This window comes from Pseudomonas hygromyciniae, from assembly GCF_016925675.1.
GTDB lineage: Bacteria > Pseudomonadota > Gammaproteobacteria > Pseudomonadales > Pseudomonadaceae > Aquipseudomonas > Aquipseudomonas hygromyciniae.
Genome location: NZ_CP070506.1, coordinates 3,853,692 through 3,910,912, shown reverse-complemented (window position 1 = coordinate 3,910,912; position 57,221 = coordinate 3,853,692). Strand labels below are relative to the sequence as shown.

The 57,221-nt window shown below is 61.7% G+C and carries 45 protein-coding genes and 6 pseudogenes (1 of these 51 only partly in view); 15 read left to right on the top strand and 36 right to left on the bottom strand.

Annotation, left to right across the window (positions count from 1 at the left end):
* Positions 1-262: 262 nt before the first annotated feature.
* Positions 263-664, top strand: coding sequence for a RidA family protein (locus JTY93_RS17235; protein ID WP_205476664.1), 402 nt, complete (start codon positions 263-265; stop codon positions 662-664).
* On the opposite strand, the gene JTY93_RS17230 is transcribed toward JTY93_RS17235, so the two are convergent.
* The 3 genes from JTY93_RS17230 to JTY93_RS17220 form a co-directional block, all read right to left on the bottom strand.
* Positions 665-2,152: an aldehyde dehydrogenase family protein gene (locus JTY93_RS17230; protein ID WP_205476665.1), complete on the bottom strand. Its 1,488-nt coding sequence runs from the start codon at positions 2,150-2,152 to the stop codon at positions 665-667. It lies immediately after the preceding gene.
* A gap of 348 nt (positions 2,153-2,500) precedes the next feature.
* Positions 2,501-3,829, bottom strand: coding sequence for an alginate export family protein (locus tag JTY93_RS17225; protein ID WP_205476666.1), 1,329 nt, complete (start codon positions 3,827-3,829; stop codon positions 2,501-2,503).
* Positions 3,830-3,865: 36 nt separating this feature from the next.
* A complete protein-coding gene (locus JTY93_RS17220) occupies positions 3,866-4,015 on the bottom strand; it encodes a hypothetical protein (protein WP_205476667.1) in 150 nt (49 codons plus the stop codon).
* A gap of 31 nt (positions 4,016-4,046) precedes the next feature.
* Here JTY93_RS17220 and JTY93_RS17215 point away from each other — a divergent pair, with 31 nt between their 5' ends.
* From JTY93_RS17215 to feaR, 3 genes are all read left to right on the top strand, one after another.
* Positions 4,047-5,546: an APC family permease gene (locus JTY93_RS17215; protein WP_205476668.1), complete on the top strand. Its 1,500-nt coding sequence runs from the start codon at positions 4,047-4,049 to the stop codon at positions 5,544-5,546.
* The gene (locus tag JTY93_RS17210) at positions 5,491-6,111 is read left to right on the top strand and encodes a DUF3156 family protein (RefSeq protein WP_205476669.1); all 621 of its coding nucleotides are present in this window, start codon (positions 5,491-5,493) and stop codon (positions 6,109-6,111) included. Before JTY93_RS17215 ends, JTY93_RS17210 begins: the two co-directional genes overlap by 56 nt.
* Positions 6,112-6,219: 108 nt before the next feature.
* The gene (feaR, locus tag JTY93_RS17205; protein WP_205476670.1) at positions 6,220-7,155 is read left to right on the top strand and encodes a transcriptional regulator FeaR; all 936 of its coding nucleotides are present in this window, start codon (positions 6,220-6,222) and stop codon (positions 7,153-7,155) included.
* Between the two features lie 130 nt (positions 7,156-7,285).
* Here the strand turns inward: feaR and JTY93_RS17200 are convergent, their stop codons facing one another.
* Together JTY93_RS17200 and JTY93_RS17195 are read right to left on the bottom strand one after the other, a co-directional pair.
* On the bottom strand, positions 7,286-7,651 hold the full coding sequence (locus tag JTY93_RS17200; protein ID WP_205480905.1) for a cupin domain-containing protein: 366 nt from the start codon (positions 7,649-7,651) through the stop codon (positions 7,286-7,288).
* Between the two features lie 30 nt (positions 7,652-7,681).
* Positions 7,682-8,980, bottom strand: coding sequence for an NAD(P)/FAD-dependent oxidoreductase (locus JTY93_RS17195; RefSeq protein ID WP_205480906.1), 1,299 nt, complete (start codon positions 8,978-8,980; stop codon positions 7,682-7,684).
* A gap of 206 nt (positions 8,981-9,186) precedes the next feature.
* Here JTY93_RS17195 and hpaR (JTY93_RS17190) point away from each other — a divergent pair, with 206 nt between their 5' ends.
* Positions 9,187-9,609 (top strand): homoprotocatechuate degradation operon regulator HpaR, encoded by a 423-nt coding sequence (gene hpaR / locus JTY93_RS17190; RefSeq protein WP_205480913.1) that lies wholly within the window; start codon positions 9,187-9,189, stop codon positions 9,607-9,609.
* Between the two features lie 133 nt (positions 9,610-9,742).
* Here hpaR (JTY93_RS17190) and hpaI read toward each other — a convergent pair.
* The 8 genes and pseudogenes from hpaI to JTY93_RS17150 all read right to left on the bottom strand — a co-directional run bounded on the left by hpaI (position 9,743) and on the right by JTY93_RS17150 (position 17,244).
* A pseudogene (gene hpaI, locus JTY93_RS17185) lies at positions 9,743-10,544 on the bottom strand (4-hydroxy-2-oxoheptanedioate aldolase).
* A gap of 18 nt (positions 10,545-10,562) precedes the next feature.
* The gene (gene hpaH / locus JTY93_RS17180; RefSeq protein ID WP_205479591.1) at positions 10,563-11,366 is read right to left on the bottom strand and encodes a 2-oxo-hept-4-ene-1,7-dioate hydratase; all 804 of its coding nucleotides are present in this window, start codon (positions 11,364-11,366) and stop codon (positions 10,563-10,565) included.
* A gap of 12 nt (positions 11,367-11,378) precedes the next feature.
* Positions 11,379-12,683 (bottom strand): MFS transporter, encoded by a 1,305-nt coding sequence (locus JTY93_RS17175; protein WP_205479594.1) that lies wholly within the window; start codon positions 12,681-12,683, stop codon positions 11,379-11,381.
* A gap of 194 nt (positions 12,684-12,877) precedes the next feature.
* Positions 12,878-13,270 (bottom strand): tautomerase family protein, encoded by a 393-nt coding sequence (locus JTY93_RS17170; protein ID WP_205479596.1) that lies wholly within the window; start codon positions 13,268-13,270, stop codon positions 12,878-12,880.
* Between the two features lie 70 nt (positions 13,271-13,340).
* Complete coding sequence (gene hpaD, locus JTY93_RS17165; protein WP_205479598.1) at positions 13,341-14,198, bottom strand: 3,4-dihydroxyphenylacetate 2,3-dioxygenase; 858 nt, start codon at positions 14,196-14,198, stop codon at positions 13,341-13,343.
* 147 nt (positions 14,199-14,345) lie between these two features.
* On the bottom strand, positions 14,346-15,806 hold the full coding sequence (gene hpaE / locus JTY93_RS17160) for a 5-carboxymethyl-2-hydroxymuconate semialdehyde dehydrogenase (RefSeq protein WP_205479601.1): 1,461 nt from the start codon (positions 15,804-15,806) through the stop codon (positions 14,346-14,348).
* A gap of 5 nt (positions 15,807-15,811) precedes the next feature.
* Positions 15,812-16,582, bottom strand: a complete 771-nt coding sequence (locus JTY93_RS17155) for a fumarylacetoacetate hydrolase family protein (protein WP_205479609.1) — start codon at positions 16,580-16,582, stop codon at positions 15,812-15,814.
* On the bottom strand, positions 16,579-17,244 hold the full coding sequence (locus JTY93_RS17150) for a fumarylacetoacetate hydrolase family protein (RefSeq protein ID WP_029294354.1): 666 nt from the start codon (positions 17,242-17,244) through the stop codon (positions 16,579-16,581). The genes JTY93_RS17155 and JTY93_RS17150 overlap by 4 nt, the downstream gene beginning before the upstream one ends.
* 121 nt (positions 17,245-17,365) lie before the next feature.
* Between JTY93_RS17150 and hpaA the strand changes: the two genes are divergently transcribed.
* Positions 17,366-18,265, top strand: coding sequence for a 4-hydroxyphenylacetate catabolism regulatory protein HpaA (gene hpaA, locus JTY93_RS17145; RefSeq protein ID WP_205479612.1), 900 nt, complete (start codon positions 17,366-17,368; stop codon positions 18,263-18,265).
* Here the strand turns inward: hpaA and JTY93_RS17140 are convergent.
* A pseudogene (locus JTY93_RS17140) lies at positions 18,266-19,523 on the bottom strand (OprD family porin).
* Between the two features lie 213 nt (positions 19,524-19,736).
* Here JTY93_RS17140 and hpaR (JTY93_RS17135) point away from each other — a divergent pair.
* Positions 19,737-20,159 carry a homoprotocatechuate degradation operon regulator HpaR gene (gene hpaR, locus JTY93_RS17135; protein ID WP_205479617.1) on the top strand — a complete coding sequence of 141 codons (423 nt, stop codon included), beginning with the start codon at positions 19,737-19,739 and terminating at the stop codon, positions 20,157-20,159.
* 49 nt (positions 20,160-20,208) lie between these two features.
* On the top strand, positions 20,209-21,219 hold the full coding sequence (gene souR, locus JTY93_RS17130; protein ID WP_205479620.1) for a transcriptional regulator SouR: 1,011 nt from the start codon (positions 20,209-20,211) through the stop codon (positions 21,217-21,219).
* 7 nt (positions 21,220-21,226) lie between these two features.
* Here the strand turns inward: souR and JTY93_RS17125 are convergent.
* A pseudogene (locus tag JTY93_RS17125) lies at positions 21,227-22,466 on the bottom strand (methionine gamma-lyase).
* Positions 22,467-22,589: 123 nt separating this feature from the next.
* On the opposite strand from JTY93_RS17125, the gene JTY93_RS17120 reads away from it, so the two are divergent.
* Positions 22,590-23,060 carry an Lrp/AsnC family transcriptional regulator gene (locus JTY93_RS17120; protein ID WP_159908299.1) on the top strand — a complete coding sequence of 157 codons (471 nt, stop codon included), beginning with the start codon at positions 22,590-22,592 and terminating at the stop codon, positions 23,058-23,060.
* 32 nt (positions 23,061-23,092) lie between these two features.
* Here JTY93_RS17120 and pmrG read toward each other — a convergent pair whose 3' ends face one another.
* Positions 23,093-23,755, bottom strand: a complete 663-nt coding sequence (pmrG, locus tag JTY93_RS17115; protein WP_240344611.1) for a lipopolysaccharide core heptose(II)-phosphate phosphatase PmrG — start codon at positions 23,753-23,755, stop codon at positions 23,093-23,095.
* A 278-nt stretch (positions 23,756-24,033) separates the two neighbouring features.
* Here pmrG and JTY93_RS17110 point away from each other — a divergent pair, with 278 nt between their 5' ends.
* The 3 genes from JTY93_RS17110 to JTY93_RS17100 all read left to right on the top strand — a co-directional run bounded on the left by JTY93_RS17110 (position 24,034) and on the right by JTY93_RS17100 (position 27,024).
* The gene (locus JTY93_RS17110) at positions 24,034-24,834 is read left to right on the top strand and encodes a hypothetical protein (protein WP_240357222.1); all 801 of its coding nucleotides are present in this window, start codon (positions 24,034-24,036) and stop codon (positions 24,832-24,834) included.
* A 175-nt stretch (positions 24,835-25,009) separates the two neighbouring features.
* The gene (locus tag JTY93_RS17105) at positions 25,010-25,372 is read left to right on the top strand and encodes a hypothetical protein (protein ID WP_205480840.1); all 363 of its coding nucleotides are present in this window, start codon (positions 25,010-25,012) and stop codon (positions 25,370-25,372) included.
* Positions 25,373-25,560: 188 nt separating this feature from the next.
* Entirely contained in the window at positions 25,561-27,024 is a 1,464-nt protein-coding gene (locus JTY93_RS17100; protein WP_205480838.1) for a hypothetical protein, read from the top strand.
* A gap of 39 nt (positions 27,025-27,063) precedes the next feature.
* On the opposite strand, the gene JTY93_RS17095 is transcribed toward JTY93_RS17100, so the two are convergent.
* From JTY93_RS17095 to JTY93_RS17040, 12 genes and pseudogenes are all read right to left on the bottom strand, one after another.
* Entirely contained in the window at positions 27,064-28,146 is a 1,083-nt protein-coding gene (locus JTY93_RS17095; RefSeq protein ID WP_205480835.1) for an SMP-30/gluconolactonase/LRE family protein, read from the bottom strand.
* A complete protein-coding gene (locus JTY93_RS17090) occupies positions 28,143-28,829 on the bottom strand; it encodes a sterol desaturase family protein (protein WP_205480833.1) in 687 nt (228 codons plus the stop codon). The genes JTY93_RS17095 and JTY93_RS17090 overlap by 4 nt, the downstream gene beginning before the upstream one ends.
* A 119-nt stretch (positions 28,830-28,948) precedes the next feature.
* Positions 28,949-29,812: a LysR family transcriptional regulator gene (locus JTY93_RS17085; RefSeq protein WP_205480825.1), complete on the bottom strand. Its 864-nt coding sequence runs from the start codon at positions 29,810-29,812 to the stop codon at positions 28,949-28,951.
* Positions 29,813-30,528: 716 nt separating this feature from the next.
* Positions 30,529-31,706, bottom strand: a pseudogene (locus JTY93_RS17080) (integrase core domain-containing protein).
* A 259-nt stretch (positions 31,707-31,965) separates the two neighbouring features.
* Positions 31,966-33,369 carry an amidase gene (locus tag JTY93_RS17075; RefSeq protein WP_205478859.1) on the bottom strand — a complete coding sequence of 468 codons (1,404 nt, stop codon included), beginning with the start codon at positions 33,367-33,369 and terminating at the stop codon, positions 31,966-31,968.
* On the bottom strand, positions 33,366-34,637 hold the full coding sequence (locus JTY93_RS17070) for a Zn-dependent hydrolase (protein ID WP_205478860.1): 1,272 nt from the start codon (positions 34,635-34,637) through the stop codon (positions 33,366-33,368). The genes JTY93_RS17075 and JTY93_RS17070 overlap by 4 nt, the downstream gene beginning before the upstream one ends.
* Positions 34,638-34,650: 13 nt before the next feature.
* On the bottom strand, positions 34,651-35,346 hold the full coding sequence (locus tag JTY93_RS17065; protein ID WP_029293283.1) for an ABC transporter ATP-binding protein: 696 nt from the start codon (positions 35,344-35,346) through the stop codon (positions 34,651-34,653).
* Positions 35,346-36,095 (bottom strand): ABC transporter ATP-binding protein, encoded by a 750-nt coding sequence (locus JTY93_RS17060; RefSeq protein ID WP_169998164.1) that lies wholly within the window; start codon positions 36,093-36,095, stop codon positions 35,346-35,348. Before JTY93_RS17060 ends, JTY93_RS17065 begins: the two co-directional genes overlap by 1 nt.
* On the bottom strand, positions 36,092-37,102 hold the full coding sequence (locus JTY93_RS17055; RefSeq protein ID WP_169998167.1) for a branched-chain amino acid ABC transporter permease: 1,011 nt from the start codon (positions 37,100-37,102) through the stop codon (positions 36,092-36,094). Before JTY93_RS17055 ends, JTY93_RS17060 begins: the two co-directional genes overlap by 4 nt.
* A 1-nt stretch (position 37,103) precedes the next feature.
* Positions 37,104-37,964, bottom strand: coding sequence for a branched-chain amino acid ABC transporter permease (locus tag JTY93_RS17050; RefSeq protein WP_057960104.1), 861 nt, complete (start codon positions 37,962-37,964; stop codon positions 37,104-37,106).
* A gap of 67 nt (positions 37,965-38,031) precedes the next feature.
* Positions 38,032-39,234: an ABC transporter substrate-binding protein gene (locus JTY93_RS17045; RefSeq protein WP_205478861.1), complete on the bottom strand. Its 1,203-nt coding sequence runs from the start codon at positions 39,232-39,234 to the stop codon at positions 38,032-38,034.
* Positions 39,235-39,442: 208 nt separating this feature from the next.
* Positions 39,443-40,210: a FadR/GntR family transcriptional regulator gene (locus JTY93_RS17040; protein ID WP_205478862.1), complete on the bottom strand. Its 768-nt coding sequence runs from the start codon at positions 40,208-40,210 to the stop codon at positions 39,443-39,445.
* A gap of 309 nt (positions 40,211-40,519) precedes the next feature.
* Here JTY93_RS17040 and JTY93_RS17035 point away from each other — a divergent pair, with 309 nt between their 5' ends.
* Complete coding sequence (locus tag JTY93_RS17035; RefSeq protein WP_205478863.1) at positions 40,520-41,425, top strand: LysR family transcriptional regulator; 906 nt, start codon at positions 40,520-40,522, stop codon at positions 41,423-41,425.
* A 4-nt stretch (positions 41,426-41,429) separates the two neighbouring features.
* Here JTY93_RS17035 and JTY93_RS17030 read toward each other — a convergent pair whose 3' ends face one another.
* From JTY93_RS17030 to JTY93_RS17010, 5 genes and pseudogenes are all read right to left on the bottom strand, one after another.
* Positions 41,430-42,176 (bottom strand): alpha/beta hydrolase family protein, encoded by a 747-nt coding sequence (locus JTY93_RS17030; RefSeq protein WP_205478864.1) that lies wholly within the window; start codon positions 42,174-42,176, stop codon positions 41,430-41,432.
* 138 nt (positions 42,177-42,314) lie between these two features.
* Positions 42,315-43,661 (bottom strand): OprD family outer membrane porin, encoded by a 1,347-nt coding sequence (locus JTY93_RS17025; RefSeq protein WP_205478865.1) that lies wholly within the window; start codon positions 43,659-43,661, stop codon positions 42,315-42,317.
* Positions 43,662-43,808: 147 nt separating this feature from the next.
* A complete protein-coding gene (locus JTY93_RS17020; protein ID WP_240344567.1) occupies positions 43,809-45,161 on the bottom strand; it encodes a citrate-proton symporter in 1,353 nt (450 codons plus the stop codon).
* Between the two features lie 95 nt (positions 45,162-45,256).
* Positions 45,257-46,647 (bottom strand): annotated as a pseudogene (locus tag JTY93_RS17015) (amidase).
* Positions 46,648-46,848: 201 nt separating this feature from the next.
* Positions 46,849-48,258 carry an aminotransferase-like domain-containing protein gene (locus tag JTY93_RS17010; RefSeq protein ID WP_205478869.1) on the bottom strand — a complete coding sequence of 470 codons (1,410 nt, stop codon included), beginning with the start codon at positions 48,256-48,258 and terminating at the stop codon, positions 46,849-46,851.
* Positions 48,259-48,389: 131 nt separating this feature from the next.
* Between JTY93_RS17010 and JTY93_RS17005 the strand changes: the two genes are divergently transcribed.
* The gene (locus JTY93_RS17005; RefSeq protein ID WP_205478871.1) at positions 48,390-49,025 is read left to right on the top strand and encodes a LysE family translocator; all 636 of its coding nucleotides are present in this window, start codon (positions 48,390-48,392) and stop codon (positions 49,023-49,025) included.
* Positions 49,026-49,132: 107 nt separating this feature from the next.
* The gene (locus JTY93_RS17000; RefSeq protein WP_205478873.1) at positions 49,133-50,191 is read left to right on the top strand and encodes a diguanylate cyclase; all 1,059 of its coding nucleotides are present in this window, start codon (positions 49,133-49,135) and stop codon (positions 50,189-50,191) included.
* Between the two features lie 189 nt (positions 50,192-50,380).
* Here JTY93_RS17000 and JTY93_RS16995 read toward each other — a convergent pair whose 3' ends face one another.
* The 3 genes and pseudogenes from JTY93_RS16995 to JTY93_RS16985 form a co-directional block, all read right to left on the bottom strand.
* Positions 50,381-50,764 carry a hypothetical protein gene (locus tag JTY93_RS16995; protein WP_205478875.1) on the bottom strand — a complete coding sequence of 128 codons (384 nt, stop codon included), beginning with the start codon at positions 50,762-50,764 and terminating at the stop codon, positions 50,381-50,383.
* 3 nt (positions 50,765-50,767) lie between these two features.
* Positions 50,768-55,483: pseudogene (locus tag JTY93_RS16990) on the bottom strand (RHS repeat-associated core domain-containing protein).
* A 333-nt stretch (positions 55,484-55,816) separates the two neighbouring features.
* Positions 55,817-57,221 carry the 3' portion of an efflux RND transporter permease subunit gene (locus tag JTY93_RS16985; protein ID WP_205476719.1) on the bottom strand. It continues 1,670 nt past the right edge of the window, so the window shows 1,405 of its 3,075 coding nt (coding positions 1,671-3,075); its start codon lies off the right edge, out of view — the gene reads right to left on this strand; it ends in the stop codon at positions 55,817-55,819.

The following is a 57,221-nucleotide window of genomic DNA, read 5'->3' as shown; positions in this document are numbered from 1 at the left end:
CTTCAAAATATTGATAATCCACGCTTGAACGGCCCGGTGAGCACCGTTGTGCAATGTTTCACTGCCCTTTATCGGGCTGGGGTATGGGCCGTGTACCCTGCAGATGATCAGCCAGGGGCGTTAGCGCGCCTGGCGCGAATGTCGGCAGGGGAGAGGTTGATTGCAAGGCGTTCTGTTTCCAGATGTTGAAATATGCAACTTCTCCAAGAGCCGGAAAAATTGTTGAGGTAGCCTTGTTTCCTACAGACAACAAGGAGTCGTCATGCAACGAAAAGTCCTCAATCCCCCGACAGTCTTCAACTCCCTGCAATACGGCTTCAGCCAGGCCATGGAAGTGCGCGATGGCCGGCGCATTCTACTGTCCGGCCAGGTTGGCGTGGACGCTGACGAACGCACCGTCGGCCCGGGCATCGCCGAGCAGACCGCCACCGCCCTGGACAATATCGAAAAGGTCCTGGCGGCGGCCGGGGGTGATCTGTCCCATGTGATCATGCTGCGCCTGTACATCGTGGAGTCCGCCCGCGATCAGCAGGAGCCTATCGCCGCCGCGTTGCGCGAGCGTTTCCCGAGCAACCCGCCGCCGTCCTCGTGGATCATCGTCAGCGGGCTGTCGCTGCCCGAATGGTTGATCGAGATCGAGGCGGAGGCGCTGATCACAGAGTGATCAGTAACGCATCATCACCGACTTGAGTTCGGTGTAGTCCTCGATAAACGCACTGCCAAACTCCCGGCCAATCCCCGAGGATTTGTTGCCACCGAATGGCACGGCCGGGTCGAGCAGGGTGTGCATGTTGACCCACACCGTGCCGGCGTTGATGGCCGGGACCAGGCGCAGGGCCTTGCCCAAGTCGTTGGTCCACAGGCTGGCGCTCAGACCGCCGGCGGTGTGGTTCATCAGCGCCAGCAACTCGTCTTCGTCGTCGTAGGGCAGGAAGGTGGCGATGGGGCCGAAGGTTTCTTCGGTGAGCAGCGTGTCGTGGATGCTGTTGGCGAGGATCACCGTTGGCTCAACGTAGCAACCGGGCCGATCCATCGGTTGGCCGCCGTAGATAATCGTGTTGTTTTCGGCGCGGGCGGTGGCGAAAAAACCTTCCAGTTTTATTTGGTGTTGGCGATGGGCGACCGGGCCGAATTCGGTGCGTTCATCCAGCGGCGAGCCGATGTTCAGTGCGCTCAAACGCTGGGCCAGGGCTTCCATGACCGGGTTGATCTGTGAACGATGGACGAAGAACCGCTCGGCCGCCGCACAGATTTGCCCCGAGTGCAGGAACCCGGCTTCGAGAATGCCGTTGACGGCGGTTTCCAGCGGCACATCGCGCAGGAACGCCGCCGCGTTTTTGCCGCCCAGTTCCAGGGTCGCCCGCGTCAGGCCGGCGCCCATGGCCGCGCGGCCGACCGCAATGCCGGTGGGCACCGAACCGGTGAACGACACCTTGTCAGTGCCTGGGTGTTCGATCAGCCCCTTGCCCACCTGGCCACCGCCAGTCAGCACGTTCAGCACGCCAGCGGGCAGGCCGGCTTCCACTGCCAGTTCGGCAATGCGCAGTAGGGTCAGCGGCGTGAATTCGCTGGGCTTGATGATGATGCTGCAACCGGTCACCAGGGCCGAGGCGAGTTTCCAGATGGCGATCATGGTGGAGAAGTTCCACGGCACGATACCGACCACCACACCCACCGGCTCGCGCAGGGTGAAGGCGGTGTAGCGCTCGCCAGCAAACGAGGGCAGCGACGGGGTGAGGGTCTGGCCGCTGATCTTGGTTGCCCAGCCCGCGTAATAACGCAGGAAATGCGCGGCCTGGTTCACTTCAAAAGCGCGGGAAATCTGGATGATCTTGCCCGACTGACAGGTCTCGATCTGCGCCAGTTCCTCGCGGTTGCGTTCCAGCAGGTCGGCGAGTTTGAGCAGTACATTGCCACGTATCGCCGGGGCGGTTTGGGACCACTGTTTGAAGCCGTGCCGAGCAGACGTCACGGCCACTTCAATATCACTGGCTTGCGCATCGGCGACCGTGGCAATGGCCTGGCCGGTGGCGGGGTTGATCACCTCCAGGGTCTGGCTGGACTGGCTGGGGACGTAGCCACCGTCGATAAACAGGCCGTGGTCTCGACGCAAAAAGGCTTCGACGGTGGGCAGCAGCGCGATATCGCTCATGGGGGTGTTCCTGATCAAAAAGGAAAACCCGAGGCTAACCAACGCCGGCGGCTACAGCTTGACTGTGCGTGCCGGGGCGTATGTCTGTGGCTGCCATCTGCCGGGGGGAGGGTTGTTGTGCTGAGCAGGCTTTCTTGTAGGGGAGCAGACTTTTTTAGGGGAGCAGGTTTCCTTGTGGCGAGCGGGCTTGCCCCGCGCTGGGCTGCGAAGCAGCCCCAAAACCAGCCGCCGCAGTTTGTCTGAAGAACCGCAGCGGGTTTATGGGGGCTGCTTCGCAGCCCAGCGCGGGGCAAGCCCGCTCGCCACAGGAAGCTCCATCACAGGCAAGTCACACCACACAGCCAAACCTCAGAACGGCACAGCCACCACCAACTGGCTATACACGTTGGTGCCGTTACCACCGACCTGGTTGCCGCCGGTGTTCTGGTCTTTGTCCGGTTGGTACAGGCCAATCAACGGCGTGATGATCAGGTGCTCGTTCACCGCCCATTCGGCATACAGGTCCAGCTCGCGGCCATCGAGGTCGAGCATGTTGCGCTTGCTCACGGTCTGGTAGTCGAAGAACAGCGCGCCGAGGGTCAGGTTGTCCAGCGGCTTGACCTTGAGTGCCACATGCTGAACCGCAGTGTTGGTGTTGTAGGGCCCGGAGTAGTTGCCCGCCACTTCGCCCTGGACCCAGGTGCCATAACCGCGGTTGAAACCGGCAAACAGCGCATCCCAGTTTTTCGAGTAGCGCGCATAGCGGTAGGTCACGTCCGGTGACCACGGCAGGTCGGCGAAGGTATAGCCGGCTTCGGCGTACCAGGCTTTTTCCGGGCCGGGGTCCTTGTCCTGCCAGGCGTATTCAAACGAGAAGTGCGCGTTGTCGATCCCGGCATTCCCGCTGCCGCGCAGGCTGTAGAGGTTCATGCCCTTGCGCTGCTTTTGCAGGTCGCTGGCAAAGCGTTCGTCCACATCGATGCCATGCAGGTAGGTCAAGCCCAGGGTGCCCGGCGCGGCGCTGTATTCCAGGGTGCCGATGGCCATTTCGGTCAAGGCCTGGGCGCGGTTGTCGGACTCGATCCACATCAGGCTGCCATGCAAGCCGTCCTTGCCGCCCAGGCGCACCACCGCTGCCTTGTCGAAGGCATGCCGGGCCGCGATGTAGTAGGCGCCGCCACGGTCGAACTCGCCATCGGCCACGCCATTGCCCAGGTTCGGGCCATCATCGTTGATGATAAAACCGTCGCCCACGGTGATGATCTGGCGCCCGTACGACAGGTCCAGGCCATCCTTGCCCAACGCCGGCAACAGGTCCCCCGAGCGCCAGCCGGCAAAGGCTTCGTCGAACTTGGTGGTGCGCTCGCTGCCGTCGGTCACGCGCGAAGCATCGCCATCGCCCCAGGTGCCGGAACTCACCAGGTTGGCGGTGCCATACACGCTGCCCACGCCACCCAGGGTCTGGTCGACGCTCAAGCCATACTTGATAAAACCTTCGCGCCAGGTGGAGCCACCCGTGCTGCCTTCGTAGTTCTTGCGGCTGTTGAACATGCCGTACACCGCCAGGAAGTTGCCGGTGACGGTGGTGTCGTCGTCGGCATACAGTTCAATCGCCTGGGCCGCAGGTTGGCCGATCAACAGCGCCAGACCCAGGCCGACAGCCGGGCGCAGGTGGCGGGTTTTGAGTGTGTGCTCCATTGTTATAGTCCCCAGCAAGATTAAGTTGAGGGCGCATTAGGACGAGCGTCGGCGGCGCAAGTCTTTCACCTGCGTGCCAGGCAGTTGATCCTGGCCGCCAGGCCGCAAGCCCTGGCAGGGAGCAACAAAACCGGCGGCAGCCAGGGGCAAGACGATCAGGTTGGACGGGGCGCACAGTGCAAACACTTCTAAAAAATCCCTTTCGAGGATCTGCACCATGTCGATCAATGACAGACTTACCGCGCACCTGAACCGGGGCACGGTGGGTTTTCCCACCGCGTTGGCCAGCACCATTGGCTTGATCATGGCCAGCCCGGTGATTCTCACCGCGACCATGGGCTTTGGCATCGGCGGCAGCGCGTTTGCGCTGGCCATGCTGATCGCCGTGGTGATGATGCTGGCCCAGGCGACGACCTTCGCCGAGGCCGCCTCGATCCTGCCCACCACCGGCTCGGTGTACGACTACATCAACTGCGGCATGGGCCGTTTTTTCGCGATCACCGGCACCTTGTCGGCCTATTTGATCGTGCATGTGTTTGCCGGCACCGCCGAAACCATCCTCGCCGGGGTCATGGCCCTGGTGAACTTTGAACATCTCAATACCCTGGCCGAATCTGCCGGCGGCTCCTGGCTGCTGGGCGTCGGTTTTGTACTGGTATTCGGCGTGCTCAATGTGTTTGGTGTCAGCGCCTTTGGCCGCGCCGAAATCATCCTCACCTTCGGCATGTGGACCACCTTGATGGTATTTGGCGTGCTGGGCTTGATCGCCGCGCCGGCAGTGCAACTGGACGGCTGGTTTGGCGAGTCCCTGGTGGGCAGCGACCTGGTGACGGTGTTGTCCCTGGTGGGCATGGCGATGTTCATGTTTGTCGGCTGCGAATTCGTCACCCCGCTGGCGCCGGACTTGCGCCAGTCGGCCAAGGTCATGCCACGGGCGATGATGCTCGGCCTGATGGGCGTGGCGACGTGCATGTTCATCTATGGCGCGGCCATGAAGCGCCAGGTCGAGAACGTGGTGCTGGACGCGGCCAGCGGCGTGCATCTGCTGGACACGCCCATGGCGATCCCACGCTTTGCCGAACAGGTCATGGGGCAGATCGGGCCGCTGTGGCTGGGCATCGGTTTTCTGTTTGCCGGCGCTGCCACCATCAATACCTTGATGGCCGGTGTGCCGAGGATTCTCTACGGCATGGCGGTGGACGGCGCATTACCCAAGGTGTTCACTTATCTGCACCCGCGCTTCAAGACCCCGGTGCTGTGCATCCTGGTGGCGATGCTGATTCCCTGCCTGCACGCGCTATACCTGGGCGGCAACACCGACAACATCATGCACCTGGTGCTGGCGGCGGTGTGTGCGTGGAGTTTTGCCTACCTGCTGGTGACGGTGTCGGTGGTGATCCTGCGCATTCGTCGTCCCGACTTGCCACGGGCCTATCGCTCGCCGTGGTTCCCACTGCCGCAGTTGCTGTCCAGCGCCGGGATCCTGCTGGGCATGTGGTTTATCACGCCTCCGGGAATGAACCCGGCGGATATCTACGTCCCGTTCGGCGTGATGCTGGGCGGGACGGCGGTGTATGCGCTGTTCTGGACCCTGGTGGTGCAGAAGGTCAATCCATTCAAACCGGCGTCGGTGGAAGACGTGCTGGCCAAGGAGTTTGCCAATGAACCGGGTCACGCTCACAGCGGCTATGGCAGTGCTGCGGCAAAAGCTGTCTGAACTGTTCAGCGCACAACGGGCGCCAGCGGGCTATCAGCCGGGGCGTACCCTTGGGCAACTGCGGCGCAACCTGGGGCTGGCGCATTTCGAGCAGGTCTCGCCGACCTTGGCGCGGGCTGCCCTGGACGACGACAGCCTGCACCTGGAAATCCGCGAGCGCACCGAATCGCAGTTGTTGATGCATTTGGTCATGACGCAATTCTGCCTGCGCCTGCCTGCCTCGACAGAGGGCGCGGCGTGCTTTGTATTGCACCACGGCGGGGCTGTTCGACGGACCGGGATCCGTTGTCGGCAACGTATGGGCGAACCTGCTTTGCTGGGGCAACTGCAGGCGCGTCTGCAACAGGACAGCGCCTTGCTCCAGGCATTGATGCCCCTGGATTTCAACCGCTTGCACATCGAGCTGCGTGACCAGCAATGGCATGTGTGCCTGGAGCATATGGGCGGCAGCGAGGTGGTCAACCGCATGCCGGCCTTTCGGCGCTATATCGCCTTGAGTCGGGAACAGCGGGACGCGCTGCTGGCTGCGCTGGCGGGCTTGCAGCGCGTGTTGCGCACGCTCTGATTGGCATCATTAGTGCAAACGCAATGGCGGACAGGTACTTGTTGCGCGCATATAGATAACATGTTAACTATTGCCCGACAAAAACAATAAGCCATTGTGGAGACACCCATGGGTATCCAACAGAGTGCACAACAGGGGCTCGACACCTGGAACCGCGACTTGCGTGCGATGTGCGGCCACTTCGACACCGAACTGGCCTTCAACCGTTCGTTGTTTATCGGCGAGTTTTCCATGCTTTCAAACGGCGGGTTGCCCTTGGCCAGCCTGCGTACCAACGCCGGCCTGATCAAGCGCCAGACCACCAACCCCGACCATGATAATGACCAGGACTGCTTTTTGGTCAGCCAACGCAGCGGCTATTCACAGGTCGTGCAGAACGGCCAGCGCGTGCAACTGGCCCCTGGCGAACTGCTGCTGATGGACTCGGTGGGCTCCATTGAAATTACCCCGTTCGGCTTGATCGAACATATCTCGCTGTCGTTGCCGCGCGCCCAGGTGTGCAGGCAACTGGGCAGCCAATCGAAAACCTTTGGCAAGATCTCCTCCAGCAAAGCCTGTGGGCGCATGCTGCACGCGTTGATGGACCAATTGTGCAAAGGCAGCGAAGGTGCCGAGGATGAGGTCGAGGCGTTGCAGTGTGCGTTTGTATCGCTGCTGGGCTCAGCCCTGGAGCAGGACGACGATGCGCGCGACGATACCAGCGCGTTGCAAGGTAATAACCTGCGCAGCTACGTGCAGAAAATCATTGATGAGTCCCTGAGCCAACCCGGCCTGAGTCCCGTTGGCTTGGCCAGCCGGCTGAACATCTCGGTGCGCCATTTATACCGGCTGTTCGAGGAGCAGGACGACAGCGTCTGCCGCTACATCCAACGCGCGCGGCTCAAGCGCAGCGCCGATGACTTGACCAACCCGTTCTTGCGTAGTGAGTCGATTACGTCGATTGCCTACAAATGGGGCTTTACCGATTCGGCGCATTTCAGCCGTTCGTTCAAGAAGCAGTTTGAACTGTCGCCCAAGGAGTTCCGCTCCAGCCGGATGGCCTGAACCCCATTCATCAACCACCACACACGAATGTGGGAGCGGGCTTGCTCGCGAATGCGGTGGGTCAGTCAGAACAGCATTGACTGACCCACCGCATTCGCGAGCAAGCCCGCTCCCACTTAGAGCAAAGTAGTTATACGACCGCGAAGTAGTGTTTGACGAAGCTCTCGCTCAGCACTTCCCAGAGCACTGGCGTGCCCTGGGTCACGAACCAACTGTCGCCCGCTTTGTAGGTCGTGGTTTGGCCGCTGGACTCGTCGGTCAGGCGCACTTCGCCGGTGACTACCGTGGCCTGTTCGTTAAACGGGTAGACCATGCGGAACTTGCCTTGGGTCGTGCCGAAGTAGGCGCTGCTGACCGGGTCGGTCGGCGCACCAAAGGTCATTTTGCCGAAGGCCTTGAGTTCGCCGGCGAGGATTTCGGAGCCGAGATCGGCAACGGTGCCCCAGGCGTCGAGTTCAGACAGCTGGATATCTTTGTTGAGGGTAACGAGGGTCATGGCAGTTGCTCCAGAGGGATAAAAAAGAGGTTAGCGGCGACCATTCCAGTAACCGGACAGTTGGTGCCAGGATTTGCCAGCCGTCAGCAGCAGCGGGCGGATTGCGTCCTTGCCGATAATCGTCGGGCGGTGGATCGAGCTGACCAGGTCGTAGCGCGCCGAGCCTTCGCTCATGCCTTCGGCCAGGACCTTGCAGATGATGTGGCTGGGGGTGACGCCGAAACCGGAATAGCCCTGGACGAAGAATGCATTGCTGCGCCCCGGCAAGGTGCCGATCTGCGGGAACAGATTGGGGCTGCAGGCCATCGGGCCGCCCCAGGCCAGGTCGATTTTCACGTCCTTGAGGTAGGGGAAAATCTTCAGCATCAGCTTGCGGTTCCAGGCCTTCAAGTCGCCGGGGATGTGTTCCACCAACGGCGTGGCAGCGCCGAACAACAGGCGGTTTTCATTGGTCACCCGGAAGTAGTCGATCACCGGGCGGATATCACTGTAGGCCCCGCGAATCGGGCTTATGCGCTGGATCAGTTCGTCGCTCAACGGCTCGGTCATCATCTGGAACGCGTAGGTATTGATGGTTGAGCGATGCAGTTCCGGCTCCAGTTTGTTGAGGAAGCTGTCACACGCCCATAGCAGTTTGCTGGCCTTGACCGAGCCGCGCCCGGTACGCACGGTGATGCGCTCGCCGTAGCTGACTTCCAGCGCCGGGCTGTTCTCGAAGATCCGCACGCCATGCCCGGCCAGGGCAGTGGCCTCGCCCAGCAGCAGGTTCAACGAATGCACATGCCCGCCGCCCATGTGCAGCAGGGCGCTGCTGTAGGCGTCGGAGCCGATGATCTGTTGGACGTCGGAGCCGCCGAGAAAGCGCACTTCATGCTTGCTGTTGATCGACTTGAAGTCTTTTTCCCAGGCCCGCAGGGTCTTTTCCTGGCGGGCGTTGAAGCCCATATAGCCGTAGCCGTGGCAGAAGTCGGCGTCGATGTTGTACTTGGCGATGCGGTCTTTGATGATGTCGGCGCCCAGGTCACTGATCTCGAAGACTTGGCGCAGGCCGTCCTCACCCACGTCTTTCTTGATCTTCTCCAGATCGTGGCCAATGCCGGCCATGATCTGCCCGCCATTGCGCCCGGTGCCGCCAAAGCCCAGGTAGCGCGCTTCCAGCACGACGATATTGGTGATGCCTTTTTCCGCGAGCTCCAGGGCGGTATTGATCCCGGAAAACCCGCCGCCAATCACCACGACGTCGGCCTCGATGTCCTGTTCCAGGGTGGGAAAGCTCAGGTTGTACTTCTTGGTAGCGGTGTAATACGTGGGGGTTTCAATATTGATCATGGCGCAGCCTGAAAAGTGAAGGAAGGCTCTAAAGCAGATGTCTTCATTAGGGGCCTTGGCGGGATCAATGTCTTGATCCTGCGTGCCGGGGCTTTTGATTCAGCGCGCCATGGACGTGCGCGACCATTAAGTTATAGCGCGGGCGTGGGGCGAGGATGTTAGAGTTTCGTTAAAACATTAACTAAATATCACGTGACCCTGACTCTATGCTCAAACCCCGGCAGTCCCTGACCCTCACCCTGTTGCAGGCCCGCGAAGCGGCCATGAGTTTTTTCCGCCCCTCGCTGAACGAACATGGCCTGACCGAGCAGCAATGGCGGGTGATCCGTATCCTCAATCAACACGACGAACTGGAGATTTACCAACTGGCGGAACTGGCCTGCATCCTCAAACCGAGCATGACTGGCGTGCTGGTGCGCATGGAAGCGGCGGGGATGATCCACCGGCGCAAGGCCGAGCAGGATCAGCGGCGGGTACTGGTGACCCTGGCGGACAAGGGGCGAGCGAGTTTTGCGTCCATGAGCCAGTGCATGGAGGCCAACTATCAGCGCTTGCAGGAGCAACTGGGGGCGGAGAAATTACAGACCTTGTTGGGGCTGCTCGATGAGCTGAAAAACATCAAGCGCTAAACACCACACATCCAAAAGGTGGGAGCGGGCTTGCTCGCGAAAGCAGTGGTTCAGTCACCGAATATATTGACTGACACACCGCTTTCGCGAGCAAGCCCGCTCCCACATTGGGTCCTGCGGCGCTGGAAGGTGATCAGTACACGCCGCCCGTGCTCACAGGCGCCGGCTTGTCTTTGAATTTCCCCACCAACCCCTGCAACCCGCGCATCAGCACCGTGGTATCCACCCCCCACCGCGACAAACCCCGCGCCCAGCTCGATATAACGCCGGGCCAGTTTTTCATCGGCACTGAGAATGCCCGCCGCCTTGCCCGCCTGGCGAATCCGCGCAATGGCATTTTCGATGGCCGCTTGCACGTCAGGGTGTCCCGGATTGCCCCGGTGGCCCATGGAGGCACTCAAGTCCGCCGGGCCGATAAACACCCCGTCGACGCCTTCGACGGCGGCAATCGCGTCGAGGTTGGCCAGGCCTTCGAGGCTTTCGATCTGCACCAGCAGGCACATCTGCGCATCGGCCTGGTCCAGGTAGCCGTCGATGCTGTTCCAGCGCGAAGCCCGCGCCAGGGCGCTGCCCACCCCGCGAATGCCCTGGGGCGGATAGCGCATGGCGCGCACCAGCTCCCGGGCCTGGGCGGCGCTTTCGACCATCGGCACCAACAAGGTTTGCGCGCCGATATCCAACACTTGCTTGATCAGCGCGGTATCGCCGATCACTGGGCGAATCACCGCCTCGCTGGCGTAGGGCGCTATGGCCTGCAATTGGCCGAGCATGCCGCGCAAGTCGTTGGGTGCATGTTCGCCGTCGATCAGCAGCCAATCGAAACCGGCATTGGCCGCCAGTTCCGCGCAGTACGCGTCAGCCAGCCCGAGCCACAGGCCGATTTGCGCTTCACCGCTGTTGAGCCGCTGCTTGAAGCGGTTGACAGGCATGTCCATGAAACAGTCCTCCTGGGGTCAGACGAAACGGCAGGAAATCGAGCCGAGCATGTCGTAGTCGACATGGAAGGTATCGCCCGGGCTTGCCGTCACCGGCCGGGTAAACGAGCCGCCGAGGATGATCTGCCCCGGCAGCAAGGTGACGTCGTAGGGCGCCAGTTTGTTGGCCAGCCAGGCCACGCCCTTGGCCGGGTGGTTGAGCACGGCGGCCGAAACCCCGGACTCTTCGATCACGCCGTTGCGGTACAGCACCGCCGGCACCTTGCGCAGGTCGATCTCGGTCGGGCGCACCGCACGGCCACCCATGACCACGCCGGCATTCGCGGCGTTGTCCGAGATGGTGTCGAATACCTTGCGTGTGGCCTTGGTGTGCGGGTCGATCTGCTGGATGCGCGCGTCGATGATCTCCAGGGCCGGGATCACCCACTCGGTGGCGTCGAGTACATCGAAAATCGTGCAGTTGGGCCCCTTGAGCGGCTTGCCGAGGATGAAGGCCAGTTCCACTTCAACCCGCGGCACGATAAAGCGCTCGAACGGAATGTCGGTGCCTTCCTCAAACAACATGTCGTCGAGCAGCGCACCGTAGTCCGGTTCGGTGATGTTCGACGACACCTGCATCGCCCGCGAGGTCAGGCCGATCTTGTGCCCGACCAGCTTGCGCCCGCCCTTGATCTTCTGGGCGACCCAGGCGCGCTGGATGGCGTAGGCGTCCTCGATGGTGATCGCCGGATGATCGAGGGAAAACTGGCGTACCTGTTCGCGGCTGCGTTCGGCATGGTCCAGCTGGGCGGCGGCTTGCAGGATGAGCTGTGGATCGAGCATGGCAAGGGTCTCTTACTGAGGGTTGACGATGGCGGCGTTGGTGCGCAACACCAGAAGGCCGCCAAGGGCGATAAACAGTGCCAGCACGTACAGGGCGAGGCTGGCGCTTTGGGTGGTGTCGCGCATCCAGCCGATCAGGTACGGCGCCAGAAACGAGGCGATGCTGCCAAACGAGCTGATCATGGCGATACCGGCCGCCTGGGTGCAGTTGGACAGGAAGGCCGGCGGCAGTTGCCAGAACATCGGCAGCGCGGCGCTGGCGCCCATACCGGCGACGATCAGGCCGCCCATCACCACCAGTGAATTGCCCGGTGCCAGGCCGGCCACGGCAATCCCGACGGCAGCCATCAGCAGCGGTACACACAAGTGCCAGCGGCGTTCGCGGTTGCGGTCCGAGGAGCGTCCGCAGCCGATCATGAAAAAGCAGCCGGCCAGATAAGGCACAGCGCTCAGCAGGCCGACCTGGCTGTCGCGGCCGATGCCGGCGCCATGGATCAGGGTGGGCATCCAGAACGCCAGGGTGTTGACCGCCAGCATCACCGCAAAATAGATCGCCACCAGCAACCACACTTGCGGGTCGCGCAGGATGCCGCCAAAGGAGGTGATGGACTTGCGCTTTTCTTCGGTGCTCAGCTGTTCGCGCAATTGTTGCTTTTGCGCGGGCTCCAGCCATTTCACCGTTTCAAAGCTGTCCGGCAGGTACTTGAGCACCACCAGGCCCAGCAGCACCACGGGTGCGCCTTCGATCAGGAACATCCACTGCCAGCCGCGCATCCCGCCAAAGTCGTGGAAGTTTTCCAGGATCGCCCCCGAGAGCGGCCCGCCAATCACCCCGGCCATGGGCACGGCGATGGCGAACAGGGCGGTGATCTGCGCCCGGCGGCGCGCCGGGTACCAGCGGTTGAGAAACACCAGGATCCCCGGGAAGAAACCCGCTTCGGCCACCCCCAGAAAAAAACGCAGGACGTAGAAGCCGGTGGAGCTTTCGATCCACAGCATGCTGGTGGACAGGATGCCCCACACCACCATCAGGCAGGCGATCCAGCGCCGTGGCCCGACGCGGTCCAGGGCGATGTTGCTGGGCACGCCGAACAGGGCGTAGGCGATAAAGAACAGGCCGGCACCGAAGCCATACACCGTGTCGCTGAAGTGCAGGTCACTGCTCATCTGCATCTTGGCGAACCCGATGTTGATCCGGTCCAGGTGGGCAAACAGATAACAGATCAGCAACAACGGCATCAGGCGCCAGGTGACGGTGCTGTGGGTGCGATCATGCTCGGCAAGGGTGACGCTGTGGGCGGTATTGGCTGTGCTCATGATGTTGTACTTTTTGTCTGAGAGGCCGTTGTGGAGGCGAGACTGCCCCGTCAAGCGAATGAAACCCACTGTAGGCACGAGCTTGCTTGCTAAGGCCTCAAGGCCATCGCGGTTATCCAGCAGGCACGCGTTATCGTTGACGATCTTCGCGAGCAAGCTCGCTCCTACAGGTGATCTTGTTCAGTCGATGGATGTCAGCCCGCCTGGTTGCTTAAAAACGCGTGGACGTTGTTCTGTTTGAAATTCAACTGCGGGTGCAACTCGATCATCTCGAACGACAGGGCCAGCAGCCGTTGCGCCTGCAAGGCGGCGAAGTGTTCGGTGATCACCATGAACAGGGTTTCGGCCACTGTCTGGCGGGTGGCCAGGTCACGGCCATGGCCGACCTTGAGGGTCATATGGACGAAGGCGTAGTCGTGCTTGCCGTCGGCCATGCGCCAGGTGTCCAGGCGTACGGCACGGCTGCGGATGCCGCCCAGGGGGAACACGCCACTGTCTCCCAGCACCTGGTGAACCTTTGCAAATAGCCCCGGCAGGTCGGCCTGGGATTCGAGGTTGTTGGTGTATTCGGCGATGAAATGCGGCATGCAAAGCCTCCTTCTGTGCGCGATTCAATGTGGGAGCGGTCTCGCCGGGCGAGACAGCTCCCACCTGTATTCAGAGCGGGAAAATGGCGTTGATCTGGCCGGTGCCGGAGCTGCCGAATGGCTCGGTGATGATCTCTGCGGGGCGGTTGTACTCAGGCCCGCCGAGCAAACCCAGGAGCATCGCGGTGTCGTGCATCTTGCCTTCGCCAAAACAGTGCTCGGCGTAGTCCGGGAGCATCGCGCAGAATTCCTTGAAGCGGCCTTCACGCCACATCTGCACCACATGCATGTCCACTTGCTTGTCGAACTCGCGGGTCCAGTTGTGGATGTTGGCTTCGGCCTCGCGGTCGTCGGAGAAACGGTGCGACAGAGATCCCGAGGCCAGCACCAGCACCTTGCGATCACTCTTCTCGATGGCCCGGCGCACGGCAGCCCCAAAGGCGAAGCTGTCTTGCAGGCGATGCCAGGCGCACCAGGCGGCGATGGAGACCACATTGAATTTCTGTTCTTCGGGCACATCCATGTGCATGTAGCGCATGGGCACCAGGGTGCCGTATTCCAGCTCCAGGCTCGGGATGTTGTGGTTCATGCTGCGCACCCCGGCCAGGTTGGCTTCGGCGGCAATCAGTTCACCCAGTTCCGGGCAGCCGGGGTAGGCGTACTCCATGTTTTTGATGAAGTGCGGCAGCTCATTGCTGGTGTAAGTGCCCTGGAAACGCTCACCACCGTTGATGTGATAGCCGCTGTTGACCAGCCAGTGCACGTCGAAAACCACGGCGGTGTCGGCCCCCAGTTCACGGGCGCGGCGCCCGATCTCCTTGTGCCCGGCAATCGCCGCCTCGCGACAGCCGTGGTGCTTGCCCGGCAGTTCCGACAGGTACATGGAAGGCACGTGGCAGATTTTCGCTGCCAGGACTACTTCACCCATGATCATTCTCCTGATTTCATTATTCTTGTTGGTGCTCTGCGGACCCTGTAGGAGCGAGCTCGCTCGCGAAAAACGCAAGGTCACCGCGTTAACCCTGACAGCCAGCGTTATCGTTAACGACCCTCGCGGGCCAGCCCGCTCCTACAGTTACACGCCCCAGCGCGGGATGTGATGGCTACCCATGGAGATGCACACGTTCTTGATCTCTGCGAAAACTTCGAAGCTGTACTGGCCGCCTTCACGGCCGGTACCCGAGCCCTTGACCCCGCCGAACGGCTGACGCAGGTCGCGCACGTTCTGGCTGTTGATAAACACCATGCCGGCCTCGATGCCACGGGCCAGGCGATGGGCCTTGCCGATGTCCTGGGTCCAGATATAGGACGCCAGGCCATATTCGGTCTCGTTGGCCAATTGCAGCGCCTGGGCTTCGTCCTTGAAGGGAATCAGGCACACCACCGGGCCGAAGATTTCTTCCTGGGCGATGCGCATGTTGTTGTTTACATCGGCGAATACGGTGGGCTGGATAAACTGCCCGCGTGCCAGGTGTGCCGGCAGGTTGGCCGGCCGTTCCAGGCCGCCTGCCACCAGGTTTGCGCCTTCTTCGATGCCAATCTTGATGTAGCCGGTGACTTTGTCATAGTGGGCTTGGGTGATCATCGAGCCCACCTGGGTGTTCGGGTCTTGCGGGTCACCGACAATCAGGCGCTTGGCGCGGGCGGCGAACTCGGCGACGAACTGCGGGTACACGCTCTCTTGGATAAACACCCGGCTGCCGGCGGTGCAGCGCTCGCCGTTGAGCGAGAAGATGGTGAACAGCGCGGCATCCAGGGCGCGTTCGAGGTCGGCGTCTTCAAAAATCAGCACCGGCGACTTGCCGCCCAACTCCATGGAGTATTTTTTCAGGCCGGCGGTCTGCATGATTTTCTTGCCGGTGGCGGTGCCGCCGGTAAAGGAAATCGCCCGCACATCCTGGTGACGCACCAGGGCATCGCCGGCGGTGGCGCCGTAGCCCTGGATCACGTTGAGCACGCCTTTGGGGATTCCCGCTTCGAGGGCCAGGCGCCCCAGTTCGTTGGCGGTCAGCGGCGATAGCTCGGACATCTTCAAGACCGCCGTGTTGCCCAGGGCCAGGCACGGTGCGGTCTTCCAGGTGGCGGTCATGAACGGCACGTTCCACGGCGACACCAGCGCACACACACCCACCGGTTGGTAGAGGGTGTAGTTGAGCATCTGGTCGTCCACCGGGTAACTGTGGCCGTCCATGCGTGTGCAGACTTCGGCGAAGAAATCAAAGTTGTGCGAAGCCCGTGGGATCAGCACGTTCTTGGTCTGGTGGATCGGCAGGCCGGTGTCCAGGGTTTCCAGTTCGGCCAGGTGGGGCACGTTTTGCTCGATCAGTTCGCCGAGCTTGCGCATCAGGCGCGCGCGCTCCTTGGCCGGGGTGTTGGCCCACTTGGGGAAGGCTTCCTTGGCGGCGGCCACGGCCTGGGCGACTTCTTCGGCGCCGCCGCTGGCCACTTCACCAATCGCCTCGCCGGTGGCCGGGTTGTAGTTGATGAAGGTGTCTTTGCTTTCGACCTCGCGGCCGTTGATCCAGTGTTTGATCATGGTGTTCAAGCCTCTTTGCGGGCGGCGAAAAAGTCCGCCTCGCTGACAATTCGGTTGACCAGGCGGCCGACGCCTTGCACTTCCACCACCACTTCATCCCCTGGCACCACATCGGCCAGGCCTTCTGGGGTGCCGGTGGCGATCATGTCGCCGGGTTGCAGGGTCATGAAGCTGGACAGGTATTCGATCAGGTAGGGGATATCGAAAATCATGTCGCGGGTGCTGCCTTCCTGGCGCAGTTCACCGTTGATCCAGGTGCGCAGGGTCAGGTTGCTCGGGTCCGGCACATCGGCCACATCGACGATCCACGGGCCGACCGGGGTGGTGGCGTCGCGGTTTTTCACCCGCAGGTTGGGGCGGTAGTAGTTTTCCAGGTAGTCGCGGATCGCGTAGTCGTTGCACACGGTGTAGCCGGCCAGGTATTCCAGGGCATCCTCGCGCTTGACGTTGCGCGCCGGCTTGCCGATCACCGCCACCAATTCGCACTCGTAGTGCATATAGGCGATGTTGTCGGGGCGCCAGGTGATCTGGTTGTGTCCGGTGTAGGTACCGGGCGACTTGATAAATGCCAGCGGCTCGGTGGGCGGGGCGAAGGCCAGTTCGGCGGCATGGTCGGCGTAGTTCAGGCCCAGGGCGAACATATTGCCGGTAGCCGGTGGCAGCCACTGGACCTGGTCTTCGGCCAGCAGCCGGCCGTCAGCCAGGCGCACAGCATTGAAATCTTCGACGTGGACCTGATGGACCTGGCCTTCAAAACGGATGCGCGCGTGTTTCATGGCTGTTCCTCGGCCTGGATGTGGTTGACCAGGCGGCCCAGGCCGCTGATCTCGACTTCGACGGTGTCGCCGGGCTGTACATCCACCCGGCCTTCAGGCGTCCCGGTGATCAGCACATCGCCTGCATGCAGGGTCATGAATTCGCTGATCTCGGCGATCAACCGGGGGATATCACGCACAAAGTTGGCGGTGGTGTTCTGCTGGCGCAACTCGCCGTTGACGAACAGCTTGAGACTCAACTGATGGGGGTTGGCGATCTGCTCGCGGGCCACCAGTTCCGGGCCGAGGGCGCAGAACCCGTCGCGGCACTTGGCTTTGACGGCGGGGCGGTAGTAGCTGTCTTCCGGCAGGCTGAATTCATTGACGATGGTGTAGCCCGCCACATAATCCAGAGCGTTTTCCACGCTGACGCGGCTGGCATTTTTGCCGATCACCACGCCCAGCGCCGGGCCAGGTTGCAGGCGCTGGCCAGCGGGATGAAGCACTACGCCGTCATGACCGTTGCGCGTATTGGGCGTCTTGATAAACAGCACCGGCTTGACCGGCGGCTTCTGGTACGGCGGCTGTTCGAATTCAGCGAGACGCTGGTTCAGCAAGCCCTGGTAGTTCAGCGCGACGCCGAACAGGGTGCCGCTGGCAACATCATGCAGGGTACGGCTCATGGATTTCTCCTGGCGATGGCGACTGCTCTGGAGGCAGTTCGTTAATGTGTTAACGTTATAATTAATATGTTAACTACCGTCAAGCGTGGCAAAATCATCGGGTGCAAAAAACAATAAAGAGATGCCTGTGAAACCGATCCCCAACATCAACATCGGCCAGGTCTACGACCAGCGCTACAGCGATGCCGACGTGCATTACGACCGGCTCGGCAACCTGGCGGGTTTTTTCGGGCGCAATATGCCCGTGCATCGCCATGACCGGTTTTTCCAGGTGCATTACGTCAAGAGCGGCGCCGTGCGGGTCTACCTCGACGACCAGCAGTACCTGGAATCCGGGCCGATGTTTTTCCTTACGCCACCGACGGTGGCCCATGCGTTTGTCACCGAAGCCGATGCCGACGGCCACGTATTGACCGTACGCCAGCAACTGGTGCGGGCGCTGATCGATGCCGATCCAAGCCTTGCCCCCGGCCCGCACGTGCCACCGGCCTGCGTGGCGCTGGCCCGCCTGGCGCCGCAGTTCCAGCCCGAAATCAAGCGGCTGGAGTGGCTGTTTGACGAGCTGTGCAACGAGATCAACAGCACCAGCGCCGGTCGCGCAGTGGCCCTGGAAAGCCTGACCCGGTTGATCATGATCAGCTTGCTCAGGCTCAGCGCCAATTCCCTGGAAGCACGCCCGGCGCGCCATGAAGACCTGCGCATCTTCCATCGCTTCAATGAGCTGATCGAAGACCACTATCTACTGCACTGGCCGCTGTCGGCCTATGCCGAAGCCATCGGCGTCACCGAAGCGCGGCTCAACGACGTATGCCGGCGCATTGCCGATCTGCCGTCCAAGCGCCTGGTGCTCGAACGGCTGATGCAGGAAGCCAAGCGCCTGCTGCTGTTTACCGGCAGTTCCGCCAATGAAATCTGCTACCAACTGGGCTTCAAGGATCCGGCCTATTTCAGCCGGTTTTTCCAGCGCTACGCCCAGATGACGCCGGGGGAGTACCGCCTGCGCCAATCGGGCCTGCGCTGATCACCACAACGCCAGGCTGTAGCCAACGATGATGCGGCTTTCGTCGATATCGCTGGTCAGGCCGTTACTCGAACGCAGGGTTGCGTTGCGCAGCCTGACGTTGACGTTTTTCAGCGGCCCGCTCTGCACGGTGTAGGTCAGGTCGGTATCGCGCTCCCATTCGCGGCCATTGCGCACGCTGGCGGTCCGCACATGGCTGCCATCCACATAGCGGGTCATGAAGGTCAGCCCCGGCAGGCCGAGGGCGGCGAAGTTGTAGTCGTAGCGCGCCTGCCAGGCATCGGTCTGGGCCTTGGTGAACACGTTGATGGTCACCAGGTTGACGGAGTAGGGGTCCAGGCCCGGGTAGGCGAAATCGCCGTCGCCCGAGAGGTTCTGGTAGCCCAGGCCGAATTTATGGGCCCCGGTCGACAGGCTCAGCATGCCGTTGAAGAAACGGTTGTCGATCCGCCCACCGTCCACTCGCGATGCCCCGCGCAGTGCATGGCTGCCTTGCTCGCGGGTGTCGAAGTAACGCAGGTCGCTGCGCAGGCTCATGCCGTTGGCCAGCGGTAGGTCGTGCACCAGGCCGATAAAGTGCTGGCGGTAGATATCCTGCATCTGCGCGTAGTAGTAGGTGGTCGCCAACTGTGGGGTGATGGCGTAGGTGCCACCGGCCAGGTCCAGGTGGCTGCTGTCGACGCCGGCGTAGCTCATCGGGTCGTTGCTGGAGGAGTCGCGCAGGTTGTGTTTTTCCAGGCGACCCAGGTTCAGGGTCAGGCCGGCGATGTCCTGGGACGTGACCAGTTCACCGGTGTAGGTCGAGGGCAGGAGCCGGGTGTCGTTGTAGGCGGCCACGGGCAATTGCGGCTGCAGGGTGCCGGCCTTGAGCACGGTTTTTCGCTACCCGCACCTTGGCCGTCAAGCCCAGTTCGCTGTAGTTGTCGACGGGCTGCTGGCTGGCGCCATACGCCAGCAGGCCGGTGCCACGCCGGTCGCGGCTGGAGTCGAGCTTGACGCCCAATTCGCCCAAGGCATCCACGCCAAGGCCTACCAAGCCTTCGGTGTAGCCTGACTCCAGGCGCAGCACAAAACCCTGGGCCCATTCATCGGCCTTGTTCTGTGGGGCGTTGGTCTGGCGAAAGTCGCGGTTCATATAGAAGTTGCGCAGGTCGAGGCTGGCCTTGCTGTCCTGGATAAACTCGGCGTAGGCGCTCAAGGGGCTGAACGTAGCGCACAGGCCGGCGCTGGCCGCCAGGGGAAGGAGGCGCAAATGCATGACAGATTCCTTTTGTTGTTTTTGTAGGTATCGCCCTTCGGATCACTCAAGGGAGTGGCATATTGTTAACATGTTATATTTATTATGGGTAGGTAATTTATGCGTCTGAAAAATAATTCGTGTCGAGGTTAACGAGTTTGTGCGGCGGCCGGCTTGCATGCCCGGGGAGGCGACCCTAAGCTTCGACGCTTCGATCTCTTTTGTGCGTGAACCATGTCCATTCCCAGACCTTCCCTGACGCTGACCCTGCTGCAGGCCCGCGAAGCCGCGATGGCATTTTTCCGCCCGTTGCTCAATGAACACCAACTGACCGAACAGCAGTGGCGGGTGATTCGTATCCTGCGCCAGCAGGGTGAACTGGAAAGCCATCAACTGGCGCACCTGGCCTGCATCCTCAAGCCGAGCATGACCGGGGTGCTGGCGCGCCTGGAGCGCGACGGCATCGTGCGCCGGCGCAAGTCCAGCGAAGACCAGCGCCGCGTGTTCGTGAACCTCACCGAGCAGGGGCAACAGTGTTTCGTCGAGATGAGCGCGGGGATGGAAAGCAACTACCAGAAGATCCAGGAGCAGTTCGGCGAAGAGCAATTGCAGCAACTGCTCGAGCTGCTCAACCAGCTGAAAAACATCAAGCCCTAAGCCCTTGTAGCAGCCGGCTTGCCGGCGCCCGCAGACAGGTCGAACAATAATGGAAAGACGACAATTCAGCGGCGGCATGAAAGGCAAGAACCTGCGCTACCTGAACGAAACCCCCGGCCAGGCCCCGCGCCTGGTGCGCGCAGGGTTTGTGTTGTTGGAGCATTTTTCCCTGCCGGCCTTCACCCAGACGCTGGACACCTTCATCACCGCCAACTTGCTGCGTCCGGAGTTGTTCACCTCGCGCACCTTCGGCCTGGACGAGCAGGAGGTGATCAGCGACCTGGGCTTGGTGATTCGCCCCGACGCACGCCTGGACCACAGCGCGCTGGCCGACCTCGACCTACTGGTGATTTGCGGCGGCTACCGCACCCAGCTCAAAGCCAGCGAAAGCTTTATCGAACTGCTCAAGGCCGCGGCGCAACAGGGCGTGATCCTTGCCGGCTTATGGAACGGGGCGTGGTTCCTGGGCAAGGCCGGGGTGCTCGATGGCTATCGCTGTGCCATCCACCCGGAACACCGCCCGGCCCTGACGGAAATCGCCAAGGCCACCCAGGTCAGTAGCGAGCCGTACGTGATCGATCGTGATCGCCTCAGTGCATCCAGCCCATCAGGGGCGTTCCATATGGCTCTGGACTGGATCAAGAGCCTGCACGACAAGGCGTTGGTGGAAGGGATCGAAGATATCCTGGCCTTTGAGGAGTCGCGTTACCGGCGGATCAAGCCCGCAGAAAATATCTGCGTGAGTGCGCCGCTACGCGAAGTGGTGCGACTGATGGATGCCAACCTCGAAGAGCCCCTGGCCCTGGAGCAACTGGCGGTGTACGCCGGGCGCTCGCGGCGCCAGTTGGAGCGCCTGTTCCGCGAGCAATTGGGGACCACGCCGCAGCGTTATTACATGGAGCTGCGGATCACCGAGGCCCGGCGCCTGCTGCAGCACACCGAGCTGTCCCAGGTCGATGTGCTGGTGGCCTGCGGGTTTGTGTCCCCCAGCCACTTCAGCAAATGCTACAGCGCCTATTTCGGCTACCGCCCGTCGAAGGAAACCCGGCTGGTCAAATAGCGGGCTGCTACACAGCGTGCGTCGCCGGTTTGCTCGCCGGCGCGCGCTTGACGCAATGCGCCAGTGCCTGCTCGATATCGGCCAGCAGGTCCGCGATGTCCTCCAGCCCCACCGACAAGCGCACCAGCCCTTCGGCAATCCCGTGCTGGGCCCGTTCCTCTGGGGTGTAGGTGGAATGGGTCATGCTCGCCGGGTGCTGGGCCAGGGACTCTGCGTCGCCCAGGCTGACCGCGCGGCTGAACAGTTTGAGCGCGTTCATAAAGCGCCTGCCCGTGGCGATGCCTCCCTTGAGTTCAAAGGCAATCATGCCCCCTGACAGTTTCATCTGCCGCGCCGCCAACTCGTATTGTGGGAAGGAGCGCAGGCCGGGGTAGGTCACTGACTCCACCGCCGGATGGGCCTGCAAGGCCTCGGCCACGGCCTGGGCATTGCTGCAATGGCGATCCATGCGCAGCGCCAGGGTCTTGAGGCCACGCATCAATAAAAAGGCGTCCTGGGGCGACAGCACGGCCCCGGTCAGGTCCTTCAAGCCTTGCAGGCGAATACGCTGCGCCAGGTCATGGCGGCTGACGGCGATGCCGGCGGTGATATCGCCGTGGCCGCTGAGGTATTTGGTGGCCGAGTGCACCACCACATCGGCGCCCAGTTCCAGCGGGCGTTGCAGGTAGGGGGTGCAGTAGGTGTTATCAATGACCACGGTCACGTTGGGTTGCTGGTGGGCGATCTTGGCCACGGCGGCGATGTCGATCAATTGCAGGTTGGGGTTGGCCGGGGTTTCACAGTAGATCATGCGGGTCGCGGGGGGAGAGGGCGGCGCGCAGGGCGTCGAGGTCCGACAGGTCGACATGGCGCACCTTGATGCCGAACTCGCCGATACCGTGGTGCAGCAGGGCGAAGGTGCAGCCGTACAACGTCTGGCTGACGATCACCTCATCGCCGGGCCGCAACAGGGTCCAGAACGTTGCGGCAATCGCGCCCATCCCGGAGCTGAACGCCACCGCCGCTTCGCCGCCTTCCAGGGTGGCCATGCGTGATTCGAGCAAGGCCAGGGTCGGGTTGGAGATACGCGTATAAAAGTGCCCGCTTTCTTCGCCGGAAAAACATCCGGCGCCATATTCGGCAGTAGGAAAGGCAAACGTCGCCGACAGATAAATCGGCGGCACCAGGGCGCCATGATGGTCTTGCGCATCGTAGCCGTAGTGAATCGCACGGGTAGAAAAGCCGAATCCGCTGTGTTTGTTGTTCATGTAGGACTCTCCTTATTTCCTACAATGCTATGCTCATAACCGAGGCCGAACGTTGCCTACTTTGCTGTGAAAAGCCTGCGGCAAAGAATGAAAATCCATAAAAATAACTATTCGAGGCAAGACATGCCTGTAGGACTCGACCGTACCGACAAAGCCCTGCTCAACGCCCTGCAAGGCAACGCCCGCCTGACCGTTGCCGAACTGGCCGAACGTGTCTCCCTGACCACCTCGCCGTGCTGGCGCCGGGTCAAGAACCTGGAAGACAGCGGCGTGATCAGCGGCTACCAGGCGATCCTCTCGCCCAAGGCCCTGGGCTATGGGGTCACGGCGTTTGTCAGCATCATGATGGACACCCACTCCAAGGAAATTGCCCGGGCGTTTGAGCAGCGGCTGCTGGACATCCCGGAAATCGTCGCCTGCCATAACGTGTCCGGGCGCTATGATTTTTTGCTGGAAGTGGTGGCCAAGGACCTGGAGTCCTTTGGCGAGTTCGCCCGTGAGGTGTTGCAGACGCTGCCCTGTGTGAAAGAAATCTATTCGAGCTTTTCCTACAAGTCCGTCCGGCCGTTGCGGGTGATCCCATTACCGGGGTGATGCCGGCATGAGTTGCCGGCGCGTGCTGACCGCTAAAGATGCTCTAGGGCTGATGCCCAGTCCTGGCTGTTGAGTATCCCGAGCACCTTGAGCTTGCCGTGGGTGCCCACTTGTACAAACAGCGAACTGCCGTATTCGGCGCCCTCGGCGTGGGGATAACCCAGCACCCGCTCCAGGTCGGCGATGCATTCGCTGTGGGTGACCAGCAGCAGGTTACGCCCTGCGGTCTTGCGGGCCGGCAGGTCGTGGGCGAGTGTGGTGCCACACAAGGTCAAGCGGTCGGGTAACACGTGGGCGTTGTCGAACATGAACTGCGAAGTTTGCACAGTGCGCGTGGTAGGGCTGCTCAACACATCGCTGTGGGACATGCCCAGGGTCTGGAATGCGGCACCCACTGCGGTCGCCGCCACACTGCCGGATCGGGTCAAGCCATCGGGAGGGCCCAGGCAGGGATTGCTGGAGCGATCGCAGCGTTCTGCATGACGCACCAGTACGATCAGGTTGCCGTTGCGCCAAGCTGCCAGGGCCCCCGACGTGACCATGCGATTGTCGATGCCAAGGTTTTGCGGTGAGGTAGGCCAGAGCATCGCGCCCGTCACCGCCAGGCACAGGGCGATGATTGCGATAAAACGCAGCCACACCTGTTTGAGGGTTTTCGCCAGGCCCCGATCGGCGAGGGGCTTGGCTTGGATCATGTCAACCACACTTTTCACCCTGGGCAGCTCATACATTGCTGTTTGCGTTGGCCGGCAATCTAGCGTTCGGTGCGTGGTGGGCCAGTGAAATCAATGTGAAAAAAACGCGTTTTTCGCAAGGCGATGTTCGCGGTCGTTTCTGTAGGTCTGCAGTGCTGGAAAAGTAGGCAACTTCCCAAATTTCATCGCCAAGCCGTTTTTCATCCCCGGGCTTGTGCCAGGCCCGTTCTGCTTACATATATTCCTACGCCCTATTCATTGCATCAGGGATGCGGGCGATGGCGCAGGCGTATATCAATGACCGGACCATAGATTTTCACAGCTTGAAATCCAGTTTGCTCAAGGGCTCCCACCACCCGTTGTCGGCGCAGTTCGATGCGTTGAACTTGCACTTGCGCCATGGCCTGGTCACGCCAGGGCAGATGGTGATTATTCCCGACGACTACGGCATGGCCTGCACCTTCAACGATGCCTGGTTGATGCGCCACGCCGAGCAAATCCGCCGCGGCCTGGAACAGGACGCGGCACTCGGGGCAGCGGTGGTTGGCCAATATGATTTGCTGCAAAGCCTGCTTGGCTACAGCTCATTGGGCGTAGGCAGTGCCACCTCGGCATGGGGCCGGCACCTGGATGAGGTCAGGCACACACTGGAGGAGGTCGAACGGTTGCATCGCCAGCTTAAGGACGGGGTGCTGGACCGTAATAACTTTGTGCGCCACCGCCAGGTGTTGTTCAACAAGTTGGAGGTGCAACTGCAAGGCGCGGCGCGGTTTGGCACCCGCTTGCAGAGCCATCAATCGTTGAAAAAGGTGTTGGGGATTTCGACCAAGAGCTACCTGCATAAAAGTGAAATTGTGGGTTACGCCCAGCGCATCAAAAGCATTGCCCAGACGTCGAAGTTTTTGGGCAATGGCACGTATGTGGGGCTGGCGCTGGATGTGGGAGTGGCGGGGCTGGAGATCAAGGAGGCGTGTATGAAGGATCGGGGGGAGCTGTGCAGTAGGGCGAGGTATGTGGAAGGGGGGAAGTTGGTGGGTGGGGTTTTGGGGGGCCACAGCGGGTGGGTCAATAGGGGCTAGCCTCGCGCGGTCCACCTGCAACATTGTGTTGGGTGTAGTTACGAAGGGGGCAAGGGAGGTTGGCGTGTGGGGGTTGTCGGTGGTGCTGCTGGCGGGTTCGGCGGGGGGGGACTGCGGGGGGCATTTTTGGAGAAGAGGTGGGTGATCTTTTGTACAAGCCAGCAGGAATTTGAACATGTCGTTGTACACATTGGTCCTTATAGCGCTGGCAGTTGGAATGTTTGTTTCGGTGGGACTGCTCCTATACGCCGAATATAAGAAACTCGAAGAGATAGAAAGCTATTTCAGCGAGAACAAGGCGGTCCAACGCAACAAGCGTTTTTGGGTGAGGAATAAACGTATCGATAGAGTCATGCGGATGAGCATACTCATCGGCTTTTTCATGCAGCCCAAAACCCATATCAAGCGTGATGAACTGACCAGACAAGAGCTGGACTCAGTCCCATTGGCACTCAAACGCTGGGCCACATGGCCTTTTTACTTCTCGGTCATCTATTTCGCGGCCTTGACGGCTTGGGTCGTTTGGCGCAAGTGGTAGCCGAGCAAACCAAAGCCCTGCACAGCCTGGGCTTTGTCGTTTCTTCCTACAGCGCTGATCGAATCCTTCCCGCATTTATCTGAAAAAATACTGTACATCCATACAGTCATATCCTACAGTCCATTCCAGGTGAACGGATTTCACCGCGCACCCAAGCCACAAATTTTTTAACTATGGATGGATAAAAAATGAAATCGAAAAAAGCCTTTATGCTGGGCGCCGCCATGGCGGCCTCCTGCTTCGTGTCGGCCTTTGCCCTGGCCGAGCAGTACCTTTCGCAAGCCCCAGCCAAGCTATCTGCCCAGGCGGTCAAGCATGGGGTCGACCAGGCGCTTAAAGTGGGTGGCAAGGTTGAGTCGTCCAAGCTTACGGCCGAACTCAAGCAAAAACTCCAGGCGGCCAAGGCCGGCAAGGCCAAGGCTGGGGCAAGCAAGGCCGCAGTCAGCAGCGCGCCGGTGGATACGGTGGTTGACGCGCTGCAAAAACCTGGCGAGAAACAACTGCAAGGCGCAGCGATTGCAGCCTTTGCACCGTTGTTCCCGACCCTGGATATCAACACCCTGTACAACGTGACCGGCGTGGAAACCGGGGCGGAGGTGGCCTATCACTTCAACCTGGCGCAAAGCGCGCGCATTCAGGTCCAACTGCTGAACCAGAGCGCCGGCACCGATATGTCGCTGAGCCTGTTCCATGACGACGGGCAAGGCAACCTGACGCTGCTGGGCACCTCGGATAACCCAGGCAGCGCCGACGAGTACCTCAATGGCGTGATGCCCGCCGGCGATTATTACTGGTACATGGTGGCCAACACCGCGAGCAACTCGCAGTTCAGTTTCGGCGTGGCGGTGGACAGCAATATCGACGCCTTCGAGCCCAATGACACCGCGCAAACCGCGTTCGCGCTGCCGGACGCGCTGAATCAGGTGGTCGGTAACCTCGATAGCGTCAACGATGTCGATTACTTCGACTTCACCTCGTTGCGCGGCCAGGGTGTGGGCATGTTCCTCGGCGATGATGGCGCGGGCACACGCGACCAGTGGATTTTCGAGCGCTTCGATGGCAACAACTGGGTGGTGATCCAACCCAACAGCACCTCCACCTACCCAAGCCTTACCCCGGGCTACGTCGTCAAGGTGCGGGTGCGGGCCAACCCGGCAGTGGCGCTCAACCCACAGGCGCGATACCTCTTGTCCTTTGGCTCGGCGCCACGCTTGAACCAGAGCAATGTGAATGGCGACAACGTGGTGCGTATCCCCAGTTCGATCATGCAACTGGCCACCCAGGCTTCCCGCAGCTTGAGCTGGAGCACCCAGTGGTCGGACAGCACCGGTGAGCCGCTGCGTGGCGTGACCCCGGTGCTGCGGGTCGACAAACGCTTCGACAACACCATCAACTACCACTGGGTCGACTACGAGGCCAAAACCGGTGTCACCGGCGCGGCGTCCGGCAACGTCGACCTGGGCACCTGCTCCGGCGATCTCAATGTGGTCTACCCGGACAGCTCGTCCGGCCAGACTTACAATTGGCGCACCTGGTTCAACATGGGCGGCTGGCGCATTGAGCTCAAGGAGTTCCCGGGTGTTGGCGTAGGCGGCAATATTTCGCAGTACGTCAGCCTGGGGCATATCTGCAGCCAGACCATCGTGCGCTAACCCAAAACGGCTTGTCGGCGATCGCCGGCAAGCCGCCTGCTACAGGGCCAACTTCAGCGGCAAGCGCGCCATGCTGGTGTTCTTCAGCGAGCCCAGGTATAGCCACTCACCCGCTTCGCGGGCGCTGGTAATAGGTGAGTAATTGCCCGCGCTGCCATCCTGCAGGTTGGCGACCACCTGGCCATTCACATCCAGCCCCAGCACAAAGGCTTTGCGCTCGATGGGCTTGGGCACCACCATCAGCGCCCGCACCATCATCTTGCGTATCGCGGGGTAACCGGCCAAGCCATCGAGCAGTGGGTTACGCGGCGAATACAGCGCCACCCAGAACCGGTCCCGGCCATTGAAGGTGAGGTTGTCCGGCAGCCCCGGCAGGTTGTCGATAAACAGGTCATGGGTACCCGCCTTGTCGCCCTTGAGCCAGTAGCGACTGATGCGATAGGCCCCGGTTTCGTTGACCAGCACATAGCTTTCATCCGGCCCCAGGGCCACGCCGTTGGCGAATTGCAGTTGATCGAGCAACACGTCGGTTTGGCCGTTGCTGAAGTCATAACGCAGCAACCGGCCGTCGCCACCATGCTCGATCACTGCCTCACCATCCTGGCCATAGCCCCAGCGGCTGGAGGCATCGCTGAAATAGCCATAGCGTCCGGCAGCGTCCACCGTCACATCATCGGTAAAACCGAAGGGCACGCCATTGGCGCTGGTGCTCAGGGTGCTCAACGTGCGCTGGGCGTCCAAGGCCAGCAAGCCCTTGATCCCGTCGGCAATGATCAGGCGCCCGTCCGGGTGCTGTGCCAGGCCCAGTGGGCGGCCGCCGGTGTTGGCCAGCACTTCCAGGGTCTTGCTGTCAGGCGCGGTGCGGATGATCCGCCCGTCATGCAGGCCGGTGACCAGCAAGCCCTGGGCATCCACCAGCAAGGCCTCGGGCCCGGCGATGTCCTGGGCGCCAATGCGCTGGACATCCTTCAGGCGCTGGTTCTCGCTATAGGGCCCATCTTGCATTGACGGTGCCTTGGGCGGCGCCCAGTTGACCGGCTGGACCTCGGTGGGCATCAGCAGCAAAAAGGCGCCGATGGCGATCAATACCAGCAATAGCAGATGACGGATTTTTTGGCTCATGGTGCTTCCCGAGAGTCTTTGGAGGGGGTTGAGACGGGCTCCCAGTGCAGCGTGCCGAACAGATAGTCCATCAACGGCAGCACGATGTTGAAGTTGCGTCCCTGCATCAATTCGCGACGGTGGTGCAACGCGTGGAGTTGGTGCATATGGCGGATCCACGGCAAGCGGGCCAAGGGGTGCCCGGCTGGCAGGTGTTCGCAGGCGTGGAAGGTTTCGTAGAGCAGGTAACCGAGGATCATGCACGCGGCGAACAGCCCGGCGACGTTCGGGTTGAGCTGCTTGAGCAGCCACCAGGCGGGGAGGGTGATGGCCAGGCTGTGGAGCACGATCAGCCAGGCCGGAAACAGAATCACCCGCCAGTCCCTGGGGCTGTCATAGGTCATGTGGCCGGGCGTGAAGAAGCTGTGATGATCACCGGTGTGGCGTGCATAAAACAGCTTGGCAAAACCATGTTTGTGATGGCCCAGGTGACGGTGGACGAGGTAGATACACAGGTTGAAGAACACCAGCGTCAGGGGGATGGCCAGCCATTCCCAGGCTTGAATGTGTTGGGTGCTGCCCCAGGCCAGGATGATGCAGAACAAACCGTAGGTCAGTACAAAACCGGCATGCAGCCACGGGTTGTAGCGCGGGTGGACAGCAGCGCGATAGCGTTGGCGAAAGGCCTCGGTGGGATGGGTCATGGCGGTGCTCGTTGTATTTTTTATTGGGGAGTGAGCTTAGTCCGGCCTGCAGATTTTGCGAGCTGAGCGCGCGCCCTGTAGGAGCCGGCTTGTAGGCGATGGTCTTTAACGATGACGGTTCAAAGCACCGGATCCCAGCGCTGCGACCAATCGCTCTCGGCCTTGACCACACCGCGCAACAGCACCAGGGCTCGTTGTAATACCGCCGAATCGCGCTCGCGCGAGTACACCAGGTAAGTCGGGAAACTGAACTCCGGAGCCTTGGGCACGCGCTCCATAACCCCGCTTTCGAGGTAGCTCTGCACCACCCGCGTGCGGAAATAGCCGCTGCCGCCGTTCTCCAGAATGTATTGCAGGGCCAATGGCCCCAAGTTGAAACTCACCGCGGCGCGGGCCTTGTCGGGCAGGGCGGCGTCATGTTGCTGGCGAAAGCCCGGGCCCCAATCGATATACACATAAGGATCGGGGCGGGCGGCCAGGCGCACCAGGATCAGTTTTTCCTCCAGCACCTGCTCCACCTGCAACCCCGGCCAGTACTGCGGCTGGAACACCAGCGCAGCGTCCAGCACGCCCAGCTCCAACTGGCGCAACAGGTATTCACCGTCACGCACTTCGGTGCGCAGTGCATGGCTGGGGATGTGTTCGCGCAGGGCCTTGGCCCAGCCGAGCATCAACGGGTTGCACAGGCTGACTTCGCCGCCGATATGCAACACATTGCGATAGCCCTCGGGCAACGGCAGGTCACGGCGCGCGGCTTCCCAGGTTTGCACCAGTTGATTGGCATACACCACAAACGCTTCGCCATCGGCAGTCAAGCGCGCCCCGGCGCGGTTGCGCACAAACAGCGTACTGTCGAGCTGGCTTTCGAGCTTTTGCACACGTGCGGTAATGGCGGTCTGGGTGACGTGCAACTTCTCGGCGGCTGCGGCCAGGCTGCCGCAGCGGGTGATTTCCAGGAAAGTGCGTGCCAGTTCGATGTCCATGTCGGCTCCGGAGAGGGGGGAGGGGCATTGTAGTGTGACAATCGAAAATCGGTGTGTGAAATGCGATGAGTTTGGGAGCCGGCTTGCCTGCGATGGTTCTTGGGATTGGGTACATATCCGTTGCTGCGGTCACGGCCACTTAAGGTTCCGCCCTTACGGCGGGTCACTTTCGAAGAGCGCGAAAGTAACCAAAGCGCTCTTGCCCCACCACTCGGCACCTCGCCTAGGCTCGGTGTGCCCGTAATCCGACATTGATTTGGGGGGCCGCCGCGATGGGCCATCCATGGCCCAGCGCGGCTAAACCGGCGTCCTGCCGGTTTACCCCCCAAATCAATATCGGATGACGGCCAGCGTGGTTTAACGGGGCGCCTAAGATCAAAATCACAAGCAGAGCGAGGCGGCCTGACAGCCGGCCTGATCGTCGCACCGCCGCTCCCACAGGGGAATGCAGCTCCGCGCTCTGGCGTTACTGTTGCTGTTGCTCAGCTTTTGATCTGGCTTTTGATCTTAGGCGCCCCGTCAAACCACGATGGCCGCAGGCAGGTATTGCGCAGTGGGCACCCCGGCAGGATGCCGGGGTAGCCGCGACACGGCCATGGATGGCCGATCGCGGCGGGCCCACGGAGCAATGCCTGACTGCGGGCATGCCGAGCCTAGGCGAGGTGCCGAGTGGTGGGGCATGTACGGGACAACCACATGGGTTACAAAAAGTGCATTCACATAGGTGACACTTTGATTGAGACATAACCGTTCTTTGCATCTCTCGCATTCACATGGCCCAAGATCACCGGACCGAAGATTACATTCCATACCCCCATCACCAATCATCTCCATTCCGATGGTCTGGTGACGAAGTAAATTGCCGATATAAACCCGCATGCCTCCTCGATTGATGATTCCGCTACTGTCGGCCAGGTAACTCTCAATATGGCTCGCATAGGTCATTTCCGGTAGCTTCTCCGGGTACATTCGAGTTGAAGGCGTATAGCAAGCGGCAGGCGTTTTCTGGCCAAGCGCCTCGTGCCCACGCTCGTAATTGTAGTGCTGCAGGAAGCGATCAAAGTGGCGCTGCTGGGCTTCCCAGGCAATTGCCGACGGGTGAGGTAACGTGCTTTTCAGCGTTCGGTGCATACGCTCATGCCGCCCATTCTGATCTGGGCGACCTGGCTCGATCCGCTCAGGAATGATCCCAAGTCTCATCCACCAGATCGACAGCTGTGACAACCCCGCTCGACTGGTGCTGGCAAACGGTATGCCGTTGTCGGTACGAATGCGCTCTGGCAGGCCGTATTCGCGAAAAAACCTTTCGAAGGTTTGCTGGGTTTCCTTCAGATTGGTGCTGCTCATGCTCTGGCACGCCAGCAAAAACCGGCTGGCATGATCCATGATCGTCAGCGGATAACACCAAATCCCTGCTCCGGTCAGGTATTGGCCTTTGTAATCAGCGCTGAATAACTGGTTGGGATTTTCTGCCTTGCGTAAAGGCTTGGGATACACAGCCACCCGTCGGCGCAATGGCTTGGGGGTAATCAAATCAGCTGCCTTGAGAATGTTGTAAATGGTCGTCTTCGAGGGCGGATCCTGATCTGGGAAACGCTGGATGAGACTATTCTGAATCTTTTTTCGGGCCGGGAATCGTCTCGCCACTTAAGCGAAATTCAACGATTGCCTGTTTCACAGCCAAGGGCACCACGTAGGTTTGGTTGTGGCGGCAGCGGCTACGCTCATCAAGCCCACTCGGGCCCTCTGCCTCGTAACGCCTGATCCACTTATACCCAGTCTTGCGGCTGACCTCATAGTCCCGGCACAGCTGGCTAAGGCTGTGCTTCTGGGACAGGTAATCGGCAATGAACAGTACTTTAAGGTCCATAGGTTTCAGCTCTTTCCAGGGCATGGTCAGATCCTCGCGAAATCGACCCTGCCAGTTAAAAACTGTTACCTATGTGCGTGAACTGATTTGTAACCCATGTGGGTGAGTCATACCGGCAAGAGCGCTTTGGTTACTTTCGCGCTCTTCGAAAGTGACCCGCCGTAAGGGCGGAACCTTAAGTGGCCGTGACCGCAGCAACGGATATGTACACACCCCCAAAAGCGCGAGCTGCCTAGAGACTCATGCCCAAAGCAGGCAATCCAGCCCCCCATCAGACCGGGTCTCACCCCAAGTCCTTCGGCGCCTGCAAATGCTGGGTCGGAAACGCCCGGGCGTATACCTGGCACACCCGCAGCACCTGCTCATCGGCAAACCGCGCGCCCACCACATGCAAGCCCACCGGCAAGCCATTGGCCGCCAACCCGCACGGCACCGAGGCCGCCGGTTGTTGGGTGAGGTTGAAGGGGTAGCTGAACGGCGTCCACTCCATCCATTCGCCCAGCCCGGAACCCGGTGGCACGTTGTGCCCTGCGTCAAAGGCGGTGATTGGCAGCATCGGCGAGACCAGTATGTCGTAGTGCTCATGGAACGCCGCCATGCGCGCCACCAATGCCGCCCGTGCTTCCAGGGCGGCGGTGTAGTCGTTCAGGCTGAGGCGTTCGCCCTGTTGCGCAATGCGCAGCAGGCCGGGGTCGAGCAGGTCGCACTGGGCGCCGGTCAGTTGCCCGGTCAGGCGCGCCGCGCCGGCGAACCACAAGGTGTTGAACACCTCCAGTGGATCGCTGAACCCCGGGTCGATCTGTTCTACATGCGCCCCGAGTTGCACCAGGCCCGCGACCGCCTGCGCGACCACCTTGGCCACCTGCGGATCGACGTTCACGTAGCCAAAATCAGGGCTGTAGGCGATGCGCAGTCCCTTGAGGTCCGTCCCGGGTGTGAGCCACGGCGTGCTGCGCGGGGCGCCAATCAGGCCGTCCCGGGCGTCCGGTTGTGCCACGGTTTGCAGCATCAGCACGGCATCTTCCACGGTGCGGGTCATCGGTCCCAGGTGCGAGAGGATCGTCATGGAACTGGCCGGCCATTGCGGCACGTAGCCAAAGGTCGGCTTGATGCCGAAGGTGCCGGTAAAGGCGCAGGGAATGCGGATCGAGCCCCCGGCATCGCTGCCCTGGTGCAGCACGCCGAGGTTCAGCGCCGCCGCCGCGCCCGCGCCGCCGGACGAACCGCCCGCCGTGGTGCGCGTATCCCAGGGGTTACGGGTGATGCCGTACAGCGGGTTGTCGGTGACACCTTTCCAGCCGAATTCCGGGGTGGTGGTCTTGCCCAGCAGCACCGCGCCGGCCTTGCGCATAAACCCCGAAAACGGTGCATCGACGTCCCACGGCCCGCTGGCGGATGAGGTGCGCGAGCCCTTGCGCGTGGGCATGCCCGCCGTCAGGGTCAAGTCCTTGATCGACGCCGGCACGCCGTCCAATGCGCCGCAAGGCTGGCCCCTGAACCAGCGTTGTTCCGAGGCCCGCGCGGCGTTCAAGGCGCCTTCGGGGTCGACATGGCAGTAGGCGTTGACCACCGGGTTGTAGCGCTCGATGCGCAGCAACGTATCCTCGGTCACTTCCACCGGCGACAGGCTTTTATCCCGGTAGCGCGCCAGCAGTTCCACGGCCGTCAGGTTGGCGATATCAGTCATGGCGCATCACCTCCCTGGGCTGCGTTGACCATGGCCCGCAGCAACACCGCGCAGCCGGCGGCCAGGTCATCCGGCGCGGCGTTTTCGATTTCGTTGTGGCTGATGCCGCCTTCGCACGGTACAAAAATCATCCCGGCCGGGCCCAGTTCGGCGACAAAAATCGCGTCGTGTCCGGCACCGCTGACGATATCCATATGGCTCAAGCCCAGCACACTGGCCGCATCGCGCACGGCGTTGACGCAGGTGGGATGAAAGTCCAGCGGCGGGAAGTCGGCGGTGGGGGTCAGTTCATAGCTCAGGCCATGCTGCTTGGCCGTGGCCTCGATCACCTCGCGCACTTCATCGACCATGGCTTGCAGCTTGTCGGCATGCAAATGGCGCAGGTCGATGGTCATCTGCACCTGGCCGGGAATCACGTTGCGTGAGCCCGGATGCAGGCTCAGGCAGCCGACGGTGCCGCAGGCGTGGGGTTGTTGTTCATGGGCTATCCGGTTGACCGCGCTGACCACCTGCGCGGCACCCACCAGGGCGTCCTTGCGCAGACGCATCGGCGTTGGGCCTGCGTGGGCCTCGACGCCGGTGAACGTCAGGTCGAACCACTTCTGGCCCAGGCAGCCCATGACCACGCCAAGGGTGATAGCTTCATCTTCGAGCACCGGGCCTTGTTCGATATGCGCCTCGAAATAGGCGCCCACCGGATGGCCGAGCACCGCGCGCGGGCCGGCGTAGCCAATGCGCTGCAACTCGGCGCCCACCGACAGGCCTTGCTCGTCCTGCTTGTCGAGGGTCTCCTGCAAGTCGAATTTGCCGGCAAATACCCCGGAACCCATCATGCACGGCGGGAAGCGCGAGCCTTCCTCGTTGGTCCACACCACCACTTCAATTGGCGCTTGGGTTTGCACGCCCAAGTCATTCAAGGTGCGGATCACTTCCAGGCCGGCCATCACCCCGTAGCAGCCATCGAACTTGCCGCCCGTGGGCTGGGTGTCGATATGGCTGCCCGTCATCACTGGCGGCAAATCCGGGTTAAGCCCGGCGCGGCGCGCGAAGATATTGCCGATGGCATCCACGCTGACACTGCACCCGGCAGCGGTGCACCACTGCACAAACAGGTCGCGGGCCTGGCGATCCAGGTCGGTCAGGGCCAGGCGGCACACTCCGCCCTTGGCCGTGGCGCCGAGCTGGGCCAGGTCCATCAAGGATTGCCACAGGCGGTCGCGGTTGATCAGCGGGGCGTTGCTCTTGAGCGGTTGCGCAAAGCTATTCATCAGCAGTCTCCGGTCAGGCACTCAGGGCCAGGTAGCGGTTCTTGATCGTTGGGTCGGCGCGAAAGGCCTCGGCGCTGCCTTCGTAGACCACGCGGCCCTGTTCGAGCACGTAGTGGCGGTCGGCAAGCTTGTCGCAGACCAACAGGTTCTGCTCCACCAGCAGCACCGGCAGGCCGTCGTCTTTGATCTTGCGCAGGATCTTCACCAGTTCGTCGACGATCACCGGGGCCAGGCCTTCGGTGGGCTCGTCGAGGATCAGCAGCTTGGGATCGTTGAGCAGGGCGCGGGCGATGGCGAGCATCTGCTGCTCACCACCGGACAACGCATGGCCGGCGTTTTTGCGCCGCTCCTTGAGGCGCGGGAACATCGCGTACACGTCTTCCATCTGCCAGCGGCTGGTCTTGCGCACGGCGATGCGCAGGTTTTCTTCCACGGTGAGCAGACGGAAAATCCCGCGATTTTCGGGGACCAGCGCTAACCCCTGACGGGCGATTTCAAAGATCTTCTGCCCCACCAGCGGTTTGCCGTTGAAATGAATCTGCCCCTGGCGCGGGCAGATAATCCCCAGGATGCTGCGCAAGGTGGTGGTTTTGCCCGCACCGTTACGGCCGAGCAGGGTCACCAGTTCGCCGGGGTTGACGGTCAGGGACACGCCCTCGAGGACGTGGCTCTTGTCGTAGTAGGAATGAATATTGTCGACGGTCAGCATCAGGCGGCCTCTCCCAGGTAAGCAGTGCGCACGCGCTCGTCGGCACGTACGAATTCCGGCGTGCCTTCCACCAGGATCTGCCCGTGGCTCATCACGGTGATGCGCTGGCTGATGGACATGACGATGCTCATGTTGTGCTCGATCAGCAGCACCGTGTGGTCGCGGCCCAGGTCGCTGATCAGTTGGGTCATGATCGGAATATCGTCGATGCCCATGCCCGAGGTGGGCTCGTCGAGCATCAACAGTTTGGGCTTGGAGCAGATCGACATCCCCACCTCCAGCACTCGTTGCTGGCCGTGGGACAACTCGCCGGCCAGGGTTTCGGCGCGGGCGGTCAGTTGCAGGCGTTCCAGGACCTGGTCGGCCATTTCCAAGTGCTCGCGCTGACTGTCCACCCTGCGCCAGAAATTCAGGGCGCGTACGCCGTCGCGGCCCTGGGCAGCGAGGCGCAGGTTCTCGCGCACGCTGAGGTTCTGGAACAGGCTGGTGAGCTGGAACGAACGGGCCATGCCCAGGCCGACGCGGCCGTGGGCCGGTTTGCGCATCAGGTTCTGGCCGTCGAAATGAATCGCGCCGGCCGTAGCCTGGCGCTCGCCGGTCAGGCAGTGAAACAGGCTGGTCTTGCCGGCGCCGTTGGGGCCGATGATGGTGTGGATGGTGCCGGCTTCGACCTTGAGGTTGACGCCGTTGACGGCATGGAAGGCGCCGTAGGCCAGTTCCAGGTCTTTGGTTTCCAGCAGGATGCTCATAGCAGCTCCTCCTTGGTCACGACGGCGGCCTTGCGGCTGCCACGCACACGTTCGAACAGCGACGCCAGGCCGCCCCACAAGCCACCGCGCATAAAGATCACCACCAGGATCAGGATCACCCCCAGCAGCATCAGCCAGCGCGGCCACAGGTCGGACAGGAAATCCCCCAGCAGCACGATGGAACCGGCACCCAGCAACGAGCCGAACAGCGAGCCGGTACCGCCGACGATGGTCATGATCAGGATGTTCTCCGACATCACCAGGTCGATATTGGACAGCGGCACAAAGTGCAGCAGCATCGCGTACAGCGCCCCGGCAATCCCGGTGACCGCGCCCGACAGCACAAACACCAGGATCTTGAAGTGGCGCGTGTCGTAGCCGATGGCCGAGGCGCGGGTTTCGTTTTCGCGGATCGCCATCAGCGTGCTGCCGAACGGCGAGGCGATCACCCGGCGTGCGCCGATAAAGATCAGCAGGAACAGCACCGCGACAAAACCGTAGAACACCCGGGCGTCGGCCAGGGACAGCAGTACCGTGTCACCGATACGGATTTCCGGGCGCGGCACGCTGAGCAGGCCGTTGTCGCCACCGGTCCAGTCGCTCAGGGTGTAGGCGAGGAAGTAGGCCATCTGGCTGAAGGCCAGGGTCAGCATCACGAAGTAGATACCGGTGCGGCGGATCGCCAGGGCGCCCACCAGGAACGCCAGGAATCCACCGGCCAGCGCCGCGCCGAGCAGCGCGCTGAACAGGCCCAGTTGCAGGTGAATCATCAACAACGCCGCGCAGTAGGCTCCGGCGCCGAAGAAGATGCCTTGGCCAAACGACAGCAGCCCGGTGTAGCCCAGCAACAGGTTGCAGGCCAGGGCGGCGAGGGCAAAGATCAGGATCTCGGTGGCCAGGGTCGCCGAGGGCAATATCAATGGCAGGCCGATCAGCACCGCCAGCACCCAGAGCAACATGGCTTTGGACTGGGTTTTGGCAAACGGCAGAGGATTTTTCTCGCTCATGTCAGGCTCTCCCGAACAGGCCGTAAGGGCGTACCAGAATCACCACGGCCATGGCGCCGTAGATCATCAGGCTCGCGCCTTGGGGCCAGAGTGTGGTCATCAGGCTTTGCACCACGCCCACCAGCAGGCCGCCCACCAGGGCGCCGCCGAACGAGCCCATGCCGCCGATCACCACCACCACGAAGGCAATGCCGAGGATTTCCGGGCCGACAAAAGGCTGGGCGCCGCGCAAGGGCGCAAACAGCACCCCGGCGATCCCGGCCAGGGCCACGCCGAGGGCGAAGGTCATGGAGAACAGGCGGAAAATATTGGTGCCCAGCAGCGATACGGTCTCGGTGCTCTCACTGCCGGCCCGCACCAGGGCGCCAAAGCGCGTGCGCTCCAGCAACAGCCACAGGCCCAGGCCCACCAGGCCCGAGAACACGATCAAAAACAGGCGGTAGTAGGGGTACACAAAATCGCCGACCACCAACACCCCGCGCAGCAATTCCGGGACGGCGACGCTTTTGCCCACCGGGCCCCAGATCATCACGCTGGCTTCCTGGATGATCAGCGCGATGCCCAGGGTCACGAGGATCTGGAACATGTGGGGCAGGTGGTAGATCCGCTGGATCAATAATCGCTCGATCAGCCACGCCAGTGCGGCTACCACCAGGGGCGCGATCAGCAGGGCCAGCCAGAAGCTTTCGGTGAGGCTGACGGCGGTGTAGCAGATGTACGCCCCCAGCAAAAAAAACGCGCCGTGGGCGAAGTTGACGAAGTTCAGCAGGCCGAAAATGATGGTCAACCCGACCGCAATCAGGAAGTAGATCATCCCCAGGCCCAGGCCGTTGAGAATCTGGAACAGATAAAGATTGAGCATGCAGGAACCCTCCAACAGGCGGCCGCGTCAACGGCCCTGTCGTGTTTTACCGCTGAAAGTAGGCGGATCAGCCGAGCGTGCAGCCCGTGGCTTCTACCGGTGGGAACGACTGGCCGGCGCTGAGCACCTTGGCCAGGTCGTCCTTGTCGGCCATGTCGCCTGCGGCCTTGCCCACCAGCAGGTAGTAATCCTTGATCACCTGGTGGTCGCCGGCGCGGATCGTTTCCTTGCCGGTCGGGCCGTCGTAGCTCAGGCCCTGCATGGCCTTGGCCACCGTGGGGCCGTCGAAGCTGCCGGTGGCCTTGATGGTGTCGAGCATGACCTTGGTGCTGATGTAGTCAGCGGCCAGCGGGTAGGTGGGGTTGATCCCGTACTTGGCCTGGGTCAGCTTGACCAGCTCGCGGTTGAGCGGGGTGTCGACCTGGTGCCAATACTGCGCGCCGAGGTACACACCTTCGAGCACATCGCTGCCCAGTTCCTGGAACTGGTCGAGGCCGGCGGACCACACCAGCAGCACTTTCATGCGCTCCTTGATACCGAAGTTCACCGCCTGGCGCAGGGTGTTGGACGACTGGCTGCCGAAGTTGAGCAATACCAGCACGTCAGGCTTGGCGGCGATGGCGTTGGTCAGGTAGCCGGAGAATTCCTGCTCTTGCAACGAGTGATAGCTGTTGCCCACATGTTCCAGGCCGCTCTCGGCCAGCACCGCCTTGGCGCCTTCAAGCAGGGCTTCACCGAACACGTATTGCGGGGTGATGGTGTACCAGCGCTTGGCGTCCGGCAGCAGCTTGATCAGCGGCACCACGGTTTCGCGGATCGCCCCGTAGGTGGGCACCGACCAGCGGAAAGTCGCGCTGTTGCAGTCCTTGCCGGTGACTTCATCGGCGCCCACCGGGGTCATGAATACACCGCCGACCTTGGACACTTCCTTGGCCACCGCCAGCGCCGAGGACGACAGGGTGCAGCCCTGGAAGAACCGCGCGCCATCCTGGCCAATCGCCTCCTGGACCTTGCGCACCGCCTTGCCGGCGTTGCCTTCGGTGTCGATCACCTTGTAATTCAGTGGGCGCCCGAGGAGTTCGGGGTACTGGGCCACGGCCAGGCGTGAACCCATGTCGGCAAACTTGCCATAACTGGCAAAGGCGCCAGACATGGACTTGAGGCCGTAAAAGGTAAACGGTTCGGCGGCGAATGCACTGCGCACGCTCAGCGGAAGGCTGAGCGCGGCGGCGGCGGTAAGGCTGGCTTTCAACAACGTACGACGCTGCATGGGGTGACTCCCTGGTTTAGTTATTGGCAGGAGTGGCAATGGCGATACGGTGGAGCACGGCCTGTGGGCAGGCCTTTTTTATTGAAGTGAAACACGGTCCAAATGTGGGAGCGGGCTTGCTCGCGAATGCGGTGTATCAGTTGACATATCCATCGCTGACCCACTGCATTCGCGAGCAAGCTCGCTCCTACAGGGGGTTGTGGTGTGTTTAGGAGTGGTCGAACTCCAGCAGAAAGTGTGGGCTGACCTGGCCTTCCAGTGCGGTCATGTGGTGTTCGGCGTCGCACATGTGTTCATGCATCAGGCTGCGCACGGCCGCTTCGTCGCCGGCGCGAAAGGCGCTCAGCAGTTGCTTGTGATAGTCCAGGTTGGCCGCGTCGAACTGCTTGCGCTTGGGCTTGTAGGCTTTTTTCAGCACCACCAGGTCGCGCAGCAGGTCGTTGAGAAACTGCGCCATGAAACTCAGCAGCGGGTTGGGGCAGGCCCTGGCCAGCAGGTTGTGGAACTCCAGTTCCGCCAGGCGCTGCTCACGCTGGCCGGCCTCGCTGTCTTCCGGGTCGCTGCAAAAATCCACGTTGTCTTGCAGGGCGCGATAGTCGTCTTCGCTCAAGCGCCCCAGCACCGACACCGCCAGTTCCACCTCGATCACCTTGCGCAGTTGATACACCTGCTCGCCATCCAGGTGCTGGAAGTGCAGGTAGTTGCGCAAGGCGCGGCTGGCCGGTTCGGTACCGGCCTGGTTCAGATAGGCCCCGCCAGTGGGGCCGGTGCGGGTGCTGACCAGGCCTTCGACTTCCAGGGCCTTGAGCGCCTCGCGGGCCGAGCCCTTGGAGCACTGGAAGCTCTCCATCAGCTCGCGCTCGGTGGGTAAGCGGTCGCCGGGCTTCAGCGCATCGGTGACGATCGAGCGCTTGACCGACTCGACAATCACATCGGAAAGCTTCTGGCGTTTGCGTCGCAGGGGTCGGCTGAGCATGGTTTTCTATTTATCGTATTAATGCGGATAAATAGCACTTAATAGGGGTTGAGCAGGGGCGTCAACGGCAGGGGTCGTTTTCAGGTAAAACAGGTCGTAAACCACCTTTGGACTAGCAGGCCAGCTCAAATCAACTGTGGGAGCTGGCTTGCCTGCGATAGCGGTGTATCAACTGAGAAAATATTGCCTGGCCCACCGTTATCGCAGGCAAGCCAGCTCCCACAGTTGAGTTGTGGAGTTAGGCAGATCGAGCCTGGCGCAGTAATTGCGTGCCTTAGCGCTCCAGTCTTTGTGCAGGAGCAACTGACCATGCAATTACGAGCCTTGCGGTATTTTCACGAGGTGGCGCGCTGCGCCTCGTTGCGTAAGGCGGCCGAGCGTTTGTACGTCACGCCCACTGCCGTCAGCCGGCAGATCGAACACCTTGAACACTTCTTTGGCGCCGCCCTGATTGAGCGCGGCCCGCGTGGCATCCGCTTGACGATGGAGGGCGAGTGCCTGGCCGAACAGGTCACGAGTACCCTGCGCGGCCTCGATCAGGTGCGCGATGTGATCGCCAGCCGGCAAAGCCAGGTGGCGGGTAACATCAGTATTCATGTGTCAGAAAGTATCGTTTCCACGGTGTTGGCGCCGGTGCTCGCGGCGTTCTACCGCGCCCATCCCAAGGTCACGTTCAATATTGTGATCGCCAGCGCTTCAGCCACCCTCGATGCACTGTGCAGCGGTGAGGCCGACCTGGGCCTGGCGTTCTATCTGCAGGAGCGGGCCGATGTTGAAGTCACTGCGCAATGCGAGCTGTGGCACCGGGTGCTGGTCAGTGCCGAACACCCCTTTGCCCAGCGCGACAGCATTGAACTGCGCGAACTTGAAGGCCAGCCCCTGGCCATCCCCGACTCGGCGTACGGCGTGCGCCAGGCCCTGGAGGCCGCGGCGAAAAAGCGTGGAGTGACGATCCAGCCGGTGTTCACCACCAGTTCCCTGGAGGTGCAGAAAAGCCTGGCCCGGCAACGGGCGGCGGTGTTGATCCTGCCCCAGGTGGATGCCGACGCCCGCGACCTGGGCGATGGCCTGGTGGCGGTGCCGATTGCCGATGAGCACTTGGGGCGGATCCGCATCGACCTGTGCGGGTACCGCAACCGACCGCGTTCGGTTGCGGTGCTCAAGTGCCAGGAGATGCTGGCCAGCGCGATGCAGCGGTGCGCGCTGGTGGATTGAGGCCTTAGTCGGCCAGGCAACGGGCCGACGGCGGCGGCTGCCTGCCTTGGGCCAGGTAGGTGCCGGCCCAGCGGTTGACGCACTGGCTGGCATCCGTGGTGCTCTGTAGATACGGGCCCTTGAGCTGTAGGGTCGCGGGCAGTGGCGCTAACGCCTGGGCGTTGTCGCTGGGCTGGATCAACACCATGCGCTCGACGCGCTCGGCAAACAACGTAGCGTAACCGGCACCCACGGAATTGCCCTGGGCGATACCCAGGAAGCTGATCCGCTGCTCGCCCAGTTGCTGGCGCACGAACTCCATGTCCCAGGCCGACTGTTCGTTGGCAGTCTCATCGCGCACGTTGCGCAGGCTCAATTCGATGACATCGTAGAACTGGGTCAGCGTGCGGTAAGCCTCGCTGTTGTAGTACTTCCAGACCGTCGCCACATGCACGGCGAACACCCCGTGCAGATCTGCCTGTGGCCTGGCCGGCCGAACGAAGATCACGCCCCTGCGCTCCAGCGGCTGGCGGGCACCGACCCGGGTGAGGGTCAGGCGCAACGTGCGTGGGCCCGCTGCCTGATGGTTTTGCGGCACGGTGACGATGCCGCACTGGGTGCGTTCCACTACCTCATGATCAAGGGCCTGCCCGGGTAGGCGCGGGCAATCCACCAGCCATTCAATCCCCGGCGGCGCTGTGTGGCCGGGTGAACTCAAGAGCATCATCCATCCACTGATGACGCAAAGCGCTGCTGCTTTCAAAGGTTTCATCCGCGTTCCTGGGTAACCGTCCGTAGGGACAGGTTTTTTACCAAGGGCGGCGGCGAGCCAATGCCGGAGCAGTCGCATACAGGGTGTAAGAATTCTGAAAATTACCCGTCGGCATTGCCTTGTGCCGACGGGCGGGGATCAGAACAGGTTGATGGGGAAGTTACCGACGATCCTGAATTCGTCGTAGCTGCCATCGATCTGCCCGCCGCTGGCGCGGTGGTTGTAGACGATGGTGCGCAGGACCGAGTTTTTCAGCTTCCCCGATTGCACCACATAGGCCAGCATCAAGCCGTTTTCGTTGTGCTTGGCGTTGTCCAGGCCGCGCACGTTGTAGCCGGTGTTGTGGCCGTTGCGATCCCCCTCGTAGTGCGTGCCGTCGATGCCCCAGCCCTTGGCGTGCCACAGGCTGGCGGTCAGGCCGGGCACGCCGTAGGCCGCCAGGTCGAGGTCGTAGCGCAGTTGCCAGGATTTTTCGTTGGGGCCGTTGTAGTCCGAGTACAGCGAGTTGGCCATGTAGTTGCCGGTGGACTCCCACACATAGTCGAAGTACTCGTTGCCGAACACCTGTTGCCAGGCCAGGGTCAGGCTGTGGGCCTGGTGGTTGGCGGTCACGGCCAGGCTGGCGGCGTCATTGTCGATATAACCCAGGCGTTGCTGGCCGGAATCCTCGGTGTGGTAGTAGTGCAGGGCGGTCTTGAGGGCGACGGTGTTTTTGTCGCCGATGCGATGGGTCAGCCCCAGGTAGTACTGGTCCCACATGTCCTCGAAGCGTGAGCCGTAGAGGCTGGCTTCCAGACCGTAGCCCGGCTTGAGCGTGGCTCCCAGGTAACTGATGCGTGCGCCGCTGTAGGCGCGGTTGCCGAAGGTGGTGGTCAGGCGCTCGGCGCCGGTACCGGTGCGCGGGATGGCCCGATCGAAGCTGCCGCCCTGGACCGACAGCCAGTCCAGTTCATTGCTGTACAGGCCCACGCCCTGGAAGCTTGAGGGCAGGGCGCGGTTGTCCTTGTAGCGCAGGATCGGGTTGTCGGTCATCAAGCGCCCGGCCTTGAGCTCAGTGTTGGACAGGCGAAACCGCACATCACCCACCCCCAGGCGGCTCCAGGTCGGGATCGCGTCGCCGTCGCTGTCCACCAGCACGCGGTCGCCGCCATTGGCCACCTTGCCATGCCCGCGTTGCAGGTTGACCGCACTGAACACTCCCACATCCACCCCCACGCCGATCACGCCTTGGGTATAGCCGGAGCTGTACTTGAGCATGGCGGTCTGTACCCAGGTTTCGCGCACGCGGGTGGGTTGGATGCCGCCGGGTTTCTTGATGCTCAGGTAAGTGCTGCGTTGGGTGTGCTGGTTGGAATAGTAGTGACGCAGGTTCAGGTCCAGGCTGCTGCCTTCGATAAAGCCGGGAGCGCTGGCCTGGGCGTTTTCTTGCGCATAAGCCTGGGTGCCGGTCGCCAGGGTGGCGACCAGGAAAAGACGTGGATACATGGTTAATCCCCACACAGAGAAGAAACTGTAGGAGCGAGCTTGCTCGCGAAAAGCCGGAGACCGCCGCGTGCATCCAGAATGCGCGCGTTATCGTTGACGGTCTTCGCGAGCAAGCTCGCTCCTACATGAAGGGTGCATACGCGCTGTTCAGCGAACCGGGGCTTCTCTGAGCCGGGTTTCGCGGGTCGGGGTGCCGGGAAGCACTGGCCGGGTTTCCTTGGCGAACCAGGCGGCGGTGAGGCACACCAGGTTGGCGATCAGCAGGTACCACACCGGTGACATCGGGTCGCCTGTGGTGCCGATCAGCCAGGTGATGATGATCTGCGCGGTGCCGCCAAACGCCGCCACACCAAAGGCGTAGACGATGGAGAACCCGGTCGAGCGCACGGATTTGGGGAAGCTCTCCACCAGCAACACGATCAACGCCGCGCCGCTCATGCCATGCAGGCCGGACAGCACCGCCAGGGTCAGGAGGAAGGTCGAGGGGCTGGGGTGTTCGGTCATTAACTGCAGCGCCGGGAACAGGATCAGCAACAGCACTACCCGTGGCGTCATCAAAATTGCGCGGCGCCCGAAGCGGTCGCACAACATGCCGCCGGCCACTGCGCACACCGCCATGGCTGCACCGGCCACCAGGGTCGAGAGCATGGAAATACTGGTGGGCAGCTTCAGCTCCGTCAGGGCAAAAGTGGTCATGTAGTTGAGAAAGTACTGGGTGATGGTGCTGCCCGAGAGGATCAGCAAACCCAGGACCAGGGCACGCCGATGCTTGCCGCAGACTTCGCGCACCAGATCGCCAGTGCTGGTGGTTTCGCCCTGGCCATGGAAGGTCTCGGCCAGGTTGCGGCGGATGTAGATACCAATCGGCAACACCAGCAGGCCGAACACGAACGGCACGCGCCAGCCCCAGCTGTTGAGGTCTTCGGGGGACATCACTTTGGTCAGGGTATAACCCACCAGCCCCGCGGCCATGGCGGCGACGCCCTGGGCCACCACTTGCCAGCAGGCATAGGTGCCGCGTTTATGCGGCGGCGCGGCTTCGAGGATGTAAGTGGTGGCGGGGCCGGCCTCACCGCCCCAGGCCAGGCCCTGGATCATACGGGTGACCACCAGCAGGATCGGCGCGGCGATCCCGATGGTCTCGTAGCCGGGCAATATCGCAATACTGCCGGTGCCTACCGCCATCATCACCAGGGTCAGCAACATCGCCGGCTTGCGCCCGACGCGGTCGGCGTAGGCGCCAATCAGCACCGCGCCCAGGGGCCGCACGATAAAGCCGATGCCGAAGGCCGTGACCGACAGCATCAAGCTGACGAAGGCGCTGTCGGACGGGAAAAACGTATGGCCGATCATCACCGCAAAGGTCGCGTAGACCCCAAAGTCGAAAAACTCCACGGCATTGCCCAGCACCACGGCGAAGATGCTCTTCCTGCCGGCGTCCGGTGATGGCGTTTCGGGTGTGTGCTCGGGACCCTCGCGAGTCAAATGTTCAGTGTGCATACCAGCCCCTCGGTTTTAGTTATAGGTCGCCCAGGCCCCGGCCTTGGGGCCTGGGAACGGGCGTGTGGGTGGGCAGTTCTGTTACAGCGTCAAGGTCAGTTCGGGTTCGGCCATTGGTGGATTGCGCCACGCCAGCTCTCATAGGTTTTTGCGATTTGCAGCAGCCAGATATCGGCAAAACGGGGAGCGATCATCTGCAGGCCGATGGGCATGCCATCGGCAGCAAAACCACAGTTGATCGACAGCGCCGGTTGTTCGCCCATGTTCCAGGGCACGGTGAACACGATGTGTTCGAACGGTAGTTGTGGATCATTGCTCGGTGACGGCCATTGGGCGGGGAACGCGTTGACCTGGTTGGTGGGCGACAGGATCAGGTCGAGGTCGCTGAAGGCCTGGGCGGTGCGGCGGCGCATCTCGAAGGTCTGGTTGAATCCCTGCACCGCCTGCACGCCGCTGATATCGGCGCCGGGCGCGGCCCAGTCGCGGATATACGGCAAGACTTTATCGAACTGCTCGCTGCTCAAGGCCGACAAGTCGCCCCATTGCCGGGCGCGCCAGAACTGGTCGAGGCCGTCGAGTTGGGCGCGGTCCATGATCGGCGGGATCAGCGTGACCTTGGCGCCATGGGCTTCGAACAGGCGTGCGGCCTGTTCCACCGCTTCACACACGAAACCTTCCGGTTGCAGGCCGGCGCCGGGCTCCAGCATCAGGCCAACGCGCAAGCCCTTGACCGACAGCGGCTGGTTGCTCCACTCGCCGGTGGGCGGCGGCAGGCTGGTGGCGTCGCGTGCGTCGGGGCGGGCCAGGTGTTGCATCATCAGCACGCAGTCGTCGACCGTGCGGGTCATGGGCCCGGCGGTGCGACCGGTGTAGTACGGGTCGATCGGGATGCGCCCCAGGGTCGGCTTGAAGCCCACCAGGCCGCACCAGGCGGCGGGCAGGCGCACCGAGCCGCCGATATCGGTGCCGATATGCAGTGGCCCGTAACCGGCAGCCGCCGCCGCGGCAGCGCCCGAACTCGAGCCACCGGTGTTATTGGCGGTGTTCCACGGGTTGCGGGTGATGCCATGGAAACTCGACAGGCCGGAGGAAAGCATGCCGAAATCCGGGACAGTGGTCTTGGCCAGCACAATCGCCCCGGCTTCACGCATCCGCGCGGCGGGCGGGGGCGTCCCTGAGGGCCGGGGGTCAGGCGGGTGGCGGCGCTGCCGAGGGGAATCGGCGTCCCTTCGGTGGCCACCAACTCCTTGATGGTCACGGGCACGCCATCGAGCGCGCCATTGGGCTGGCCTTTGTTCCAGCGCTCGGTGCAGGCCTGGGCTTGTTGGCGCACCTGCTCAGGATCGAAGGCGTACAGGGCACGGATCTTCGGCTCCCAGCGGTCGATGTGGGCCAACAGATGATCGTAGTAGTCGATGGGGGAGAGCTGGCGGCTGGCGAAACGCTCCAGCAATTGCGCGGCCGTGAGGTCATGAAGATCGGTCATTGAGCGCTTCCTGGTGATGGGCCCTGGGGCTCATGGCGGGTGGCTGTTGACCTGGACTATATAAACCCTGGACAGCAGCGACCATCACATTCGAAGCGCTACAGTGTTGCGTTTTTGTGTGCACTCAATGGCCGCGACTGTGGGAGCGGGCTTGCCCGCGATGACGGTCTATCAGTTAATGCATAAGTGGCTGACACACTGCTATCGCGGGCAAGCCCGCTCCCACAATGGCTCGATCGCGGCCCACACCCGTGGGTCATCACAATGGGCCACATTGAAGCGCATAAATTCGCCCATCCCCGGCTCATACCCAAACAACGCCCCCGGCGCCAACACCATGCCGCGCTTGAGCCCGGCTTCGGCCAGTTGTTCGCCGTTGACCTCAGCCGGCAGGCGCGCCCAGATAAACATCCCGGCTTCATACCCCATGGGCAGCTCACAGCCGCAGCGGCGCAGCCACTGTTCCACCCGGGCGCCGGCTTCCAGCAAGCGCTGGACCATACGCTTGCGGTGCCGCGCATAGCTGCCTTCGCTGAGCAGCCGGTAGACCAGTTGCTCGAACAATTCCGACGTCACGCCGCCGCTCATCAGCTTCATATTGGTCAGGTTGGCCGCCAGTTGCGGTGCGGCCACCACATAGCTGACCCGGGTGTTGGCGCTGAGGGTTTTCGAGAAGCCCGATAGGTAGGTCACTTGCTCCAGGCCGGCGAGTGCCGCCAGGCGGGGCGGTGGGTTGGGGTGCAGGTCGCCGTAGAGGTCGTCCTCGATGATATGGCAGTGGTATTGACGCATCAGTTGCAGCAGCCCGAAGGCCTGGGCTGCGCTGAAGGAATGGCCGGTGGGGTTGTGCAGGATGCTGGTGGTCACATACAGGCTGGGCCGTTCCTCGGCGAGCAAGCGCTCCAGAGCCGCGAAGTCGAGACCGTCCGGGCCCCGTGGCAGTGTCAGCACCCTGACCCCGTGCAACGCCAGGTTGGCGTGGAAGTTGAAATAGCACGGCGCATCCAGCAGCACCGTGTCACCGGGGCGGGCCAGCAGGCGCATCAACATGTCCAGGCCTTGCAGGGTGCTGGGCGTGGTGATGATCTGCTCCACCGAGACCGCCAGGCCATCGCCCTGCAGTTTTTGTTGCAGGGCCTGGCGCAGCGGCAAGAAACCCGCCGGCGTGCCCATGCCGGCAACGCGCAGGGAAGGGGCGCGCACCACACTGCGCATGGCCTGGCGCAAGGCTTCGGAGTCCAGCCAGTCTTCGGGCAGATGGCCGCCACCGGGGCGCAACTCGCCCTGGCCGGTGAGCATCGGTCGGCGCAGCACACTGAGCAGATCCTGGGGCAGCAGGTCGACCCAGTTGCTCGACGACGGCTGCGTCTGGCGCTGGGCGACAAAGTGCCCACGGCCCTGACGCGAGGTCAGCAGATGTTGGCCGCGCAGGCGGTCCAGGGCTTCATTGACGGTAAACTTTCCGACACCCAACTGCGCCCCCAGCTCACGCACCGACGGCAGTTTGCTGCCTGCGGCCAATTCGCCTTGCTCGATGGCGCGGGCGAAGGCCTCGACGATTTGTTGGACCTTGGGGGTGTGGTCATCAAAGTGGATCTGCGGGAGGGCCATCGCGACGTCCTTAAGTTTGCCGGTCACTTTACCGGTAAAGCCTGCGTGAATAACCGCCGAGTTTACCTGCCCCACACGCAATCTGCGCCCTAGACTGCACAACATTCCTCGCTGCCGTGAAATTACCCGCCATGGTCACTGCCCTTACGCTGTCGTCCTTCCTGTATTTCCTGGTGCTGTGCAGCACCCTGGCTTTCAGCCCCGGCCCCATGACCTTGCTGCTGCTGAGCCTGGGTCTCAAGGATGGCTTGCGCCACTCCTTGCCGGCACAGTTCGGCGCCAGCGTGTCGTACCTGATTTCGATCCTGATCTTTGCCGTGGGTTTTTCCGAGTTGATCAAGGGCTACCCGCTGATTACCCAAGGCATCCAGCTGGTAGGCGTGGCCTATATTCTGTACCTGGCCTACAAACAGTGGACCAGCAGCGGTGTGCAGATCAACACCGCCGGGCATGGACCGGAGACGCCCCATGGCCTGTTCGGCAAGGGCCTGCTGACCGGCCTGTCCAATCCCAAGGCGATCATCCTGTTCAGCGCGGTGTTCCCGCAGTTTGCCGCCGTTGGGCAGGACAGCGCTGCCGGTGACATCGCCATTCTTGGCCTGACCTTCCTGGTCTTGCAGTTCGCCAGCGGCTGCCTTTATTGCTACTTCGGCCAGCGGATCAAGCATGTGCTCGAGTCGCCGCGCAAACGCGTGCTGTTGCAGAAGGTCACGGCCGTCTTGCTACTGGCGGTGGCGATGTTACTGGCCCGTGGATTTTCCAGCTAAGCCCCTGGTGGCAAGGGGATTGGCGCGGGGGATAACCCTCTGAGCGGTAGTGGCTATTTGCCGGTCCCCTGATAGACTTCCAGCATTCATCCAGGATCAGCCAGATCATGCCAGCCGCAGGAGGAAAAGGACTTCCGCTCGCCAAACGCCTGTACAAATCGCGGACCCTGGGGCTGACGCTCGGGTTCGTCTGTGTATTGGCCGGCATGTACCCACTGGATCCACCTGGCTGGGTCTGGGCCTGGATGCTGATCAACGCCTTCGCCTGGCCGCACCTGGCGTACCAACTCTCGCGCCGCGCCGAAAACTCCCTGCGTGCCGAACGTCGCCATCTCCTGGTGGACTCGTTCTGCGGTGGCTTCTGGGTCGGTGCCATGCACTTCAACCCGCTGCCCAGCGTCACCACGTTGTCGATGATGACCATGAACAACGTCGCCATCGGCGGGTTCCGCTTCATGCTGATGGGCTGGGTTGCCCAGGCGCTGGGGCTTGGTGCGGCACTGCTGCTGTTCGCCCCGGCCTATATCGCCGTGACCACGCCCACCCAACTCTATGCCTGCTTGCCGATCCTGATGCTCTATCCGCTGGCGCTGGGCTGGATCTGTTATCGCCAGGCCATCACCCTGGCCCAACATAAGCGCGACCTGCTGGCGTTAAGCCGAACCGACAGCCTGTCCGGGCTGCTCAACCATGGCGCCTGGAAAGACCACCTGGAAATCGAATTCGCCCGCTGCCGGGGCGGCCAGCAGGGCGCTGCGATTGCACTGATCGATATCGACCATTTCAAGATCATCAACGACACCTACGGCCACGTCACCGGCGACATCGTGCTGCGCCAACTGAGCAAAATCCTCCGTCAGAACCTGCGCGCCACCGACCTGGCCGGGCGCTACGGCGGCGACGAATTCTGCGTGATCCTGCCAGACATGCCCCTGGGCCACGCCACCGAAGTGATGGACGCCCTGCGCGACCGCTTCAACTCCCTGGGCTACGCCCAGGACCCGACACTGCGCGCCAGCCTGAGCATCGGCCTGGCGCCGTATCAAGCGTCCCACGGCGATGCGACCAGTTGGCTGAACGACGCCGACCAGGCGTTGTATGAGGCCAAGAGCGGTGGGCGCAATCGAGTGCGGTCGGTGCAGGGAGGGTGGGTGCGGTCGGTTTGAAAGGCCCTCACAGACGACTCGCGACCTGTAGGAACCGGCTTGCCGGCGATGGCGATTTGATAATCACCATTAGGGCTGAGGCTCATTGAGTTTTTTATAGTCCCAGGCACTTATTGAAATTAGTCGCTCCTTAAGTATCAAAGCCTGCAGGTGATGATGGTTTTCCTAGCGTCTTGTACAAGGGTTTATTTATTTTAACGATTCTCCCCAGCGCACGCGAAACTTAACTTGCTCCTCGATATCGTTAGTCAGGTCATGTTCCTCGTAATCGAATATGCGCACCATCGCTGGGTCAGACTCACCTAGTTTCATTTCATAGGCCACCAGTCCACCAGACATGGAAGATGACATCGCAGATGGGAAAACATTGATTTTCGAGCCTTTGCACAGGAACTTTATTTCGCTAAATTCCTTCCGCAATAAACCAAATGCGCGAAAAATATCCAGCCCGGAGTATGTTTTTTTTGTCTGGTCGGAAAAGGTTATAAAAAGCGCGCATGTGTTTCGGTCATATTCAATTTTTGCTTTTTCAATGTTGCCTTTATTGAATATGTTTATTTCTATATTTTTCATGCTTTACTTCCTGTAAGGGTTTATTAGGCTGTAATTCTCGGATGTTCCATCTTCGTTTATTGGGGTTGCGCCTAGTATGTCTTTTCGATGAATACGGCTAGGTATGGCTATTTCTTTTTCTCTTTTGTATTCGGATAGTATTCCTAGTTCTTTGTTTACGTCTCGACCGGGTATATTTTTCAAGGTGTACAAAAAACCATCTTCTAATCCGTAGCTTGTTGCAAATTCTATACCTACCTCCCTTGATGTCGAGGTGGGTACAAAGTTGCTTGGCGGATTCGTATTGTCTAGCGAGTGTAGGAGCAGGTCAGTGCTTTTTCCTCTGCTCTTAAATCCATGTTTGAAAATTTCAAGTGGGTGCCTGGAGTCTCCCCGGTAAAGATATTGCTTTTTCGTTGCGGGGGCTGGAAGGGAGGGAGCGCGCTCGTCGGCCTTTGTATTGGCGGACGGGTTTTGGCCTTCAGATCCGGGCTTACATTTGTCTTCGCCCGGACACGCATTCAACCCCAACGGATCCACCCACCCCGTAGGGTTAGGCACATACAAATACCCGTTCACCCCACCCGCCAACTTCACCGGGTCGGGGGTCAGGTAGCGTCCGTTATCCGGATTGTAGTAGCGATGCCGGTTGTAATGCAGCCCGCTTTCCCGGTCGTAATACTGCCCCTGAAAGCGCAGTGGGTTGTCGACCGTGCCTACATCCAACCGGGTGATTTTCCCGTAGGCCTGGTAATGGGCAGACCAGACGATTTTGCCGTCTGCGCTGGTCAGTTCCTGCGGTGTGCCCAGGTGGTCAAGTTGGTAGTGGAAGACCTGTGTATTGGCCGGCCCGAAACCTTCGAGCAAGGCCAGCGGCCTGAAGCTGTCCGGCTCGTAGAGATAGCTACGGTGCTGGCCATGTGTGTGCTCGGCGATAACCTTGTCGCCTTGCCAGAAAAACTCTGTCGTCTTGCCCGCCACGGTTTTGCTGATGCGCCGGCCAAATGGGTCATAGCGATAGCTGGCCTGGCTGCCGTCTGGTTGGGTGATGCCGATCAGGCGGTGCTGGCAGTCGTAGCGGTATTCGGTGACCCGTTGCTGTGCGCGGCCACGGCGTTCGCGTATGAGGTTTCCGAAGGCGTCGTAGTCGCAATGCCGGTCGCCTTGTAGTAACAGGCGGTTGCCGACGACGATGCCGGGGCCTGGGCGGTCTTGCATCAGCAGGTTGCCCGCCGGGTCGTGGGCGAAGCGTTCTTGCACGTCTTGCGAGTGGTCGGCGCGGGTCAGGCGGTCGAGGGGGTCGTAGTGGTAGTCGTGCTGGCCCTTGCGGGTGTCGAGCAGGCGGGTGAGGTTGCCGCTTTTGTCGTAGGTGTAGTGGCGGTGTTGGTGTTGGGTCAGGCGGCCCTGGTCGTCGTAGTGGTAGTGGCTGAGCAGTTGGCCCTGCTGGCGCTGTTGCTCGCGCCCGGCTTTGAACAGGTGTGAGGTGAGTGTGCGGCCATTGAGCTCAACGGTGGCGAGGTGGCCGCCCTTGTCGTGGTTGAAGGTCAGGTGGTTGTTGTCGGGCAGGCGCAGGTGGTCGAGTTGGCCGCAGCTGTCGTAGCCGTAGCGCAAGGTGCCCCAGCCCTGGTGTTCGGCGGTCAGGCGGTTTTGGCGGTCGTATTCGTAATGCAGCGGCCAGTGGCCGTCGTCGACGCTTAAGAGATTGCCGAGGCGGTCGTAGGTGTAATCCACCGTGCTGCCATCGGGCAGGGTTTTTTCTTATAAGGCGGCCGGCGTTGTCGCGCTGGTAGGCGGTAATCAGCTGACGGTCATCGTCGCCGAACTCGGTTTTTTTCCTGCAGGTGGCCGTTGAGGTCGTAGACGTAGGTGGTGCGTTTGCCGTCGAAGCCGGTTTCCTGTTGGATCAGGCCGTTGGGGTGGTACGCCAGTTGATAGCGCTCGCCTGACTCGTTTTCGATTTCGGTCAGCAGCAGGCGGGTGTTGTCGTAGCGATAGCGCAGCGCCGTGCCATCGGGGGTTGATCCGGCGACTGATCAGGTGCAGTCCGTCGGCATATTCATACCGGGTCACACGGCCCAGTTCATCGCGCTCGGCGATGATTTTTCCGTAGGGGTTGTAGCTCAATTCGCGGGTGGCGCCGCCCGGCAATACCACCTTGAGCAGTCGGCCTACCGCGTCCCAGTGATAGTGGGTCAGGGCGCCATGTTCATCTTCACGGGCAATCTGCCGGCCCAGGTCGTCATAGCGATAACGCCGCACGCCGCCATTGGGCAGTTGCTCCCCAACCAACTGCCCAAGGTCATTCCAGGTCAGGCGCTGACAGCTGTGGTCCGGATACCAAACCGCTAAAAGCTGCCCACGTTTGTCATAGCTGTACTCAGTAACGTTGCCATCAGGATCAGTCTGGCGGGTGATATCGCCCTGATCGTTACGCTGGTACTTCCAGACCGCCGCACCCCGACGCATGACCCGTACGAAGCCATGCTCATACTCGTAGGCGGTAGGCTCGTCATCCCCCGGAAACAGCGCCACCAAGCGCCCAGCCTCGTCGTACTGATAGGCCGTAATCGCCCCGAGTGGATCCTGCTCAACCGTCAGCCGACCCTGTGCGTCGTAGGACTTGAAATGCTCGCCGCCGTCCGGGTCGACCCGCTGCACCAGCCGTGCGCGCGGGTCATGCACGTAGACTTCCTGGCTGCCATCGGCGTTAAGCAGGGTGACGCGGCCGTCGTCATCCCAGACATAGCGCGTATCCATCTGCGTAAAACTGGCCCAATGCCGCACACAGCGCGCTGCCTTGCCAGACCGTTCCCACGCCCAGAAGAAACTCGCCCCACCGGCCAACTGCCGCTCAGTGATCACCGCAAGGCTGTCGTACTGATAACGCTCGCTTTCGCCTACAGCATTGGTCGCCTCAACCAGTCGCCACTGTTCGTCATAGCGGTAGGAAACGACGTTCTGCTCAGTCACCCAGGCGTCATCCGCTTCGCTTTCCACGCGAAACACCTGATAGTCCACCGCCACGATATGCCCGCGGTCATAGCGCAGCAGCAGCGCCCGCCCGGCATCGTTATCCAGGCGCAGAATCCGCCCCGATACATCGCGGGAAATACGCAGGCGGTTGTCATACCCATCGCTGATCGCCGTCAGCACACCGTCTTGAAAGTGGTAGAACCGTGCCCCTTGAGCCAGCACCAGTTCATCCGACGCCGCCCCCAGATAAATCGCTGCCTCAGCGAGGCTATTGCTGATGGCCGGGCGGGCAGCGGACGGCAGGGGAAAGGTGGTACTGCGGTTCTCGTGATCGGTCCACACCACCGACTCACCGACCACCTCCAGCCGCTGGGCCAGGGAATGGCTCCAGCCAAACCCCAGCCCGCAATCCACCTCCACGGCACTGGTGCGATATAGCCGCGTCCAGGCAAACGGCAGCACACCATCCAGTTCGCCATCGGTCAGGGTCAGCAGTTCTTCGCCGGTGACCATGGACACCGGGCAGCCATGGGTCGCGGTTTTATCGGCGCTGGCGCTGGCTGCGCCGTTGGGGTTTTTCGCAGAGGAGGGCGCGTCGTCCACCGCCTCATGTTTGATCAAGGCCGTCTTGGGCGCGGATTTTTCCCGCACCAGTGGCACCGGATTGGCGACTTCAATCGCGCCGGCCTTGAGTGGCACGCTGGGCACCGTTTTGATCTGTGTTGCGCGGCTGCCTAGCAATAACGGCTTGAGCGCCTCGGCATGGGGCCCCAACCCGGTTTGTGCAAACGGTCGGGCCAGTTGCTCCAGCCACTGGCGGACGCGCCCCGACTTGACCTTGCCCAGCACCTGCGCGCCCAGTCGCACTGTCACGCCCATGCCGGCGGTGACCCACACCAGCAGCAGGTTGATCAGCACTTCGGCGGTGATTTGCCCCAGTAGTTCGTTCAAGTACGGCGGCGGCAGCATGCGCAGCCAACTGACCATCGCCGACAAGTAGATGAACAGTAGCGGCTCGTCGCTGAGCACCAGCAGGCCATTGGCGATGGCCTCCTGGCTCAGTTCCAGCAGGGCATCCAGTTCGGCCTGGGTGAGGTATTGCAGGAGTTTCTCGCTGTTGGGCCCAAGGTCCGCCAGCCATTCATACAATTGCTCGATGTTGTCCCAGAGCTCATGCAGTGCGTCGCCAAATCCACGGGCATAGGCTTGGTCCAGCAGGCGGTAGCGCTGCACAAAGTTGGCTTCGGAGTAGTCCTGCCACAGCGGTGCAAATGTGCTGGTCCAATCCTTGCGCAAGCGGCTTTCCAGCGGCGCAATGATCGACTGATAGGACGCATACAACGCCTTGACGTGGTCTTTGGAAACGTTGGGGTAGAAGGTGATTCGATACGACTGGTCGCGGGTACAGTCGGTGACTTCGAGAATGCCGCTGGGGCCGATGGTTTTGTAAATGGGCTCGCCTAGCGGGCCACCGTCCTGGGGGATGGCTTGCAGCATCACCGGGGTGTTGCCGATGGGCACAAAGCGTGTGCTTTCGAACAGATGCACCAGGGTCAACGCACCACTGGCCTTGCACATCGCGACGGTGCTGCTGGGGGCTTTGGACGCAATGGGCGCCACCAGCGCCACCTCATCGCCCACCTTGAAGACCTGTTCCAGCTCCAGCGCCGAGAAGCTCCAGAAACTCTCGGCCCAGGCGTCATAGGTGTTCAGGCATTGCCGGAAGTCGCTGAGAACCGCTTCGACGTCCCGTGTCTTGAAGTCCATGGCCGCCAGGACCATAAAACCCATGGCGGTATTCAAGAGGTTGCACCCTGGATCAGGGCATCAGTGGATATGTGCATCGGCGGTCCCTCGCGCTGTGTGGTCAGGCGAGGGACTTTGCAGAGGTTTTCAGCGGGTATAAGTAGAGTTTATCTGGCCGCAGGGTGGGATATTTCGGTGGATGGCGTTGGCCAAGCGTTGACCTCGTTGTAGGAGCGGGCTTGGGTGGGAGCGGGCTTGCTCGCGAAAGCGTAGTGTCAGTCGCCGAATATATTGACTGATCCACCGCTTTCGCGAGCAAGCCCGCTCCCACACAAGCCCACACACACATTGGATTTATGGGGTTTGGGGGATTGCTGCCCGCTTCTTGTCCCGGCCCAACACCAAGCTGCACAACGCCGGCAAGAACAGCAGCGTCAATAGCGTCCCCACCAGCACCCCACCAATCAGCACATAGGCCAGCGACGACCAGAACACCGATAACGTCAGCGGAATAAACGCCAAGGCCGCCGCCAGTGCGGTCAATATCACCGGCCGTGCGCGGCGTACGGTGGCTTCGATAATCGCTTCGCTGGTTGCCATGCCCTGTTCCTGATTCTGGCGGATCTGATCGGTGAAGATCAGCGTGTTGCGCATCAGGATCCCGCCAATTCCGATCAGCCCCAGGATCGCATTGAAGCCGAACGGCTGGTTGAACAGCAGCAGGGTCGGCACCGCGCCGATCAAACCCAGCGGCGCGGTGGCGAAGACCATAAACATCACGCCGAACGAGCGCACCTGGAACATGATCACCGTCAGGGTCAGCAGGATCATGATGGGGAATAGCGCCGCGAGGGCCACGTTGGCCTTGGCGCTTTCTTCCACCGGGCCGCCAATGTCCAGGCGATAGCCGGTCGGCAATCGAGCGATCAGCGGTTGCAGGTCTTTGTAGACGGCCATTTCCACATCGGGCGGCTGCACGCCGTCGACGATGTCGGCGCGTACTTCGACGGTGCTCGCGCGGTTGCGGCGCTTGAGGATCGGTTCTTCCATCACCGCCTGAAAATGCCCTACCTGAGCCAGGGGCACCGATACCCCGGCGCTGTTGGTCAGGGTCATATTATTGAGGTTGCCGAGGTCTTCACGTTGGCTGCCCTGGGCACGGGCTACCACCGACACCGTACGGTTACCTTCGCGCACTTCGGTGATGGGGTTGCCGCTGAGCAGGGCATTGAGTTGGGACTTCACCTCGTTGGGGGTGAAGCCCAGCAGGCGCAGGCGATCCTGGTCCAGCTCCAGGCGATAACCGCTGCTGCGCTCGCCCCAATCGAGGAACGCATCCTTGGTCAGGTGGTTGGCGGCGACCACCTGGCGCACTTCTTCAGACAGGCTGCGCAACACATTCACGTCCGGACCCGACACGCGAAACACCACCGGGAAGGGCACCGGCGGGCCGAACAGCAATTGCGTGACCCGTACCCGCGCGGCGGGGAATTCGCCGGCGGCGATACGTTCGCGCATGCGCAGTTTCAAGGCGTCCCGGGCATGGGCATCGGCGGTTTGCACGATCAGTTTGGCGAACGCCGGGTCGGGCAACTCAGGGTTGAGCGACAGGAAAAAGCGGGGCGCACCGCCGCCCACATAGGTGTCGACCATGCGGGTTTGCGGTTCCTGCAGCAGCGCCTTTTCCAGTTGCGCCGCCACCGCCTCGGTGCTTTTGAAGGCACTGCCCGGTGGCATATACACCTCCAGAATCAGTTCG

Coding starts and splice junctions, on each gene's coding strand:
- JTY93_RS17100 (WP_205480838.1), top strand. CDS start 25,561: ATGAAATCGAAAAAAGCCTTTATGCTGGGCGCCGCCATGGCGGCCTCC.
- souR (WP_205479620.1), top strand. CDS start 20,209: ATGGAAAGACGACAATTCAGCGGCGGCATGAAAGGCAAGAACCTGCGC.
- JTY93_RS17110 (WP_240357222.1), top strand. CDS start 24,034: ATGGCGCAGGCGTATATCAATGACCGGACCATAGATTTTCACAGCTTG.
- JTY93_RS17120 (WP_159908299.1), top strand. CDS start 22,590: ATGCCTGTAGGACTCGACCGTACCGACAAAGCCCTGCTCAACGCCCTG.
- hpaE (WP_205479601.1), bottom strand. CDS start 15,806: ATGATCAAACACTGGATCAACGGCCGCGAGGTCGAAAGCAAAGACACC.
- JTY93_RS17045 (WP_205478861.1), bottom strand. CDS start 39,234: ATGCAGCGTCGTACGTTGTTGAAAGCCAGCCTTACCGCCGCCGCCGCG.
- JTY93_RS17195 (WP_205480906.1), bottom strand. CDS start 8,980: ATGATCAATATTGAAACCCCCACGTATTACACCGCTACCAAGAAGTAC.
- hpaR (WP_205479617.1), top strand. CDS start 19,737: ATGTCCATTCCCAGACCTTCCCTGACGCTGACCCTGCTGCAGGCCCGC.
- feaR (WP_205476670.1), top strand. CDS start 6,220: ATGGGTATCCAACAGAGTGCACAACAGGGGCTCGACACCTGGAACCGC.
- JTY93_RS17070 (WP_205478860.1), bottom strand. CDS start 34,637: ATGAATAGCTTTGCGCAACCGCTCAAGAGCAACGCCCCGCTGATCAAC.
- hpaH (WP_205479591.1), bottom strand. CDS start 11,366: ATGCTCGATCCACAGCTCATCCTGCAAGCCGCCGCCCAGCTGGACCAT.
- JTY93_RS17035 (WP_205478863.1), top strand. CDS start 40,520: ATGCAATTACGAGCCTTGCGGTATTTTCACGAGGTGGCGCGCTGCGCC.
- hpaD (WP_205479598.1), bottom strand. CDS start 14,198: ATGGGTGAAGTAGTCCTGGCAGCGAAAATCTGCCACGTGCCTTCCATG.
- JTY93_RS17025 (WP_205478865.1), bottom strand. CDS start 43,661: ATGTATCCACGTCTTTTCCTGGTCGCCACCCTGGCGACCGGCACCCAG.
- JTY93_RS17020 (WP_240344567.1), bottom strand. CDS start 45,161: ATGCACACTGAACATTTGACTCGCGAGGGTCCCGAGCACACACCCGAA.
- JTY93_RS17225 (WP_205476666.1), bottom strand. CDS start 3,829: ATGGAGCACACACTCAAAACCCGCCACCTGCGCCCGGCTGTCGGCCTG.
- JTY93_RS17170 (WP_205479596.1), bottom strand. CDS start 13,270: ATGCCGCATTTCATCGCCGAATACACCAACAACCTCGAATCCCAGGCC.
- JTY93_RS17010 (WP_205478869.1), bottom strand. CDS start 48,258: ATGGCCCTCCCGCAGATCCACTTTGATGACCACACCCCCAAGGTCCAA.
- JTY93_RS17040 (WP_205478862.1), bottom strand. CDS start 40,210: ATGCTCAGCCGACCCCTGCGACGCAAACGCCAGAAGCTTTCCGATGTG.
- JTY93_RS17030 (WP_205478864.1), bottom strand. CDS start 42,176: ATGAAACCTTTGAAAGCAGCAGCGCTTTGCGTCATCAGTGGATGGATG.
- JTY93_RS17060 (WP_169998164.1), bottom strand. CDS start 36,095: ATGAGCATCCTGCTGGAAACCAAAGACCTGGAACTGGCCTACGGCGCC.
- JTY93_RS17155 (WP_205479609.1), bottom strand. CDS start 16,582: ATGAAACACGCGCGCATCCGTTTTGAAGGCCAGGTCCATCAGGTCCAC.
- JTY93_RS17150 (WP_029294354.1), bottom strand. CDS start 17,244: ATGAGCCGTACCCTGCATGATGTTGCCAGCGGCACCCTGTTCGGCGTC.
- JTY93_RS17050 (WP_057960104.1), bottom strand. CDS start 37,964: ATGCTCAATCTTTATCTGTTCCAGATTCTCAACGGCCTGGGCCTGGGG.
- JTY93_RS17230 (WP_205476665.1), bottom strand. CDS start 2,152: ATGAGCGATATCGCGCTGCTGCCCACCGTCGAAGCCTTTTTGCGTCGA.
- JTY93_RS17210 (WP_205476669.1), top strand. CDS start 5,491: ATGAACCGGGTCACGCTCACAGCGGCTATGGCAGTGCTGCGGCAAAAG.
- JTY93_RS17055 (WP_169998167.1), bottom strand. CDS start 37,102: ATGAGCGAGAAAAATCCTCTGCCGTTTGCCAAAACCCAGTCCAAAGCC.
- JTY93_RS17005 (WP_205478871.1), top strand. CDS start 48,390: ATGGTCACTGCCCTTACGCTGTCGTCCTTCCTGTATTTCCTGGTGCTG.
- JTY93_RS17235 (WP_205476664.1), top strand. CDS start 263: ATGCAACGAAAAGTCCTCAATCCCCCGACAGTCTTCAACTCCCTGCAA.
- JTY93_RS17175 (WP_205479594.1), bottom strand. CDS start 12,683: ATGAGCACAGCCAATACCGCCCACAGCGTCACCCTTGCCGAGCATGAT.
- JTY93_RS17065 (WP_029293283.1), bottom strand. CDS start 35,346: ATGCTGACCGTCGACAATATTCATTCCTACTACGACAAGAGCCACGTC.
- JTY93_RS17200 (WP_205480905.1), bottom strand. CDS start 7,651: ATGACCCTCGTTACCCTCAACAAAGATATCCAGCTGTCTGAACTCGAC.
- pmrG (WP_240344611.1), bottom strand. CDS start 23,755: ATGATCCAAGCCAAGCCCCTCGCCGATCGGGGCCTGGCGAAAACCCTC.
- JTY93_RS17090 (WP_205480833.1), bottom strand. CDS start 28,829: ATGACCCATCCCACCGAGGCCTTTCGCCAACGCTATCGCGCTGCTGTC.
- JTY93_RS16995 (WP_205478875.1), bottom strand. CDS start 50,764: ATGAAAAATATAGAAATAAACATATTCAATAAAGGCAACATTGAAAAA.
- JTY93_RS17095 (WP_205480835.1), bottom strand. CDS start 28,146: ATGAGCCAAAAAATCCGTCATCTGCTATTGCTGGTATTGATCGCCATC.
- JTY93_RS17075 (WP_205478859.1), bottom strand. CDS start 33,369: ATGACTGATATCGCCAACCTGACGGCCGTGGAACTGCTGGCGCGCTAC.
- hpaA (WP_205479612.1), top strand. CDS start 17,366: ATGCCTGTGAAACCGATCCCCAACATCAACATCGGCCAGGTCTACGAC.
- hpaR (WP_205480913.1), top strand. CDS start 9,187: ATGCTCAAACCCCGGCAGTCCCTGACCCTCACCCTGTTGCAGGCCCGC.
- JTY93_RS17215 (WP_205476668.1), top strand. CDS start 4,047: ATGTCGATCAATGACAGACTTACCGCGCACCTGAACCGGGGCACGGTG.
- JTY93_RS17000 (WP_205478873.1), top strand. CDS start 49,133: ATGCCAGCCGCAGGAGGAAAAGGACTTCCGCTCGCCAAACGCCTGTAC.
- JTY93_RS17105 (WP_205480840.1), top strand. CDS start 25,010: ATGTCGTTGTACACATTGGTCCTTATAGCGCTGGCAGTTGGAATGTTT.
- JTY93_RS17085 (WP_205480825.1), bottom strand. CDS start 29,812: ATGGACATCGAACTGGCACGCACTTTCCTGGAAATCACCCGCTGCGGC.